This window comes from Achromobacter spanius (assembly GCF_029637605.1).
Lineage (GTDB): Bacteria > Pseudomonadota > Gammaproteobacteria > Burkholderiales > Burkholderiaceae_B > Achromobacter > Achromobacter spanius_E.
Genome location: NZ_CP121261.1, coordinates 5364522 through 5422192 on the forward strand (window position 1 = coordinate 5364522; position 57671 = coordinate 5422192).

The 57671-nt window shown below is 64.6% G+C and carries 44 protein-coding genes (2 of these 44 cut by a window edge); 31 read left to right on the forward strand and 13 right to left on the reverse strand.

Features of this window, described 5'->3' with window-relative positions; genetic code table 11:
• The 12 genes from P8T11_RS23930 to P8T11_RS23985 all read left to right on the forward strand — a co-directional run.
• On the forward strand, nucleotides 1-570 hold the 3' portion of the coding sequence (locus P8T11_RS23930) for a hypothetical protein (protein ID WP_268079717.1). 132 nt of this gene lie to the left of the window's left edge; the window shows 570 of its 702 coding nt (coding positions 133-702); its start codon lies beyond the left edge, outside the window; it ends in the stop codon at nucleotides 568-570.
• Nucleotides 571-609: 39 nt separating this feature from the next.
• Entirely contained in the window at nucleotides 610-1389 is a 780-nt protein-coding gene (locus P8T11_RS23935; protein ID WP_268079716.1) for a hypothetical protein, read from the forward strand.
• Nucleotides 1382-2161 (forward strand): hypothetical protein, encoded by a 780-nt coding sequence (locus P8T11_RS23940; RefSeq protein ID WP_268079715.1) that lies wholly within the window; start codon nucleotides 1382-1384, stop codon nucleotides 2159-2161. The genes P8T11_RS23935 and P8T11_RS23940 overlap by 8 nt, the downstream gene beginning before the upstream one ends.
• Before the next feature lie 4 nt (nucleotides 2162-2165).
• Entirely contained in the window at nucleotides 2166-3005 is an 840-nt protein-coding gene (locus P8T11_RS23945; RefSeq protein WP_278072150.1) for a hypothetical protein, read from the forward strand.
• The gene (locus P8T11_RS23950) at nucleotides 2974-3783 is read left to right on the forward strand and encodes a hypothetical protein (RefSeq protein WP_268079713.1); all 810 of its coding nucleotides are present in this window, start codon (nucleotides 2974-2976) and stop codon (nucleotides 3781-3783) included. Before P8T11_RS23945 ends, P8T11_RS23950 begins: the two co-directional genes overlap by 32 nt.
• Nucleotides 3784-3846: 63 nt before the next feature.
• A complete protein-coding gene (locus P8T11_RS23955) occupies nucleotides 3847-4626 on the forward strand; it encodes a hypothetical protein (protein WP_268079712.1) in 780 nt (259 codons plus the stop codon).
• 63 nt (nucleotides 4627-4689) lie between these two features.
• A complete protein-coding gene (locus P8T11_RS23960) occupies nucleotides 4690-5469 on the forward strand; it encodes a hypothetical protein (protein WP_268079711.1) in 780 nt (259 codons plus the stop codon).
• Between the two features lie 63 nt (nucleotides 5470-5532).
• The gene (locus tag P8T11_RS23965) at nucleotides 5533-6312 is read left to right on the forward strand and encodes a hypothetical protein (protein ID WP_268079710.1); all 780 of its coding nucleotides are present in this window, start codon (nucleotides 5533-5535) and stop codon (nucleotides 6310-6312) included.
• A gap of 65 nt (nucleotides 6313-6377) precedes the next feature.
• A complete protein-coding gene (locus P8T11_RS23970; RefSeq protein ID WP_278072151.1) occupies nucleotides 6378-7229 on the forward strand; it encodes a hypothetical protein in 852 nt (283 codons plus the stop codon).
• A complete protein-coding gene (locus tag P8T11_RS23975) occupies nucleotides 7222-8082 on the forward strand; it encodes a hypothetical protein (RefSeq protein WP_268079708.1) in 861 nt (286 codons plus the stop codon). Before P8T11_RS23970 ends, P8T11_RS23975 begins: the two co-directional genes overlap by 8 nt.
• The gene (locus P8T11_RS23980) at nucleotides 8067-8927 is read left to right on the forward strand and encodes a hypothetical protein (RefSeq protein WP_268079707.1); all 861 of its coding nucleotides are present in this window, start codon (nucleotides 8067-8069) and stop codon (nucleotides 8925-8927) included. The genes P8T11_RS23975 and P8T11_RS23980 overlap by 16 nt, the downstream gene beginning before the upstream one ends.
• Entirely contained in the window at nucleotides 8912-9772 is an 861-nt protein-coding gene (locus P8T11_RS23985; RefSeq protein ID WP_268079706.1) for a hypothetical protein, read from the forward strand. The genes P8T11_RS23980 and P8T11_RS23985 overlap by 16 nt, the downstream gene beginning before the upstream one ends.
• Nucleotides 9773-9844: 72 nt before the next feature.
• Here P8T11_RS23985 and P8T11_RS23990 read toward each other — a convergent pair whose 3' ends face one another.
• The 5 genes from P8T11_RS23990 to tssJ form a co-directional block, all read right to left on the reverse strand.
• The gene (locus tag P8T11_RS23990; RefSeq protein ID WP_268079705.1) at nucleotides 9845-10345 is read right to left on the reverse strand and encodes a hypothetical protein; all 501 of its coding nucleotides are present in this window, start codon (nucleotides 10343-10345) and stop codon (nucleotides 9845-9847) included.
• A gap of 24 nt (nucleotides 10346-10369) precedes the next feature.
• Nucleotides 10370-18958 (reverse strand): type VI secretion system tip protein TssI/VgrG, encoded by an 8589-nt coding sequence (gene tssI / locus P8T11_RS23995; RefSeq protein WP_268079704.1) that lies wholly within the window; start codon nucleotides 18956-18958, stop codon nucleotides 10370-10372.
• Nucleotides 18955-19734: a type IVB secretion system protein IcmH/DotU gene (gene icmH / locus P8T11_RS24000; RefSeq protein WP_418910276.1), complete on the reverse strand. Its 780-nt coding sequence runs from the start codon at nucleotides 19732-19734 to the stop codon at nucleotides 18955-18957. The genes tssI and icmH overlap by 4 nt, the downstream gene beginning before the upstream one ends.
• Before the next feature lie 16 nt (nucleotides 19735-19750).
• Entirely contained in the window at nucleotides 19751-21097 is a 1347-nt protein-coding gene (tssK, locus tag P8T11_RS24005; RefSeq protein WP_268079703.1) for a type VI secretion system baseplate subunit TssK, read from the reverse strand.
• Nucleotides 21098-21161: 64 nt separating this feature from the next.
• Complete coding sequence (gene tssJ / locus P8T11_RS24010; protein WP_268079702.1) at nucleotides 21162-21779, reverse strand: type VI secretion system lipoprotein TssJ; 618 nt, start codon at nucleotides 21777-21779, stop codon at nucleotides 21162-21164.
• Nucleotides 21780-21935: 156 nt separating this feature from the next.
• Here tssJ and P8T11_RS24015 point away from each other — a divergent pair, with 156 nt between their 5' ends.
• From P8T11_RS24015 to P8T11_RS24080, 14 genes are all read left to right on the forward strand, one after another.
• Nucleotides 21936-22679, forward strand: coding sequence for a hypothetical protein (locus P8T11_RS24015; RefSeq protein WP_268079701.1), 744 nt, complete (start codon nucleotides 21936-21938; stop codon nucleotides 22677-22679).
• 72 nt (nucleotides 22680-22751) lie between these two features.
• Nucleotides 22752-23267 carry a type VI secretion system contractile sheath small subunit gene (gene tssB, locus P8T11_RS24020; protein WP_006226593.1) on the forward strand — a complete coding sequence of 172 codons (516 nt, stop codon included), beginning with the start codon at nucleotides 22752-22754 and terminating at the stop codon, nucleotides 23265-23267.
• Nucleotides 23260-24756: a type VI secretion system contractile sheath large subunit gene (gene tssC, locus P8T11_RS24025; RefSeq protein WP_268079700.1), complete on the forward strand. Its 1497-nt coding sequence runs from the start codon at nucleotides 23260-23262 to the stop codon at nucleotides 24754-24756. Before tssB ends, tssC begins: the two co-directional genes overlap by 8 nt.
• Before the next feature lie 45 nt (nucleotides 24757-24801).
• Nucleotides 24802-25305: an Hcp family type VI secretion system effector gene (locus P8T11_RS24030; protein WP_006226591.1), complete on the forward strand. Its 504-nt coding sequence runs from the start codon at nucleotides 24802-24804 to the stop codon at nucleotides 25303-25305.
• A gap of 67 nt (nucleotides 25306-25372) precedes the next feature.
• On the forward strand, nucleotides 25373-25858 hold the full coding sequence (gene tssE / locus P8T11_RS24035; protein ID WP_268079699.1) for a type VI secretion system baseplate subunit TssE: 486 nt from the start codon (nucleotides 25373-25375) through the stop codon (nucleotides 25856-25858).
• A gap of 52 nt (nucleotides 25859-25910) precedes the next feature.
• Nucleotides 25911-27749 (forward strand): type VI secretion system baseplate subunit TssF, encoded by a 1839-nt coding sequence (gene tssF / locus P8T11_RS24040; RefSeq protein ID WP_268079698.1) that lies wholly within the window; start codon nucleotides 25911-25913, stop codon nucleotides 27747-27749.
• Nucleotides 27713-28804: a type VI secretion system baseplate subunit TssG gene (gene tssG / locus P8T11_RS24045; protein ID WP_268079697.1), complete on the forward strand. Its 1092-nt coding sequence runs from the start codon at nucleotides 27713-27715 to the stop codon at nucleotides 28802-28804. Before tssF ends, tssG begins: the two co-directional genes overlap by 37 nt.
• Nucleotides 28805-28826: 22 nt before the next feature.
• A complete protein-coding gene (tssH, locus tag P8T11_RS24050; RefSeq protein ID WP_268079696.1) occupies nucleotides 28827-31544 on the forward strand; it encodes a type VI secretion system ATPase TssH in 2718 nt (905 codons plus the stop codon).
• 16 nt (nucleotides 31545-31560) lie between these two features.
• Nucleotides 31561-34260 (forward strand): type VI secretion system Vgr family protein, encoded by a 2700-nt coding sequence (locus P8T11_RS24055; protein WP_268079695.1) that lies wholly within the window; start codon nucleotides 31561-31563, stop codon nucleotides 34258-34260.
• Complete coding sequence (locus tag P8T11_RS24060) at nucleotides 34257-35294, forward strand: DUF4123 domain-containing protein (protein WP_268079694.1); 1038 nt, start codon at nucleotides 34257-34259, stop codon at nucleotides 35292-35294. Before P8T11_RS24055 ends, P8T11_RS24060 begins: the two co-directional genes overlap by 4 nt.
• Complete coding sequence (locus P8T11_RS24065; protein WP_268079693.1) at nucleotides 35291-38440, forward strand: T6SS effector BTH_I2691 family protein; 3150 nt, start codon at nucleotides 35291-35293, stop codon at nucleotides 38438-38440. The genes P8T11_RS24060 and P8T11_RS24065 overlap by 4 nt, the downstream gene beginning before the upstream one ends.
• 12 nt (nucleotides 38441-38452) lie before the next feature.
• Nucleotides 38453-39061 (forward strand): hypothetical protein, encoded by a 609-nt coding sequence (locus tag P8T11_RS24070; RefSeq protein ID WP_268079692.1) that lies wholly within the window; start codon nucleotides 38453-38455, stop codon nucleotides 39059-39061.
• A 162-nt stretch (nucleotides 39062-39223) separates the two neighbouring features.
• The gene (locus P8T11_RS24075) at nucleotides 39224-39871 is read left to right on the forward strand and encodes an OmpA family protein (protein WP_268079691.1); all 648 of its coding nucleotides are present in this window, start codon (nucleotides 39224-39226) and stop codon (nucleotides 39869-39871) included.
• 9 nt (nucleotides 39872-39880) lie between these two features.
• Nucleotides 39881-40207 carry a 4a-hydroxytetrahydrobiopterin dehydratase gene (locus P8T11_RS24080; protein ID WP_050447524.1) on the forward strand — a complete coding sequence of 109 codons (327 nt, stop codon included), beginning with the start codon at nucleotides 39881-39883 and terminating at the stop codon, nucleotides 40205-40207.
• Here the strand turns inward: P8T11_RS24080 and P8T11_RS24085 are convergent.
• The 6 genes from P8T11_RS24085 to P8T11_RS24110 all read right to left on the reverse strand — a co-directional run bounded on the left by P8T11_RS24085 (nucleotide 40204) and on the right by P8T11_RS24110 (nucleotide 45219).
• Nucleotides 40204-40653, reverse strand: coding sequence for a MarR family winged helix-turn-helix transcriptional regulator (locus tag P8T11_RS24085; RefSeq protein ID WP_268079690.1), 450 nt, complete (start codon nucleotides 40651-40653; stop codon nucleotides 40204-40206). The genes P8T11_RS24080 and P8T11_RS24085 overlap by 4 nt on opposite strands.
• The gene (locus P8T11_RS24090; protein ID WP_050447522.1) at nucleotides 40650-40877 is read right to left on the reverse strand and encodes a hypothetical protein; all 228 of its coding nucleotides are present in this window, start codon (nucleotides 40875-40877) and stop codon (nucleotides 40650-40652) included. Before P8T11_RS24090 ends, P8T11_RS24085 begins: the two co-directional genes overlap by 4 nt.
• Entirely contained in the window at nucleotides 40874-42523 is a 1650-nt protein-coding gene (locus P8T11_RS24095) for an FAD-dependent monooxygenase (protein ID WP_268079689.1), read from the reverse strand. The genes P8T11_RS24090 and P8T11_RS24095 overlap by 4 nt, the downstream gene beginning before the upstream one ends.
• Before the next feature lie 119 nt (nucleotides 42524-42642).
• A complete protein-coding gene (locus tag P8T11_RS24100) occupies nucleotides 42643-43341 on the reverse strand; it encodes a DUF6776 family protein (protein WP_268079688.1) in 699 nt (232 codons plus the stop codon).
• A gap of 151 nt (nucleotides 43342-43492) precedes the next feature.
• Entirely contained in the window at nucleotides 43493-44179 is a 687-nt protein-coding gene (murU, locus tag P8T11_RS24105; RefSeq protein ID WP_268079687.1) for an N-acetylmuramate alpha-1-phosphate uridylyltransferase MurU, read from the reverse strand.
• On the reverse strand, nucleotides 44179-45219 hold the full coding sequence (locus P8T11_RS24110; RefSeq protein WP_268079686.1) for an aminoglycoside phosphotransferase family protein: 1041 nt from the start codon (nucleotides 45217-45219) through the stop codon (nucleotides 44179-44181). The genes murU and P8T11_RS24110 overlap by 1 nt, the downstream gene beginning before the upstream one ends.
• A gap of 168 nt (nucleotides 45220-45387) precedes the next feature.
• Between P8T11_RS24110 and P8T11_RS24115 the strand changes: the two genes are divergently transcribed.
• The 3 genes from P8T11_RS24115 to rsmA are packed head-to-tail and all read left to right on the forward strand — an operon-like array spanning nucleotide 45388 to nucleotide 50159.
• Complete coding sequence (locus P8T11_RS24115) at nucleotides 45388-47787, forward strand: LPS-assembly protein LptD (RefSeq protein WP_268079685.1); 2400 nt, start codon at nucleotides 45388-45390, stop codon at nucleotides 47785-47787.
• A complete protein-coding gene (locus P8T11_RS24120; RefSeq protein WP_268079684.1) occupies nucleotides 47784-49355 on the forward strand; it encodes a peptidylprolyl isomerase in 1572 nt (523 codons plus the stop codon). The genes P8T11_RS24115 and P8T11_RS24120 overlap by 4 nt, the downstream gene beginning before the upstream one ends.
• An 18-nt stretch (nucleotides 49356-49373) precedes the next feature.
• Complete coding sequence (gene rsmA, locus P8T11_RS24125; protein WP_268079683.1) at nucleotides 49374-50159, forward strand: 16S rRNA (adenine(1518)-N(6)/adenine(1519)-N(6))-dimethyltransferase RsmA; 786 nt, start codon at nucleotides 49374-49376, stop codon at nucleotides 50157-50159.
• 1229 nt (nucleotides 50160-51388) lie between these two features.
• On the opposite strand, the gene P8T11_RS24130 is transcribed toward rsmA, so the two are convergent.
• Nucleotides 51389-52531 carry a glycerate kinase gene (locus P8T11_RS24130; protein WP_268079682.1) on the reverse strand — a complete coding sequence of 381 codons (1143 nt, stop codon included), beginning with the start codon at nucleotides 52529-52531 and terminating at the stop codon, nucleotides 51389-51391.
• A 105-nt stretch (nucleotides 52532-52636) separates the two neighbouring features.
• Between P8T11_RS24130 and pyk the strand changes: the two genes are divergently transcribed.
• Nucleotides 52637-54079 (forward strand): pyruvate kinase, encoded by a 1443-nt coding sequence (pyk, locus tag P8T11_RS24135; protein ID WP_268079681.1) that lies wholly within the window; start codon nucleotides 52637-52639, stop codon nucleotides 54077-54079.
• Nucleotides 54080-54130: 51 nt separating this feature from the next.
• Here pyk and P8T11_RS24140 read toward each other — a convergent pair whose 3' ends face one another.
• Nucleotides 54131-55360 (reverse strand): nucleoside recognition domain-containing protein, encoded by a 1230-nt coding sequence (locus tag P8T11_RS24140; protein WP_268079680.1) that lies wholly within the window; start codon nucleotides 55358-55360, stop codon nucleotides 54131-54133.
• 148 nt (nucleotides 55361-55508) lie between these two features.
• On the opposite strand from P8T11_RS24140, the gene P8T11_RS24145 reads away from it, so the two are divergent.
• On the forward strand, nucleotides 55509-57671 hold the 5' portion of the coding sequence (locus tag P8T11_RS24145; protein WP_268079679.1) for an acyl-CoA dehydrogenase. 192 nt of this gene lie beyond the right edge of the window; 2163 of the gene's 2355 nt are visible here — the first part of the coding sequence; the start codon lies at nucleotides 55509-55511; the stop codon falls past the right edge of the window.

Genomic DNA, 57671 nt, shown 5'->3' on the forward strand with positions numbered 1-57671 from the left:
ACGCTTAAAGGAACGGACTTCACGGTCAGGTGGCGCGGCGGAGACGCTGACCTGATGCGCAAGCATATGTTCGATGGGAAATTCGACGACGTGCTCTTCGCCAAAGAAACGAAGGTGCATTTCCCGTATCAGGAAGCCCCTGCGGGCGAAGGCCCGCTCATTGTGGAATTGCACATCTATCCCGATGAGCACATCGAGCTTGCCTTGAGTCGACAGCTATTGGGTCAGGCCAGAATTCCAATTCCTGACACGACCCGTTGGCTTTACGAGCATCATCGAGACGAGCTGGTCGACTACGAAGACATACATGAGTTGCGCTATGTCCTCGCAAAAGTCGCCAAGCAAGCGTGGACGCGGTATCGCATCGAGGAGCCGCAGGATATGCGGGCATATATGCAGCTCTACTTTCTGGTCTCGTCCGATTTTGATAGGGATGCGGATCTCGCGGCAGTTTTGCAAAATCCAAATCGAAAGCCGGGAGACTTCGGTCGAGCCGTCGCCGCGTTGTCCGCTGACAAGCTTGCACGTCTGAAATCAACGGGCGCGCCGGCGGGAGACAAGAATGTCTGACGCGAGATTGCGTGGCATGGGTCAACTTGGAAGCAAGCAATGCGTAAAGGGCTGATTGGCGTCTTGATATGCCTGGGCCTATTGGCCGGCTGCAATGCCGAGCCCACCTATCGGGGTGTCAGCGTCATCACCTATAACTACACGCCCTGGGACCTGGAACTCGTTCAGATCATCGACGCGTCCGGTAGCGTGGCGGGAACGGGCATGGTTCCGTCAGGCGGAGGAGAGGGAAGTGTCTCGTGCTGCTACACGCTATCGGGAACAGACTTCACCGTGAAATGGCGAGGTGGCGACGCCGATCTCATGCGCAAGCATATGTACGACGGAAAGTTCGACGAGGTGATGTTCAGCAAGGAGACAACGCTGCATTTTCCCGCCGCGAACATGCCTCCCGGAGACGGACCCGCCATCCTGGAACTGCATATCTATCCCGACGAGCACATGGAACTCGCCTTGAGCCGAAAGTTGTTCGGCCAGGTTCGGATTCCGATCGTTGATACCACGCGCTGGCTGTACCAGAACCATCGCGATGCGCTGAATGACTACAGAAGCATTCACGAAGTCAGATACGTACTGGCCAAAGTCGCCAAGCAAGCGTGGACGAAATACAAGATCGAGGACGCGCAAGACATGCGTCAGTACATGCGGCTGTACTTCACCGTTGCCTCGAACTTCGACGCAGATCCGCATGTAAAGGAAATACTCAGCAAGCCAGGACGCGCACCCGGCGATTTCGCCAAGGCGATCACCGAGTTGCCGCCAACGACGATCGATCAGATCAAGGCAGCTGGTACTCCACCGGGAGACAAGAATGCGTAAAGGACTGATCGCCGCGTTGTTGTGGCTGGGCATGCCGGCGGGGTGCCATGCCGAGCCGATCTACCAAGGCGTCAGTTTCATCGCCTACAACTACACGCCGTGGAACATCCGCAGCATCAGCGTCAAGGACAAAGACGATGGCGTCGCGTCAACGATGCAGGTCAGCCCCGGCGGTGGTGAAGGCTCGGTCACTTGCTGCTTCACGCTCAAGGGCACCCAGTTCACGGTGGACTGGCGCGGCGTCGACGCCGAACTGCTGCGCAAGCATCTGCATGACGGCAAGGCCGACTCGCTCTATTTCGACCGGCAGGGCGCCATTAACTTTCCGGCGGCCGAGATCCCGTCGGGAGATGGCCCGTTGTACCTAGAGCTGCACATCTATCCCGACGAACACATGGAGCTGGCGCTAAGCCGCAAGCTGCTGGGCCAGACGCGGATTCCCATTGTCGATACCGTGGACTGGCTGTGGCGAGAGCATCGCGCGGCGCTTGGCGACTACCGAAGCGATGCCGAACTGCTGCGCGTCACCGCGAAAGTGCTGCGGTCGGCGTGGACGAAGTACCGAATTGAAGACAAGCAAGACCTGCGCCAGTACATGCGGCTGTACTTCACGGTGGCATCGAATTTTGATTCGGATGCGCAGATGAAGGCGATTCTGGAGCGGCCGGGACGTGCGCCGGGCGACTTTGCCCAGGAAGTCGCGGCGTTGCCGCAGGCCAAGCTTGATCAGATCAAGAAAGCGGGCACCCCACCGGGGGACAAGAATGCGTAGGGCGGTGGTTGGCGCGCTGTTGGGGCTTGGCCTCTTGGCGGGCTGCAACGGGGAGCCGGTATATAGCGGCGTCAGTTTGGTTACCTACAACTACACGCCCTGGAACCTGGAGCCGGTTCGCCTTAGTGATGCATCGGGCAGCGTAGCCAGTTCCAGCACCCTCGTGCCGGGCGGCGGCGGGGGAAGCGTTTCTTGCTGCTACACGTTCAGGGGCACCGACTTCACCGTGAAATGGAGCGGCGGCGATCCGGATTTGCTTCGCAAGCATCTGTTTGACGGCAAGTTCGACGAAGTGAAATTCAAGAAGGAAACGTCGGTGCATTTTCCAGCCACGAAGATACCCGGCGGTGACGGCACGCTCATCCTGGAATTGCACATTTACCCCGATGAACATATGGAGCTTGCATTAAGCCGCCAGTTCTCAGGGCAAGACAGGATTCCGATCACCGACACCATACGCTGGTTGTACCGGAACTATCGCAACGAGCTGATCGGATACGAGCATATTCATCAGTTTGGGGACGACCTTGCAAAGGTCACGCAGCAGGCGTGGCTGAAATATCGGATCGAAGATGCCGAGGATATGCGCGGGTACATGTACCTCTACTTCACAGTCGCTTCGGACTTCGAGAACGATGCAGAGATTTCGGCCCTGCTGAAAGACAAGAGCCGAAAGCCCGGCGATTTTGGCCGGGCTGTGGCTGCGCTGTCGAAAGAGAGAATCGAGCAAATGAAAGCATCTGGCGCACCGCCGGGGATGCGAGCGAATAAGTCGACGCCAAAAAAGCAGCCGCCGGGAACGGACGACGTCAATGTTGACCAAGCGGGGGCCGGGGGTGCGTAAGCGGCTGATCGGCATGTTGATAGGACTGGGGCTCTTGGCCGGCTGCAATGCCGAGCCGACCTACTCAGGCGTCAGCTTCATTACGTACAACTACACGCCGTGGGAGCTGGCCTCCGTTCGCCTGATCGACGCCTCGGGCGCGTCAGCCGGAACTGCCGCCGTTCCACCCGGGGGAGGCGAGGGAAGTGTCTCGTGCTGCTACACCCTCAAGGGCACGGATTTCACCGTGCAATGGCGCGGTGGAGATGTGGACGTAATGCGCCAGCATTTGGTCGACGGAAAGCTTGACGAAGTGATGTTCAAAAAAGCGACCAAGGTGCATTTCCCTGCTGCGCCTGCGCCTGCGCCGGCCGGCGACGGCCCTCTCATCCTTGAGCTGCATATATATCCCGACGAACACATGGAGCTTGCACTGAGCCGAAAGCTGTTCGGCCAGGTAAGAATTCCGATCATCGATACGACGCGGTGGCTCTATGCAACGCACCGCGATGCGCTGAACGATTACGGCAATATTCATGAGGTCGGGCTTGTGTTGGGCAAGGTCGCCAAGCAGGCCTGGATGCAATACCGCATCGAAGACGTCGAGGACATGCGCGGCTACATGTATCTGTACTTCGTTGTCGCATCGGATTTCGACAAGGACGCGGAGATCGCTGCGCTGTTGAATGATGCGGATCGAAAACCGGGTGATTTTGGTCGCGCGGTGTCTGCGCTATCGAAAGAAAAAATCGAGCACATGAAGGAGAACGGCGCGCCTCCGGGAGACAAGAATGCGTGAAGTCGGGTTTAACGAAACACCGCTCTGGTGGACTACGGTGCGTTTGGCAACACGGGGCCGTGAATGCATAAAGGGCTGATCGGCATGCTGATAGGGCTGGGCCTGTTAGCCGGCTGCAATGCCGAGCCGACCTACTCCGGCGTCAGCTTCATTACGTACAACTACACGCCGTGGAATCTGGAGCCGGTTCGGATCAGTGACGCATCCGGCAACGTGGCCAGTTCCAGCACCCTCATTCCTGGGGGCGGAGCGGGGCGGGTCTCTTGCTGCTACACCTTCAAGGGCACCGAATTCACCGTGAAATGGAGCGGCGGCGATCCGGACCTGCTTCGCAAGCATCTGTTCGACGGCAAGTTCGACGAGGTGAAATTCAAGAAGGAAACGGCGGTACATTTTCCCGCCACGAAGATACCCGACGGCGATGGCACGCTCATCCTGGAATTGCACATCTATCCCGATGAACACATGGAGCTTGCGCTAAGCCGGAATCTGGCAGGGGACGCCAGGATCCCGATCGTCGAAACCACGCGCTGGCTGTACCAAAATCACCGCGACGAGTTGGTCGATTACGAGCACTCAGACCAGGTGAACGATGTGCTCTCAAAGGTCGCGAAGCGGGCTTGGATGCAATATCGCATCGAAGACGCCGAGGACATGCGCGGCTACATGTATCTGTACTTCCTCGTGGCATCGGATTTCGACAAGGACGCGGAGATTGCCGAGCTGTTGAATGACTCAAATCGAAAGCCTGGCGACTTCGGACGAGCCGTTGCGGCGTTGCCGGCTGAAAAGCTTGCGCGTATGAAGGCAACGGGCGCGCCACCGGGAGACAAAAATGTCTGACCTGAAGCTCATTGAACCGTTGCGACCGCGTGGAGACGTGGCGCTGGAACGCGGGAGCCGGCGATGCGTAAAGAACTGATCGGCGTCATGATCTGGCTGGGCCTCTTGGCCGGTTGCAACGGCGAGCCAACCTATTCCGGCGTCAGCTTCATTACGTACAACTACACCCCATGGAACCTGGAGCCGGTTCGCCTTAGTGACGCATCAGGCAACGTGGCCGGTTCCAGCACGCTAATCCCAGGCGGGGGCGCGGGAAGCGTCTCTTGTTGCTACACGTTCAAGGGCACCGACTTCACCGTGAAATGGAGCGGCGGCGATCCGGATTTGCTTCGCAAGCATCTGTTTGACGGCAAGTTCGACGAGGTGAAATTCAAGAAGGAAACGGCGGTACATTTTCCCGCCACGAAGATACCCGACGGCGATGGCACGCTCATCCTGGAACTGCACATCTATCCCGATGAACACATGGAGCTTGCGCTAAGCCGAAATCTGGCGGGACAAGTCAGGATCCCGATCGTCGAAACCACGCGCTGGCTGTACAAAAATCACCGCGACGAGTTGGCCGATTACGAACACTCAGACCAGGTGAACGATGTGCTCTCAAGGGTCGCGAAGCGGGCTTGGACGCAATATCGCATCGAAGACGCTGAAGACATGCGCGGCTACATGTATCTGTACTTCCTCGTGGCATCGGATTTCGACAAGGACGCGGAGATTGCCGCGCTGTTGAATGACTCAAATCGAAAGCCTGGCGACTTTGGCCGAGCCGTTGCTGTGCTATCGGCCGAAAAGCTTGCACGTATCAAGGCATCGGGCGCGCCACCGGGAGACAAAAATGTCTGACCTGAAGCTCATTGAACCGTTGCGACCGCGTGGCGACGTGGCGCTGGAACGCGGGAGCCAGCGATGCGTAAAGAACTGATCGGCGTCATGATCTGGCTGGGCCTATTGGCCGGCTGCAATGGCGAGCCCACCTACTCAGGCGTCAGCCTCATTACCTACAACTACACGCCTTGGAACCTGGACCCGGTCCGCCTCAGTGACACATCCGGCAACGTGGCCAGTTCCAGCACACTGGCTCCCGGCGGAGGCGCGGGACGTGTCTCTTGCTGCTACACGTTCAAGGGCACCGACTTCACCGTGAAATGGAGCGGGGGCGATCCGGATTTGCTTCGCAAACATCTTTTTGACGGCAAGTTCGACGAGGGGAAATTCAAGAAGGAAACGTCGATACATTTTCCCGCCACGAAGATACCCGAGGGCGATGGCACGCTCATTCTTGAACTGCACATTTATCCCGATGAACATATGGAGCTTGCGTTGAGACGCCAGTTGGCGGGCCAAGCCAGAATCCCGATCGTCGAGACCACTCGCTGGCTGTACGAGGAATACCGCAACGAGCTTGTTGGATACGAGCATGCGACCCAGTTGAAGCATGTTCTCGCCAAGGTCGCGAAGCGGGCGTGGATGCAATACCGCATTGAAGACGCCGAAGACATGCGCGGCTACATGTATTTGTATTTCCTCGTGGCATCTGATTTCGACAAGGACGCGGAGATCGCTGCGCTGTTGGAAGACCCAAGTCGAAAGCCTGGCGACTTTGGCCGGGCAGTGGCTGCACTAGCTAAAGAAAAGACCGCGCAAATGAAGGCGTCCGGCGCGCCTCCGGGAGACAAGAATGTGTGACGTGAAGCGCAACGAGACGCCGCGACAGCGATCTTGCGGGGAACAGGGTTCCACGGAACTCGACAATGCGTAAAGGGCTGATCGGTGTACTGATATCGCTGGGCCTACTGGCCGGTTGCAATGGCGAGCCTACCTATTCCGGCGTCAGCCTCATTGCGTACAACTACACGCCTTGGAGTTTGGAGCCGCTGCGCCTCAGTGATGCATCGGGAAGAGTCGCCGGTTCCAGCACACTGCCTCCTGGCGGGGGCGAGGGAAGCATCTCTTGCTGCTACACGTTTACGGGAACTGACTTCACCGTGAAATGGAGTGGAGGCGATCCCGTATTGATGCGCAAGCATATGTACGACGGCAAGTACGACGAGGTGATCTTCAAAAAAGAAACGTCGGTGCATTTCCCCGCGACGAAGGTGCCGGATGGCGACGGCTCGCTCATTCTGGAGTTGCACATCTATCCCGATGAGCACATGGAACTAGCGTTGAGCCGCAAGCTGGAGGGACAAACCAGGATTCCGATCGTCGACACCACGCACTGGTTGTATGAAAAGTACCGTAGCGAACTGGTGGGCTACGAGCACGCTTATCAGTTGAGAGACGTTCTGGCAAAAGTCGCGAAGCGGGCTTGGATGCAATACCGCATCGAAGGCGCCGAAGACATGCGCGGCTATATGTATCTGTACTTCGTCGTCGCATCGGATTTTGACAAGGATGCGGAGATCGCTGCGCTGTTGAATGACTCGGCTCGAAAGCCCGGAGACTTCGGACGGGCCGTTGCTGCGCTGTCGGCTGAAAAGCTCGCGCGTACGAAGGCATCGGGGCGCCTGCGGGAGACAAGAATGTCTGACGAGAAATTCAAAGCGATGCGGCGGCTGTATGAAAGCTGGGCGCTAGGTGGCTTCGGAGCGAACCATGCGTAAGGGATTCATCGGCGTGCTGATATGGCTGGGCCTGTTGGCGGGTTGCAATGGCGAGCCCACCTATTCAGGCGTCAGCTTCATTACGTACAACTACACGCCGTGGAATCTGGAGCCGGTTAGCCTTCGTGACGCATCGGGCAACGTGGCCAGTTCCAGCACACTGGTCGCGGGCGGTGGGGCAGGAAGCGTCTCGTGCTGCTACACGTTTACTGGAACTGACTTCACCGTGGAGTGGAGCGGAGGGGATCCAGTTTTGCTTCGCAAGCATCTGTTCGACGACAAATTCGACGAGGTGCTCTTTAAGAAGGAAACGGCGGTGCATTTCCCGGCTACGAAGATACCCGGTGGAGATGGCACGCTCATTCTGGAATTGCACATCTATCCCGATGAGCATATGGAGCTTGCGTTGAGCCGCAAGCTGACGGGCAATGCCAGGATCCCGATTATCGAAACCGCTCGCTGGCTGTACGGCGAATACCGGAATGAGCTGGGCGGATACGAGCACGCGACCCAGTTGAAAAATGTTCTAGCAAAGGTCACGAAGCAGGCATGGATGCGATACCGCATCGAAGACGCCAAGGATATGCGCGGCTACATGTATCTGTACTTCCTTGTGGCATCTGATTTCGATAAGGACGCGGAGATCGCTGCGCTGTTGAATGATGCGAATCGAAAGCCCGGCGACTTTGGCCGCGCGGTGTTTGCACTGTCAAAAGAGAAGATCGCGCAGATGAAGGCGACTGGCGCACCACCTGGAGATAAGAACGTGTGCAATGAGGTTCGAGGAATCGTCGCCGCGACGAAAGTGCATGCAGCGGGAATGCTCGGGAGCGAAGCATGCGCAAAGGATTGATCGGGGCGCTGATCTTGCTGGGCCTGCTGGCCGGCTGCGATGGCAAGCCCACCTATTCAGGCGTCAGCTTCATTACCTACAACTACACGCCGTGGAACTTGGCGCCGGTTCACCTCAGTGACAGCGCGGGGAATGTGGCGGGTTCCAGCTCCCTCGCCGCTGGCGGCGGCGCGGGAAGAGTTTCTTGCTGCTACACGTTTTCAGGCACTGATTTCACGGTCACGTGGAGCGGGGCCGACCCCGATTTGATTCGCAAGCACATGTTCGACGGCAAGCTCGACGAGGTGATGTTCAAGAAGGAAACGTCGGTGCATTTCTCGGCCACGGAAATGCCGGACGGCGATGGAATGCCAATCCTGGAGTTGCATATCTATCCCGATGAACATACGGAGCTTGCGTTGACCCGCAATCTGGCAGGGGACGCCAGGATCCCCATCGTCGATACCGTTCGCTGGTTGTATAGGAAGTACGGCGACGAGCTGGTCGGATACGAGGATGCTTATGAATTGGGAGATGTTCTTGCAAAGGTCACGAAGCAAGCCTGGATGCGTTACCGCATCGAAGATGCCGAAGACATGCGCGCCTACATGTATCTCTATTTCATGGTGGCGTCCGATTTTGAAAAAGATGCAGAGATAGCGGCAATGTTGAAAGCGCCAAACCGAAAGCCTGGCGACTTTGGTCGCGCGGTGGCTGCGCTGTCAAAGGAAAAGATCGCCCAGATGAAGGCGACTGGCGCACCGCCCGGAGACAAGAACGTGTGCGATGAGGTTCAAGGAGTCGTCGCGGCTGCGAAAGTGCAGGCGGTTGGAATGATGGGAGATCAGGCATGCGTAAAGGACTGATCGGCGTGTTGATTTGGCTGGGGCTGTTAGCCGGCTGCAACGCCGAACCCACTTACTCAGACGTCAGCTTCATTACGTACAACTACACCCCTTGGAACCTGGCGCCGGTTCGTCTCAGTGACGCGTCGGGCAGCGTGGCCAGTTCCAGCGTCCTTCCCTCTGGCGGCGGCGCGGGAAGCGTCTCTTGCTGCTACACGTTCAGGGGAACTGACTTCACCGTGAATTGGAGTGGGGGCGATCCCGATTTGATTCGCAAGCACATGTTTGATGACACGTTCGACAAGGTGATGTTCAAGAAGGAAGCGTCGGTGCATTTTCCGGCTACGAAGATTCCCGAAGGCGATGGCACGCTCATCCTGGAACTGCACATCTATCCCGATGAACATATGGAGCTTGCTCTGAGCCGTCAATTATTGGGGCAAGAAAGAATCCCAATCGTCGAGACGACGCGTTGGTTGTATGGCAAGTACCGTAACGAGCTGGTCGGCTATAAGCACGCTGACGAGTTGACCGATGTGCTTGCAAAGGTCACGAAGCAAGCCTGGATGCGGTATCGCATCGAAGACGCTGAAGACATGCGCGCCTACATGTATCTGTACTTTGTCGTGGCGTCTGATTTTGAGAGCGATGCAGAGATAGCATCCATTCTGAAAGCCCCCGACCGACAGCCTGGCGACTTTGGCCGCGCGGTGTTTGCACTGTCAAAAGAGAAAATCGCCCAGATGAAGGCGACTGGCGCTCCGCCCGGAGACAAGAACGTGTGCAGCGAGGTTCAAGGAATTGCCGTAGCCGCGAAAGTGCATGCGGTGGGCATGCCTGGAAGTGAAGCATGCGTAAAGGATTGATCGGCTAAAACTGGAGCGAGTTCGCCTCAGCAACGCTTAAGGCAGCGCCGCAAGATCCCCCCTTTGCCACCCTTACTTCTTCCCTGCCTCCACCTCGATCGTCACCGTATTCGACTTCACGTTCTCTGCCTCGATATACACCTCGTACGTCGCGGGCGTGGCGGGCAGGTGCAGTACGCCGGCCATATCAGTGGTGAAGCGCGTTTCTACCGTCATGCCGGGCGGTAGCGGGATCTTGGGCGGGGGTGCACCCTCGCTGGGGTCGACCGACACGTTGGGCAGCTTGGGTCGGACGTAGTTGAACGCGATGCCGCGGTACACCTTGCCGGTGCGCGTATCCACCGCCACAAAACGCGGCAGTTGCGGGTTTTCCACCACGGGCAGGATGCCGCGTGCGCACACGGGGATGGTCAGCGTGCTGCCGTCGCGGATCGTCACGCGGGTGGGCGCGGCGATGCGCATTTGCGCGTCGTAGCCTTGCAGCGGCGGCATGCAGGCGTGTTCCTTCTGCGAGTGCGCGGGCACCGAAGCGAAGGTGGCGGGTTCAATCCAGTCGGTCGTCATGATGGGCATGTCGGTTTTCAAAAAAGGGCGGCGTCAGAACGCCGTCCAGCCTTCGGAGCAGTCGACCTTGCGCACGGCCTTGCTGCAACTTGGGCAGAAATGAATGTTCGCGCAGGTGATGCCGTACATCACGCACTGCCCGATTTCGTCGTTGTATTCGCCGTTCTGGTCGGGCAGGCCGTAGTAGCAGTGGCCTCCTGCGTTGTAGTAGAAGTGCGGCGGGGGGTCCAGCTTTGAATCGTCCGCCGAGTCGTCCTGAGTGCGCAGGCCGGGCCAGTCGGGGCCGCTGGGCACCATGCCCAGCAAGTGACCCATTTCGTGGGCAAGGGTCTCGGTCAGGTAGGCCTGCGAGTTGGGCTCGTAGGGGTCCAGCGTCGAGACGAACAGCAGGTTGGTGCCCGTGATGGCAAGGCCCGCGTAGCTGGCGGCCACGGTGTTGAACTGGATGTTCAGTATGCCGGTCAGCGGCGTGGGCGACACGCGGGTCAGGTCCACCGACACCGACCAGACCGAGCCGTTGCTTTCTCGGATGGGCGTGATCAGGTGGCGCGGAATCGGAATCGAGCGCTCGGCGCCCGAGGCGTCCGTGTGGATGTAGCGGGCGTGCACCAGCCAGTCGTCGCTGGCGTCGAACTCGTACCAAAGGCCGGATTGGGTTCGGTCGTCGTTGACGATGGGAACGGTCATGACGCGCCCGCCCGGGCCGGCGGGCACTGGCAGGCGCATGTCGCCGCTGACGCCCGGCGCGGCCAGGCGGTCGACGTGGCAGACCACCAGCGTATACGGCTCGCGCTGCTTGCCGGCGGAGCTGGCGTAGACGGCGCGGACAGCGTCCATGATGGCATGCTGGGACTCGGGGGTGTCAGCGGCGTCAACCGCCGAGCGGCCCCGGAATTGCAGGCGCGGAAGCTGGATCATGTCGATGCCATGCAGCGCGAATTCCGCGGTGACCGGCGTGACGTCGGCCAGATGATGCGCCGGACGCGCGCTCATGCACATGACTTCCTGGATGTACAGGCGGCGCACGGTCTCGACGCGCTCGGTCTTGATCAGTTGGCCGCGCTCGTCGCGCACCTCGAACAGGTACAGGTTCAGGCCGGCGGCGGGCAACGCGATGTCGTCCACGATGCGGGTGCCATCGGCGTTGGTGACGTAGCTGCGCGGGTTGCTGTGCGGTTCCTGATAGCTGGCACGGCGGCCGCGTTCACGGGCGGAGTAGGGGGTGTTGGCCGGGTCGGCCTTCACGGTAATGGTGAAGCGGTGCTGGCCGGGGCGGTTGAACTCCACGTGGATGCGCGGGCGGTTCGACTGCCGTTCGGTGGTGGTCAGCGCGTTGCCGTCGTTCCAGCGTTCGGCAACCTGATCCAGGTTCACATATTGCAGGCGCGCACCGTCCTGGCGGGCGCGATAGGTCGATACGCCGGGAACGACGCGGCCGGAGCCATCGGCAGGCGGCGTGCCGCCGGGCAGGTTCGTGCCCTGTGTGCGCGCCACGGGGCCCAGCCCGACCGAGTCCAGCACGTCGCGCGCAATCTGCGGCAGCGGGGAGTCGGCCACGCCGGGAATCTTCATCAGCACCTCGGCCACCTTGGGCAGCGTCTCGGTGGCCAGCGTGGGCGATTGCAGGATGGCGCCGACTACGCTCGGTACCGACGACGAAGACAGGCCGGGCATGCTGAGGATGGCGCCTGCCACCGACGGGATGTTGGCTTGCTTGACGTCGGGCAGCGTGAAGAGCGTGTCCACGGCGGAACTCAGGGCGGCCATGCGGTCGCCGCTGGCGTTCAGCGCCTGCGTCATAACCGGCACGATGGCCGCGCTGACGTTGGCGCTGACACCGCCCGCTGCAAACGTGGACGCGCTGGATAGCGCGGTGGACGCGGCGCTGGCTTGCTGCGCGAACGTCGCCAGCCCTCCACCGGCCGCGACGGCGGCGATGCCGGACGCGCCGGAGCCGCTTGCCGTGGTGGCGGCGGCCGCTGCGCCCGCGCCGCCCACGGCGGAAAGATCCGTGGCGCGGGTGGCGGGTGTGCTGTCGGACATGCCCGCCGCGCGCGCGGTAGCGCTGCCCAGGTTCGCGTCCGGCGTGGCGGGGGCGGGGGTGATTGCCGTGCCTGCCGAGGCGGTAGGGGTTGCGGCAGGGGCTTTGGGGATGGGAGCGTTGGTGGCGGGCGAGGACGGGGCGGCTGAGGGCGACGCGCCGTTGGCGGAGGCGGTGCTGGGCGTTGCCGTCGCGGGAGTGGTGGATGTAGCGGGTGCGTTGGCCACGCCATTGCCGGATGCGTTGGCCGGTGCGTGGGCTGGCGGGTTGGCCGAAGTGTTGGCCGACGTGCTGGCCGATGCGTTGCCGGCTGCATTGCCCGCTGTGTCACTGGTCGCATTGGCCGGTGCGCGAGCAGCGCTGCCGGCGGTCTCCGCCGAGGCTCCCGGCGCCGTGCCGCCAACGGCGTTGGTCGAGCTTGCGCCCGCTGCGGCGGCTGGCGCGTTGGCACCTGTGCCTGCCGAAGCAGCAGAGGCGGATTCGATTCCGGCCCCACCGGCAACCGTAGCGTCTCCGGGCACGGAGGCTGTGGCGGCATTCGCGGGGCCGGAGGCTGCGGCGCTTGCGTCGGCGCTAGTCTGGGCTGCCGAGGGTGAGGCGGCGGTGGCGACGCTGTTGGTGGAGCCGGTAGCGGCGCTGGTCGTGGCGGTAGTTGTGGCGGTGGTCGAGCCAGCCGCGCTGCTGCCGGAGGCTCCCAGGCCCGCGCTGGTGGCACCGGCACCGGCTGCACCAGCACCAGCACCTGCACCAGCACCTGCACCAGCACCAGCGGCACCAGCACCAGCGGCACCGACGCCCGCCACGCCGGATGCCGCGCTTGCGCCAGTAGAGGCCTGTGTGCCGGGAAGGTTCAGGCCGCCTTCGCCTGAACCGCCGGGCAGGCCCACTCCTTGCGGCAAGGGGCTCTGCGAGTTGGAAACGAAGCCAGGTGTTTGCGTCGAGACGCCAGGGGCCAGGGGCGGTGTGTCGCCAGAAAGGCCGCCGGTGGTCGACATGGTGTCGCTTGATGCCAGCAACGTGCCGGTATCAGGTGTGGCAACGCTTGCTGCGTTAGCAGAGACATTGGCGGAGATATCAGCGGACATATCAGTGGACACACCACCGGGCACGTCAGCAGACATACCGGTAGCCGGACCAGCAGACATGCCAGCGGAGCCATCTGCGGAAGTGATCGTCGCCAAGTTCGCGCCGGGGTCCGCGCCTGTCAGTTGCGCAAGCTTCTCATCGTGCGCCATGCTCGCGGCGGACGACGCCGCCGCGCCGCTTGTGGCGTCGGGTAGGTTGACGCCTTGCAACGTGGCTGGGGCCTGTGCATCAACGTTGCCCAGGTCGACGGCGCCAGACATCGCGTCGCCAGCAGCGGTCGCCGACGATGCCGCGTTCGCCGCATTGCTGGTTGCATTAGCCGCGCTGGCAAAGAATGCGCCTGCGCTAGCCGCCAGGGACGCAAGCACCGTGGTACTGGGCAATCCGGACTCGCTCTGCGCTGCGCGAGCATCGGCGTGAGCGTCGACTGAAGCCGCGTCTTGCACAACGGGCGTGCCGGGGGCGGTGAAGGACGATGACGAAGGTGTCGTCGCGGCGGTTGTGGGGCTGGCGGCGTGCGCCGAGCGTGCGGCATGGACGTTTGCCTGGGCGGACGCGGTGTCGGATGTGACGTGGCGCGCGGCAGAGCCGGCCGCGATGCGCTCATCAGCCTGCCTCGGTTCCGATGGCGCGCGTGTCGTCAGTTCGGCGCTTGCCGTCGCGTGGAACGCAGCCGCAGCCGTATCCGCAACCGCAGTCGCAGTCGCTGCGGTTTCGCTGGCAACTGAACCGACGGATCCGGTTGGGCTGACGGAAGCCGGGGATGAGGCCGAAGAAGAAGAGGAGTCCGACGCCGAGGAGGCGGCCGACGCAGAAGGGCGGGTCGAGTCAGGCGCGTTAGCCAAAGCAGGAGAAGCGGCCGACATAGCGGCCGTAGCCGACGTGCCAGATGCTTCAGAAGCGTCGGTGCCGCGCGCTTGGCCTTGGTCATTCGCGCGCGCGCGCAGCGAGGTGGCCGCGCCTGCCGTAGCGGCGGCGGCGAGCAGGCCATTGCCATTGCCGCTAGCGGAAGCGCTTGCGAGCATAGCGGGGGCAGACATCGGCGCGTGGTCCGCTGTCGCCGGCGTCGACGCGTCCGTCATCGTGGATAGCGGGTTGTCTTGTGCAGACGCCAAGGCATCGGGCATGCCCGCGGTGTCTTGCGTGGACCACTGCGAAAAGCCGGTGCCTGCCGTATTGGATGTCGTCGATGCGCTTGCCAAGTCCAGCGTCGTGTCGGACGCGCTGGCAAGCGTCGTCGCAACCGCGCTGGCATCAGCACCGGAAAGCGAGCCGGCAGGCAAGGCATTGATGGATGCGTCGGCGGGCATAGACGTCGCGATCTGGTTGGTGCCGATCGTCGGCATGCCGAGGTCTGTCGCCGCAACCGAAGGCGCGGCGGAAGACGCTCCAGCCGCCGCAACCGAAGGCGCAGCGGAAGCCACTCCAGCCGCCGCAACCGAAGGTGCAGCGGAAGGCGCTCCCGCGCCAGCAACCGATGGTGCGACGGACGCCGAACCTGCTGCGGCAACCGAAGGCTGAGCCACGGACGCAAGGGGCGATAGGGGGGCATCGGATGATGGCGTCGATGCGGAATCCGCCGTTGCCAGCGGTGATGCGCCAAGCGAACCGGTGGGAAGTGTATCCACAGCGGCCGCCCCTGCGGAGGGCGTACCCGTAGCGGCATTCGCCGTTGCCTCGCCGGCAGCACTAGCAGTCGCCGTCGGGGACGCTTGCGCCGCATCGCTTGCGGGCGTCGTGATATCCGAGGGGGCGCTGGCTACGTCCGGTGCCGCGTTGGCGACAGGCGGCGACGCGGATGGGGACGTGCTTGCAACCGAAGGTTCTGACGCGACGGCGGACGAGCTGACAGCCGGGTCAGCAGCGGCGGATGTGGCAGATGCAGTAGATGCAGAAGGTGCAGTAGATGCAGCAGATGCAGCAGGTGCGGCAGGTGCGGCAGGTGCAGCAGGTGCAGCAGGTGCAGCAGGTGCGGCAGGTGCGGCAGATGTGGAAGACGCGGCAGGTGCGGCAGATGCGGTAGTTGGATTAGATGCAGCGGGCGCCTGCGGTGCTTGCTCCGTACCGCCTGTCGCCGCACTCGGTGCATCGGCCGTTGCCGGTGCCGCGCTAGCCACGGACGTGGCTTCGGCAGCCGATGCTTGCGAGGCGGCTCCGCCCGCAACAGCGCTTGCGCCAGCGTCTGTGCCAACACCCGAGGCCACACCAGATCCAACACCCGATGCAACACCCGACCCAGCACCCGACCCAGCACCCGACCCCATCCCCGCGAACGTCGCCGCTCCGGAAATCATCTTCGATGCCCCTTCCGGCGCAACCGAGGCCAGCATGTCAGTAGCCGCCGGCAGTGCCGCCGACGGGTCCTTGATCAGCGCGGCGGCTTGTGACACCTTGCCGGCCGCTGATGCGGCGGAATCGATCATGCCGCTTGCACCCGGGGCCGCCGAGCCAAGCAGCTTGGACGCAGTCGGCAGGGCCGACATGGGATTCGCGGCCAAGGCCTGCGCCTGCGAGACCATGCCCATGGTGTTCTTGGCAGTATTGAGCAAACCGCCCATGGCCGGGCTGGTGTTGCCCAGCAAGCCCGGCGCGGCAGACAGCGCGCCCATCGGGTTCTTGGCCATCCCGGCCAGCGTATTCGCCTGGCCGGCAAGCTGCGACAGCTTGGACGCGGCGCCCGCTGCCGTCTGGCCCAGTTCCGCCAAACCGCTGGGCATGATGTCGCCCAGCCCAGCCGTCCCAACGCCAGCAGCAGCACCACCCGCAGCCCCAGCACCGGCAGCACCACCAAAACCCGCCATCAATCCAGCCGCCGCCTTCTTGGCGGCAGACGCCATCGCGCCGTCCTTGTGGACCAGTTCCGCGCTGACGATCAGCGGGTCGTCGACGGTGGTGCTGGGCAAGGCGGGCAGGTTGGCGGCGTCGCTGCCCGGGCCCACGAAGTTGTGCGTGGCGCCCTTGACCGAGAACAGGCCCGGCCCCTTGAATACGATGTCGGCGCCGTCCAGCGTGACGCTGCCGCCCGCAGCCTGCAAGGTCACGCGCTGGTTACCCAGGATCTCGATGCCTTCGGCCGACGAGGTCACGGTGATGTCCTGGCCTGCCAGCGCTTCCAGGATGTCGGTGTGCGCGTGCAGCGACACCGGTGCCTGCGCCGAGATGGCGCGAATCGGGCCTTGCTGCGCGAACACGCTGGCCGAGCGCGCCGAGACCGCCGAATACGTTTGCTGCGCGGCCACGTGCGCGTCCGACTGCGCGGTGGCGTGCAGGTGTTCGCCCGCATGCAGCACGGCGCTGGCGGGGGTGGCCAGGTTCAGGGAATTTGGCGCGTCGATCAGCAGATGCGGGCCGTTGATGCGTTCAACGGCGGTCGAGTCGGTGCGTTGGCCGTTCGCGGCCTTGCCGGCGGCCTGGCCGTTGACCTGGGCGGTATAGCGCCCGTCTTGTTCGGGGTCCAGCGCGGCAAGCAGTTCGTCGTAGCCCTCGGCCGCCGCCATCGGGCGTGCCTGATGCTGACCGGCGCTGTCATTCAAGCGGCGCGATGCGTCTTGCGCGCCGCGCAGCAGCAGCAAGGCTTCTTGCGCGTCTGCCTGGGTGGATTTGGCTTGTTCGCGCGCGGTGGCCGACACCAGCATGCCTTGGCCCGAGCGCAACACCGTCCACGCATCTGAGCGCAGTTCAAAGCCCGTGCCGCGCCATGCGCCACGGTTGGCGTCGTCCAGGTCCTGTTCGACCAGATGGCCCAGCCCAAGTTGGGTGGCGGCGGTGGAGCTGGCCAGCCGCGTGCGCAGCTTGCCGCGCGTGTCGTCAAAGACCCATTGGTTGCGGCCCGCGCCGTCCAGGCCTTGGCTATGCCATCCGCTCAGCACGCCCGCGTGATTGGTCTCGGCGTTCTCGCCGGCGGACCAGGGCGGAAGATCGGCGTCGTTATAAAGCTGGCCGGCAACAACTGGCCTGTCGATGTCGCCATCGATAAATTCCACGATGACTTCCGTGCCGCCCCGGGGCAGGTGATGCGCGCCCCAGTTGGGGCCGGCTTGGGCGCTGGCCACGCGCAGCCAGGTGCCCGAGCGTTCGTCGCCGGGGGCGTTGCCGCTCGCGTCGCCATGCGTGCGATGCGGCAGGCCGCCCGTCAGGGGCTTGTCGCCGCGCTGCCAGGGGAATTGCACCTTGACGCGCAGGTCGCGGTCCGACGTGATGGGGGCGTCGTTGGCGCTGACCACTACGGCGGCCAGGCTCTCGGGGGCAGTGGGGCGGGGGCGCCAGGCGGGGATCAGCGCGGCGGCTTCGGGCTGCGCGGTAAAGCGGTTGCGGTAGGTGCCGCGTTCCATGTCGGCGGTGTTCAGCACCTGGGTCGCTTGAGCCCCCAGGTTGTTGCTGGCTTCGTGTACGACCTCCAGCACCACATAGCGGTTGCCGGCCAGTTCATCGACGGCCTGCTTGCTGTCTCCTTCACCGCCACCACTGCCTCCGTCGGCATAGCGTTCATGCTGGGTCATGGTGAACAAGCGGCCGGGGGCTAAGGAGCGAGCCGTGCCCGCGCCTGCAAACCGGACGATGCGCGATTCATGGGCGCGCAAGGAACGCGCCGCGCTTTGTTCGGCGGCGTCGTCATCAGCGTAGCGGCCGTGTCCGGCGTAGTCGTAGTCTTCCAGCACCGGCAAGGCTTCCACCTGCACGGGCGAGCGGCTTTGCGCGGCATGCGCGGTCAGCGTGCGTTCGTTCCAGGCGGCGCGCGCCACGGCGTTGGGGCGCACGGCCTGCGCCGCCGAGAAATGCGTGATGCTGTCGCGGGTTTCGGTGGCGTCGCTGCGATGAAAGCGCAGGGGCGACGCCGGGTCTTCGGGGCGCGCCGCGCCCGCGTCGAAGATCACGACGCGATGGCGTGCGCCGCCGCCCGCCGCCTGGCCGTCGTCTTGTTGATGTTCAAAGCGATACGACAGGCCCGCTTCGGCCAGGATGCGCTGGACGAATTGCAGGTCTGACTCGCGGTACTGCGTGCAGGTCGCAAGCGGGGGCAGGGTGTCGCTTAGCTCGAACGCAAAGGCCGCCTGCGGATAGTCCGCGAAAATCTCGCTGACGATGTCCTGCACCGACCGGTCCTGATAGATGAAGCTGTCGCGTCGCAAGGCCAGCGCGGCCAGCCATGGCGCCGCGTGCAGGCGGTAGCGGGCCAGGCCGCCATCAGCGCCCAACGCATCCACGCCTTCGACCACGGCATGCCAGCGGCGCATTGAACCGTCCGCCAGCAGCAGGTTGACGCTGATCTCCTTGCCCAGCAAGGACGCCACATCAAGCTCGGCGCTGGCCGCCAGGCAGTCCAGCGTCAGCGTGAACAGACGCGATACGCCTTCGCGCAACGTCATCTGTTCGGCCACCAATTCAGCATCCAGCGGCGTGCTGACGCGCAACATGCGCGCTTGTTGCGACAGGGTGGCGATGTTCATCGACGAATAGGTCGAGGCGGTTGACGGGTTCGAAGGCAACGCGTTCATGGCAGCGAGATGGTCAGGTGCGCGGCGCGGGGACCCAGCTTGACGATGTCGTGGTACGGCGCCATCGCCGTCTGCATTTCAGTGTTCAGGAAGTGGCCCATGCCCAGGAAGGCCAGCAGGCCCAGCAGGGCGAACACGGTCATGATCGACCACAGCGGCACGTCGCGTTTGAGCGTGTGGGCAACCTTGTCGGGCAGGGGCCAATGCGGCGCGAAGCCGGTGCGCTTGCCGCGCAGCAGTGCGATCTCGTCGCCCAGCCGCGCCGTCAGGTAGCCCAGCTTTTCCTGGCCTTCGATCAGGTACTTGCCCTGAAAACCCAGCAGCAGGCACATGTAATAGATCTCTAGCGATTGCAGGCGCGGCGCGCCTTGTGCTCGCAGGTCTTCCAGGCGCGCAAAGAAGTTCTCGCCCGCCAGTTGCTCGCCGAACAAGGTCAGTTGCAGCGGTTGCAGCATCCAGGCGTCGCGTATCGCGAAGCCGGAATTCAGGACGGTTTCGTCGACGGCGGCGCAGAAGGCGTACTTGGTGGCGTAGATGTCTTCCGCCGGAATATCCAGTTTCTTGGCGGCGCGTTCGTAGTCGGCCAGAAACTGCTGCACGCGTGCCGAGAAGGCGGCGGCGTCGGTGGGTTCCTGCCCGCTCTTGACCAGGAACAGCATCAGGAAGCCGTCGTAGAGCAGGTCCAGCAAAGACTTGGCGGGCCGGCTGGCATGGAATTCGGCGGCACGTTGAGGCAGCGTTGCGCCGGGCATCAGAGAGGGGGCGTCAGCGGTCATGGCGATGTCGTTCCTGTCAGCGGGTAACTGCGATCAAATCCAGCTTGAGTTCGGGAATGCCGGTGGGGGCATAGATGGCGATGCTGCGCGCTTGCAGCATGCGGTCGTAAAGCGAGCCGCGCGTTTGCAGCGCGAAGTACACCGCGCCGGGCTTCACGGGCACGGCGGGCGGCACTTGCGGCGTATAGGTCAGCGGCACGCCGGGCATGGCGGACAGCACCAGCTTGTCGACGTCTTCCGGCGCGCCCACCTTGAAGCGCATGGGCACGCTTTCTGAAAGCTCGCGTGCGGGCATCGCGGCTTGTACCGACAGGTAGAGCGAAGTCGTTTCGTCGAGCTTGTCGGAATCCAGCCGACCCATGTGGAACGACGGCCGCAGCTCTTCCAGCACGATAGAGAAGTAGCGCGTCGAGATCACCGTTTCCAGCAGGTCGCGCAGAATCTCGTCCATGCGCGCGAACGCCGGGCCGGGGGCGTCGTGGCGATACACCGGCAGGTCGGCCAGCGTATGTACCTTCGAGAACGTCATCAAGGCGCCCGCCAGCCGCGCCAGTTCCTGGAACAGGCGTTCGGGATGCAGTTGCGGGTGATGGAACAGGTGCGACAGCGTGGCGTAGGCTTCGTTGGCGGTGTGCAGCAGCCAGAAGGAAGCCACGTCGCCCGAGCGGAATTCAATGATGTTCTTGCTGGGTTCGCGATGAAAGCCGTATAGCGCGTTGACCTTGGCCTGTAGCGCGTCCAGCAGGCGGCGCAGCTGTTCGTGCAGCGCGCCCGAGGCCGTCAGCGACAAGCTGGGCGCGATGAACGAGGTGTCCAGTTCGTAGCCGGCGCTGGCCGTGCGGCGCACGCGCGCCACCGGAATCGCCAGCAGTTCGTCGCGCGGCTCGAATTCGGAAATCAGCCGCACGTCTTTGCGCAGGTAGGTCAGTTCGGCGGTGGTGGCGCCGGTGTACAGGTCGGGCGCGGGGGCGTTGTCGTGCGTGTAGCGGGTGTCGAAGCTGGCTGCCGCCTGGCCGTCGCGGTAGTTGCCGCCGATGGCCTTGAGCGGATGGATGGCCAGATAGAACACCGCCTCGCTCACGCCATCCAGCGCGGTCAGCGCAACGGGTGGGGGCAGCTCGTCGCCGTGCGGCGCGTTGTAGAGCTCGCCGTCGGGAAACACGGCCGTCATTTCCACGGCGCGCAACATGCCGTTGGCCAGCGCCGAGGCATCGAAACGCGCCGAGCGCAGGCCCCAGGCATAGGGATGCAGCGCGCGGGCCATCTCGGCCAAGCGGTCTTCGTGATACGCATCCTGCCGCTGGAAATGCTGCGGGCGGAGGAACAAGCCCTCACCCCAGAGGACTTTGGCTGAATAACTCAAGTGACGCTCCTTCTTGTATTGCTATCTCTATATATATAGAAGGCGGGCAGTCGCGCGGTGCGCGTCAACCGGGACACTGCACGCCGGAAAGGCGAGACGGGTCGTAGGTTGGTATGCCCGCCGGCAACGTGGGTGTGCCAGTGGCGACTGTCAGCGCGCAGGCGTGCGCGCCCAGGACAATGCCACTGTCTTCAACGTCGTCGACTTTGAATACGTACTTCCAACGCATCGGCGCCGGCGCATAGAACAGCCCCGCGACCGCGATGTATTCCGCCTGCTTGGGGACTTTTTCCACGGTCTCGACACGCTGTCCCGGCGTGAGCGTGAGCTCGCGCGAACCCAGCACCGTTTCCCCCAGCGCGGTTTTCTCTTGCGCAGTGTCTATCAATTGCGTGAGCGGCGCACGTTGGAATTGCTCAGGATTCTTCAGGTAGTATATTTTTGTAACTACCGCCGTCGCTTGTCCGCTGCCGGCGTTCAAATTTTCTCCGGCGTGCACCGTCAATTTCACTTCCACGGGCGCGTTTTCCTGCTTTTTCAAGCCCGCCATCTCCATCGCATTCCCGGTCAAACCCGCCACCGCGCCGATGGCCGAAACGGCCGCACATCCAGTAATGGCGGTGCTTGCGAGCGTGCAGGCGGCCACTGCGAACAAACGTGATAAATGGATATGTTTGGACATGGCCCTTTATACCGGAAGTGTGTGAAGCAATACAGATGACTGCACGATGCGTGCAATTTCGACGCGCGTAACATGAAGACACGCGCTGTAGCGCTGTACTAACAAAAGGTTGATGAAATACGGCCCCTAGTTACAACCTTGCTAGGTGCTTAAAAAATGCCCTTTCCCCGCCTCGTCGTTGTCGCCGGCCTTATCGCTTTGATGGCCGGTTGTGCGTCGGTAAAACCGCAGTCGGAAGCGGAATACAAGCAGTCCATGGCCGCAGCGGAAAAGACGCTGGAGCAGAAGGGCGCGGACCAGGCCGTCGCGCAGTTTGAAGAGATTGCCCAGCGCAATCCGGCCAAGGGCGAGCCCTGGTCCTACATTGCGAAGATCCGTTTTGACGAACAGAAATATGGCCAGGCCATTGTTGCGGCCGATGAAACCCTAAGCCGCGACCCGCAGGATTTCGTGGCCAAGACCGTGCGTGCGGTAGGCGGCTTGCGCGTGGCGATGCAGTCGCTGGCTGATCTGCGCGCCGATGCGCTGCTGGCCGGCAATGCGCGTGCGGATGCCGTGGCGCTGGCCGCCGCCATGCGCGAAACGCTGGGGCAGGACGTGCTGTTTCCCGAAGGCCGTCGCCCGCCGCCGCGTCGCCAACAACAGCGCAAGGTAGAACCCGCCGCGCCCGCTGCCACCGCGCCTGCGGCTAGTGGCGCAGCGCCGGCTGCCGCAGCGCCGGCTGCCGCAGCGTCGGCTGCCGCAGCGTCGGCTGCCGCAGCGTCGGCTGCTTCGGCACCTGCTTCGGCCGCGCCTGCCGCAGCACCCACCGCAACCCCCGCCGCGCCCAAACCCGCTAATCCACCCGCCCCGCAGCCCAATCGCGCGCCGAATCCGTTCGGCGATCTGCTCACCAAGTAATTCGCCTCAGCGTGCGCCGCGGTCCGCGGCGCGCGCTGACCGACAGACAAGATCCTTTGCACGGAGCCTTCCATGGCCAAGAAAGAAAGCGTTCAGAAACGACTGCAGAAAGTCCGCCCGCCGCGTGTTCAGTTGACCTACGACGTGGAGAAGGGCGACGCCATCGAACAGAAGGAGCTTCCGTTCGTGGTCGGCGTGGTGGGTGACTTCAGCGCGCAATCCGAAGCCGAACTGCCGCGTTTGAAAGACCGCAAGTTCGTCAACATCGACGTCGATAATTTTGACGACGTGATGCGCGGGCTGGAGCCGCGCGCGGCGTACCGCGTCAAGAACAGCCTGACCGAAGAAGGCGGCACGTTTGGTGTCGACCTGAAGTTCCGTTCCATCGAGGATTTTCGTCCGGAAGCCGTGGTGCAGCAGGTGGACCCGCTGCGCGAACTGCTGGACATCCGCACCAAGCTGGCCGACCTGCGCAACAAGCTTGCCGGCAACGACAAGCTTGAAGACCTGCTGGGCGAAGTGCTGACCAGCACGGAAAAACTGCAACAGTTGACCAGCGAGACCGACAAGGGAGGCCGCAATGAGTAATTCCGCCGCCGCACAGAACGCCACCGCCGCCGCATCGGCCGACGCCCAGAGCGGCCTGCTGGACCAGATTGTCGAGCAGAGCCGCGTGGCCAAGTCTACCGCCGAGCACGACCGCGCCAAGGACATCATTGGCGAACTGGTGCGCGAAGTCATGAAGGGCACCGTGGTCGTCTCCGACAACCTGTCGGCCATGCTGGACGCCCGCGTGGCCGAGCTTGACCGCCTGATCTCGTCGCAACTCAGCGAAGTGATGCACGCGCCCGAATTCCAGAAGCTGGAAAGCACCTGGCGCGGCCTGCACTATCTGTGCCAAGAGACCGACACCAGCCCGATGCTGAAGATCAAGGTGCTGAACACCACCAAGCGCGATCTGGTTCGCGACTTCCAGACTGCGATCGACTTTGATCAAAGTCTGATGTTCAAGAAGGTCTACGAAGAAGAGTTCGGCACCTTCGGCGGCGCGCCGTTCGGCGCCTTGCTGGGCAACTTTGAAATCACGCGCCAGCCCGAAGACATGTACTTCATCGAGCAGATGTCGCACGTCGCAGCGGCGTCGCACGCGCCGTTCATCGCGTCGGCATCGCCGGAATTGCTGGGGCTGGACAGCTTTGCCGACCTGGGCCGCCCGCGCGACCTGGCCAAGGTGTTCGACACGGTGGAATACACCAAGTGGCGCAGCTTCCGCGATTCGGAAGACTCGCGCTACGTCGGTCTGACCATGCCGCGCTTCCTGGGCCGCCTGCCCTATGACCCGGTGGAAGGCACCACGGTTGAAGGCTTCAACTTCGTGGAAGACGTGGACGGCACCGACCATTCCAAGTACCTGTGGTGCAACGCCGCGTGGGCCTTCGGCGCCCGCCTGACGGCTGCGTTCGCGGACTTCGGCTGGTGCGCGGCGATCCGTGGCGTGGAAGGCGGCGGCCTGGTTGAAAACCTGCCCACCCACACGTTCAAGACGGACGACGGCGAAATCGCGCTGAAGTGCCCGACCGAAATCGCCATCACCGACCGTCGTGAAAAGGAACTGAGCGACCAGGGTCTGATCCCGCTGGTGCATTGCAAGAACTCGGACTACGCGGCCTTCTTCGGCGCCCAATCGGTGCAGAAGGCCAAGAAATACAACACGGACAGCGCGAACGCCAACGCGGTGTTGTCGGCGCAGCTGCAATACATCTTCTCGGTGTCACGCGTGGCGCACTACCTGAAGGCGATGATGCGCGACAAGATCGGCAGCTTCGCGTCGGCGCAGTCCGTAGAGAGTTTCCTGAATCGCTGGGTCTCGCAGTACGTGCTGCTGGACGACAACGCGACGCAGGAACAAAAGGCGCAGTTCCCGCTGCGCGAAGCTTCGGTGCAGGTGGCCGAGGTGCCTGGACGTCCAGGCGTCTTCCGGGCCGTGGCGTTTTTGCGGCCGCATTTCCAGCTTGACGAACTCTCGATCTCGTTGCGCCTGGTTGCCGAATTGCCGGCCCAGGCTCAGAAATCCTGATCGTCGTTGCACTGACAACTCATCCATTCAAAGAGGTTTACAACAATGAAGGACATCTACGTCAAGTTCGGCAATCCGGCGCTGAAGGGCGAATCGCAAGACAAGGATCACCCGGATTGGATCGAAGTCAGCTCGTGGCGTCACGAAATCATCCAGCCGCGTTCCGCGACGGCGTCGACCTCGGGTGGCCATACCGCCGAACGCACCGAACATGGCGAAATGGTCTTCACCAAGGACCTGGATGTCGTCAGCCCGCTGCTGTATCAGCACGCCTCGGGCGGTACCACGTTCGATGAGGTCACCATCGATTTCCTGCGCGCCGACGGCGAAGGCAACCGCGTCAAGTACCTGGAAATCAAGCTCAAGTACGTGATCATCGCGCGCGTGGCGCCCGAAGTGGTGGCCGAAGGTCTGCCGCACGAGTCGTTCTCGTTGAAGTACGCCGCCGTGCAGTGGAAGTACACGCAGCAGAAGGTGGGCGGCAACCAGGGTGGTAACGCCCAGGGCGCCTGGAGCCTGACCAAGAACGACAAGACCTACTCGGTCTGATCGCGGCCCCGCAGGCAGAAGACCGCGGCCCGAGCCGGGTCGCCGTCTTTTTTTGTTTGAGGCCCCGATGAAAGGATTCGAACCGAGTCTGTTCGACAAGCTGTTCGAAGGCGAGGGCCAATCGCCCTACGCGCTTCGGCGCCTGTCGATCGAGGAAATGAAGGAAACGGTGGCGCGCGACATCGAGGCGCTGCTGAACACCCGCATGGTGTTCTCCGAGGAAGACCTGCGGCGCTACCCGAACTGCCAGCGCTCGTTGCTGACGTATGGGCTGTCGGACTTCTCGGGGCTCAGCCTGGCCAGCCACTACGACCGCGAATTCATCTGCCGCTCGCTGGAGCAGGCCATCGCGCGGCACGAACCGCGACTGACCCATGTGCGCGTGATGCTGCAGGTGGACAGCCGGGCGACTTCGGTGCTGGTTTTCGCGATCACGGCCATGCTGGACGTGGGCCCCGCCCACGAACCCGTGACCTTCGACGCGACCTTGCAGCCGTCGACCTTGCAGTACTCCGTGAGCCGCGGCTGGGCCAAGAGCCCCGCCACGGTCTGAAGAATAAATTTGTCGTGCGGATACACCTTGCGCGCTGGAAGGAAAGACAACAATGGAAGAATTGCTGCCTTATTACGAGCGCGAATTGGGATTCTTGCGGACCTCGTCGCGCGACTTCGCCGAGCGCTATCCGAAGATTGCCGCGCGCCTGGGCCTGTCGGGCGAAACCTGCGAAGACCCGCACGTTGAACGCATGATCGAATCGTTCGCCTTGTTGAGCGCTCGCATCAACAAGAAGCTGGACGATGACTACCCCGAATTCACCGAAGCGCTGTTCGAGGTGATGTACCCGCATTACTTGCGGCCGTTTCCGTCATGCAGCGTGGCGCAGTTTGACCTGGGCGGCGCGGGCGCGCAGTTGTCCGCGGCGGTGCGCATCGCGCGCGGCACCGAGCTGAAATCGCATCCGGTGCGCGGCGTGTCGTGCCGCTTTCGTACCGCCTACGACGTGACGCTGGCGCCCATCGAGGTCTTGCGCGCGGGGTTTTTCTCTAGCGCCAATGCACCGGCCACGGCCAAGCTGCCGGCCGGCGTCACGGGCCGCTTCACCGTCACGCTGGGCTGCCAGGGTGAGAACCAGCATTTCGGCATGCGGGGGCTGGACAAACTGCGCGTGTACTTGCACGGCGAGCCCTCGTTCGTGGCGGCGCTGCGCGATGCCTTGTTCCTGCGCACGGCGGCGGCCTATGTTGAGCTGCAACCCGGCCGCTGGGATCGGTTGCCCGCGATTCCGCTGGCCCAGGTGGGCTTGGCGGAAGAAGACGCGCTGATTGATTTTCCGGCCAGCTCGCACCCTGCGTATCGCCTGCTGGCCGAGTACTTTGTTTTTTCCGAGAAGTTCAACTTCGTTGATATCGACCTGGCCGCGCTGCGCCCCTACCTGGGTACCGTGCGCCAGTTCACGCTGCATCTGGCGGTGGCGGGCCTGCGCGCTGATTCCAATACGGCGCGCCTCTTGGAATCCATCACGGCCGACAACCTGCGGCTGGGCTGCACGCCAGTGGTGAACCTGTTCGCGCAGCGCGCCGACCCCATCCGGGTAACGCACGCATCGGCTTCGTACCCGGTGGTGGCGGATGCGCGGCGCGCCTATGGCTACGAGGTTTATTCCATCGACCGCGTGCGCCAGGTGCGGCAGAACGCCCAGGGCGACGCGGTGGTGGACTTCCGCCCCTTCTATTCGCTGCACCACGGCGAATCGCCGGAAGCCGCCGGGCACTATTGGACGATGCGCCGCGATGCCGCGATGGCGCAGCGCAGCCCTGGTTATGAAACCGAGATCTCGATCGTGGATATCGATTTTGATCCGTCGATTCCGCAAACCGAAACACTGAGCCTGGACCTGACCTGCACCAACCGCGACCTGCCGTCGCAGATTGCGGTGGGGCAGTCGGGCGGCGACCTGTTCCTGGAAGGCGGCACCGTGGCCCGCGCCATCCGCATGTTGCGCCGTCCCACCCACACCCATCGCTTTCAACAGGGGCGCGCGGCGCACTGGCGCCTGATCTCGCATCTGGCGCTGAATCATTTGTCGCTGGTGCAAAGCGGCTTGCCCGCCTTGAAAGAAACGCTGCGCCTGTACGACCTGTCGGGCTCGGCGGTGGCCGCGCGCCAGATCGAAGGCCTGGTCGGCCTGGACTACAAGCCGGCCACGCACTGGATGCCGGGCGAACCCTTCGCCACTTTCGTGCGCGGCATTGAAATCCGGCTCACGGTCAACGAAGACCACTTCGTGGGCACCAGCCTGCACACCTTCGTGGCCGTCATCAACCGCTTCTTCGGCCTGTATGTGCACGCCAACAGCTTCGTGCAGTTGGTGGTGCTGTCGCGCCGAGGCGCAGAGGAATTACTACGATGCCCCCCATGCAACGGCGACGCCATACTAGCGTGATGGACGCGCTGCTGGCAGAGCCGCAGCGCTTCAAGTTTTTCCAGGCGGTGCGTCTGCTGGAGCAGTGCTTTGCGCGGCAGGAACGCGGCGGCACGCGCCATACGGTGCCGGTGCATTTGCGGTTTCCGAATTCGCCCGGGCTGGGATTTCCGCCCAGCGAAATCGTGGACGCCGTGGCCTATGACAAGAACGGCGAGGTGCTGGCCGATGAAGCGTCGCGCCAGGCGGCGGTGGCCGAAGGGCGGCTGGGCCGCGTGGACCTGACGCCGGCGTTCTTCGGATTGCTGGGCGCACAGGGCGCGTTGCCGCTGCACTATTCCGAAATGCTGGCCAACCGCGAAAGCCTGCGTCGCGACCGTGGCGCCCGCGCCTTCTTCGATATTTTTTCGAACCGGGCCGCCGCGCTGTTCTACGCGGCCTGGAAGAAGTACCGCATGCCCTTGCGGCATGAAGCCGAGCAAGACCACCACTACCTGCCGCTGCTGCTGGCGCTGGGCGGCATCGGCCATCCGGCGCTGCGCGACCGGCTGCACAACGGCGCCGGCCGCATCTTTGACGAGTCAGTGGCGCACTACGCGGCCGCCGCACGGCAACGGCCGGTATCTGCCCCTTTCTTGCAGCGCGTGTTGCAGGACTACTTTGGGGTGCCCTTGCGCGTCGAGCAGTTCGTGGGCCGTTGGTATGACGTGCCCCCGCAGAATCGTACGCAGTTGGGGCAGCCGGGCGCGGTGCTGGGGGTGTCGGCGCTGGCGGGTGACCGCATCTGGCAGCGGGACCTGCGCATCCGCTTGTGGATCGGCCCCTTGTCGCGCCAGGCCTTTGCCGATTTCCTGCCGGGCGGCGAACGCGCCCAGGCGCTGGAAAAGCTGCTGACGATGTTTGGCGGCATGACCTTTGAATACGAAGTGCGGTTGGTCCTGGCGCGCGACGCCATCGGCCCCAGCCGCCTGGGCGAAGGCGGCGATGTGCGGCTGGGCTGGAATTCATTTCTGACCACGGAACCCGCCACGGCCGACCGCGACGACGCCAGCTACGAACTCCACACGATCCACTGATCCACAGACCAAGAACAAACTCATGGCCACACCGCTGAAGACCTTGATTGGGAAGTTGAACCAAACCTGCCGCCAGGCCGCCGAGCGCGCCGCCAGCCTGTGCATGGCGCAAGGCCATTACGAGGTGGACCTGGAACACCTGTTCCTGGCGTTGCTGGAAAAGCCCGCCAGCGACGTGAGCATCATCGCGCGGCGTTGCCACATCCACACCGATGCGCTGGAAGCGGACCTGAAGGCGGAAATCGGCCGCTTCAAGAATGGCAACACGCGCACCCCGGTGTTCTCCGCGCATCTGCCCAAGCTGTTCGAGCATGCCTGGCTGATTGCTTCGCTGGACACGCAGACGACGCGCATCCGCTCGGGGCACCTGCTGCTGGCCTTGCTGACCGAGCCGGACCTGGCGCAGTTGGCGCGCCGGGGCTCGCCGTTGTTCGAATCGTTCCGCCTGGATGCCTTGAAGCATGACTTCGCCGCGCTGACGGAAGGCTCGGAAGAGGCGGGGCAGGCGGTGGGCTTTGCCGATGGCGCGCCGCCGCAGGGGGATGACGGCCAGCCCGCGCCCGCCTTGTCGCCGTCGCCCGCGCTGGACCAGTACACGGCAAACCTGACCGAGCGCGCGCGCGACGGCAAGATCGACCCGGTGATCGGACGCGATGCCGAGATTCGCCAGATAATCGACATCCTGACGCGGCGGCGGCAGAACAACCCCATCCTGACCGGCGAGGCCGGCGTGGGCAAAACCGCCGTGGTGGAAGGCCTGGCGCTGCGCATCGTGGCGGGCGACGTGCCGCCCGCGCTGGCTGACGTCACGCTGCGCGTGCTGGACATGGGTCTGTTGCAGGCGGGCGCCAGCGTCAAGGGTGAATTCGAAAACCGGCTGAAGAACGTGATCGACGAGGTGAAGAAAAGCCCGTCGCCCATCATCCTGTTCATCGATGAAGCCCACACCATGATCGGGGCGGGCGGGCAAGCGGGCCAGAACGATGCCGCCAACCTGCTCAAGCCGGCGTTGGCGCGCGGCGAACTGCGCACCATCGCCGCCACCACCTGGAGCGAATACAAGAAGTACTTTGAAAAAGACGCGGCATTGGCCCGGCGCTTTCAGGTCGTCAAGGTGGAAGAGCCCGACGAAGCGCTGGCCGCCTCCATGCTGCGCGGCATGGCGCCGCTGATGGAGCGGCATTTTGGCGTGCGTATTCTGGACGAGGCCATCAGCGCGGCCGCCCGCTTGTCGCACCGCTATATCACCGGGCGGCAGTTGCCGGACAAGGCGGTCAGCGTGTTGGATACGGCCTGCGCCAGAGTGGCGTTGGGGCGTAGCGCCACGCCCGCGCTGATTGACGACGCGCGCCATCGCCTGACGCGCTTGCGAACCGAACAGGCGGCGCTGCGCCGCGAAGCCGCCACCGGTGCGCCGCAAGCGCGTTTGACGGAACTGGATGCCGAGATCGCCTCGGTGGAAAAGACCTTGGCGGACGCGGAAGCGCGTCACGTGGCGGAGACGAGCCTGGTGGAACGGATCCATGCGTTGCGCGCCGAGCTGGAAGCGCAGGGGCAGGATGCGTCGGCCGCGGATACCGATGCCGCCGCCGCGTCAACCCCAAAAGCCACGACGTCGCGCCGCAAGGCCGCAAAGCCCGCCTTGACGCCGGAACAGCAGCGCCTGTCCGGTCTGATGGATGAACTGCGCACACTGCAAGGCGAACAGCCGCTGGTGCCCGCCTGCGTGGATGGGCAGATCGTGGCGGAGATCATATCGGCCTGGACCGGTATTCCCTTGGGCCGCATGGTCAACGACGAGATCCGCACCGTGCTGCAATTGCAGCCCATGCTGGCCGAGCGCGTGATCGGCCAGGACCACGCGCTGCACGCCATTGCGCAACGGGTGCGTACGGCGCGTGCCGGCCTGGAAGACCCGGACAAGCCCAAGGGGGTGTTCCTGTTCGTGGGGCCGTCGGGCGTGGGCAAGACCGAGACGGCGCTGGCCCTGGCCGACATTCTGTACGGCGGCGAACGCAAGCTGATCACCATCAACATGAGCGAGTACCAGGAAGCGCACAGCATCTCGGGCTTGAAGGGCTCGCCGCCGGGCTACGTGGGGTATGGCGAAGGCGGCGTGCTGACCGAAGCCGTGCGGCGCCAGCCCTACAGCGTGGTGCTGCTGGATGAAATTGAAAAAGCCCACCCGGACGTGCTGGAAATGTTCTTCCAGGTGTTCGACAAGGGCGTGATGGACGATGCCGAAGGCCGCGAGATCGACTTCCGCAACACGCTCATCATCCTGACGTCCAACGTGGGGTCCAGCACGATCATGCAGGCCTGCCTGAACAAGCCTGCCGAAGAGCGCCCATCGCCGGAACAGTTGTCGGAACTGCTGGCGCCGCAGTTGTACAAGGCGTTCAAGCCCGCGTTCCTGGGGCGCATGAAGACCATTCCCTACTTCCCGGTGGATGACGACGCGCTGGCACACATCATCGGCTTGAAGCTGAGCCGCATCGCGCGCCGCGTTCAGGCCACGCACCGCGCGGTGTTCGAGTGGGATGACGCGCTGGTGGAAGCCGTGCTGGCGCGCTGCACCGAGGTTGACACCGGGGCGCGCAACGTGGACCACATTCTTAACGGATCGCTGCTGCCCGAGATTGCCGAGCAGGTGCTTGGCCGCATGGCGCAGGGCGAAGCCATCGCCAAGATCCGCGTGGGCGCGGGCAAGAATGGCGATTTTCGTTTTCGCATGAGCTGAGCCGGGAGACGTCGACATGGCCCTCGAACTTGCCGCCGCCAGCCTGTTGGGAGCCGGCTTCACGCAGGCCGATCGCCTGCTCGACCTGAGCACGCCGTTGGGCCCGGACAAGCTGCTGGCCGAACGGCTGCACGCCACCGAGCAGTTGAGCGATGGCGGCTACACCTTGCACGTGGATGCGCTGTCCGATGACGCGCACATCCCGCTGAAGGCGCTGATCGGCCAACCGCTGCAGGTTGCCATGCAGACGGCCTTGGGCCGCGATGAACCCCGAGTGTGGTGCGGGCTGGTGTCCGAGGCGCGCTTCGAAGGCGCCAACGGTGGCTTTGCGCGCTATCGGCTGCGCATCGAGCCGTGGCTGGCGCTGCTGCGCCAGCGGCGCGACAGCTTCGCCTTTCAGGACCTGTCCGTGATCGACATCGTTGACCGCGTCTTTGGCGACTACAACGGGCAGGGCGCGGTGGCGCCGCAATGGCGTTGGGAACTGAAGGACCGCGACAGCTACGCCACGCGCAGCCTGACCATCCAGTACCGCGAAACCGACTACGCCTTCGTTGAACGGCTGCTTGCCGAAGAGGGCCTCTTTTATTGGGTGGAACACGAAGCAGGCGACGGCGAACCCGGCACCCATACGGTGGTCATCGCCGACCACAACGGCGCCTTCAAGAGCGGCGCGCAACCCAGCGTGAAGTTCCAACGCGCGGATGCCACCGAAACCGAGGACACCATCCAGGGCTGGCGCAAGCGGCGCGCCTGGCGCACGAACGCGGTACGTATCGCCAGTTGGGACTATCGCGCCATGCAGGCCCGCCAGGCCAGCGCGCAGGTCGATGACAAGATGCCGAACACGCTGGAATTGGCTGACTCGGACTATCCCGGCCAATACCTGTTTGAAGACGGTGGGCAGGGCGAGCGCCTGGCCCACAATGCGCTGGCTGCCCAGCGCGTGCGGCAGTCTTTGTATGAAGGCGAGGGCACGGTGCGCACCTTGGCGCCGGGCCAACGCTTTACCCTGACCGGCCATTGGGCGCCGTCGCAAGGCGAGGGCGGCGATTTCGTGGTGATGCGCATGCAGCACGAGGCACGCAACAACTTCGATGAAGACCTGGGGCGGGCCGTGGCGCAGGCGCTGGGCGCCGCCGGCACGCAAGAGGACGACGGCGCGGAGTTCTATCGCAACCGGTTCGAGGCGATTGCCGCCACGCTGGAATACCGGCCCAGCACGCGCGACGGCCACGGGGCGCGGCTGCATCCGCGGCCCACGGTGCACGGCGCCCAGACCGCGCTGGTGGTGGGCGCGAACGACCCCGTCCACACCGACCGCGACCACCGCGTGAAGATCCAGTTTCATTGGCAGCGCGGCAGCGCGTCCAGCAATCGGCAGGCGCATCCCGCCGGGGATGACAACGCGCCCGCCTCGGACGCGCTGGGCACCTGGGTGCGCGTGGCAGAGCCGGTGGCCGGATCGGATTGGGGCGGGCACTTCATCCCGCGCCTGGGCCAGGAGGTGCTGGTGCAGTTTTTGCATGGCGATATCGACCGCCCGGTGGTGGTGGGTGCCTTGTACAACGGCGCGGGCACGGAGAATGCCGCCAATAATCAGGTGCAGGGTGGGGCGGCCAAGGCCACCGGCAACGCGCCGGCCTGGTTCGCGGGTACGCAGGACGGGCACGCGCACAATGTGGTGATGTCGGGCTTCAAGACGCAGGCCCTGGGTGAAAGCGGCCGGGGCATGGGCGGCTACAACCAACTGGTGCAGGACGATACGCCGGGCCAGTCGCGCCTGACCGCATCGACCACGCAGGCCGAGGCGCGGTTGAACCTGGGCCACCTGAAGCAGCAGCGCGATAACGAACGCTTGTCCGACCTGGGCCATGGCGCGGAACTGGCGACCAGCGAAGCGCTGGCGTTGCGCGCGGGCGAGGGCTTGCTGATCAGCGCCGACAAGCGCGAGGGCGCGACAGGCGGCCTGCTGGACAGCGAAGAAGCCATCCAGCAAATGGAAAAGGCCAGCGAGCAAGCGGTCGAGCTATCCGCGTCGGCGGGCCGCCAGGAGGCGGGTTTGCCCGGCGACAAGGACAAGACGCAAGCGGTCAACGAGCTGGAGACCGTGCGCAAAGTAATGGAAGGCATGAAGCTTGAGGAAGACACCCAAGTGCCCGCCTACACGCTGCCGCACATTCAGGTCAGCGCGCCCAAGGGCATCGGCCAGTACACGCCGCACAACGCCTACACCGTGGCGGGCGCGACCTTGTGCCAGGTGGCCCCGGACGTGAACTGGGCGGCCGGCGCGAACCTGGCCGTCTGCGTCGCGCAAGGCGTGGTGCTGTTCACCAAGGGCCTGGGCGGCAACGGACGCGCGGTGGCCGAGCAAGGCATCCGCTTGCACGCGGCGGGCGGCAAGCTGCGCTTGCAGAGCCAGAAGGCGCGCATGCGCCTGGCCGCCGAAAAGGCGGTGACGCTGGTGTCGGCGCAGGGCGCGGTGGACGTGAACGCATCCAAGAAGGTCTTGGCCACGGCGGCGGGCGCTTACCTGCGCGTCGAAGGCGGCGGCATCCAGTTGCACGCGCCGGGCAAGGTGGAGTTGAAGGCGGGCGTGCATAGCTGGGTCGGGCCGCAAAGCGGCTCGGGGCCGGCGCAGCCGCCGCAGGGCGATTTGGAAGGCTGCGCCGCGGCGCTGGAAGATGCAGCCGGCAGCGGGGCGTTAGCGGCATGAGGATAGACCCGGCATACCCGACCCATCCGACGCATCCGGTGCATCCGGCGCTCCCGAAGGATCCGGTACTCCCGAAGGATGCGGCCCACGCGCAGGCCCAGGCGGTTGCGGGCCCCACGCCAGGGCCGGCGCGCGCGGAGGCTGCCGTCGAAGCGGCCATTGCCGGCATGCGCGCGGTGCTGGACGCGCGCGCCAGCCGCCGCGTGCTGCTGCTGTGCGACTCCACGCTGGCCGACCCCTTGGCTGACGAGATCGCCACGGCGGGCCTGGCGCGGCGCGCGGTGGACCTGATATCGCAGGGCGCATCCGCGCCGCCCTTGTATCTGGCCGAAGTGCCCGACGAGATCCGGTATGAAAGGCTGGTCAATGCCAGCATCCGGCTGGCGGTGGACGAAGCCATGCGCCCCGCGCCGGCGGTCAAGCGTGCACGGTCGATGTCGGCGTGGCTGGCCACCGACCTGCCGCTGGCGGAAGTGGCCCAGCGCCTTGTTCTGCGCGCGCGGCTGCGCGACGCACAGGGGCGCATGCGCATCCTGCGCTTCTGGGATCCGCGCACGACCCAGTTTCAAAGCGAGCTGTACGCGGGCTGTGTGCCGGCTACGTGGATCGCGGGCGCGGCGTGGATGTGCATTGACGGCTTTGCACGCTGGCAGGCGCTGCCGGACACGCCCGGCCCGATGCAGACGGCCACGCCGGACTGGCCACGTCTGGCGCGCCTGGGCCAGGTGAACGCGGTGCTGCAACGGCTGAACGCGGGCGGGCTGGACTACGGCCTGTCGGCGCTGGAGCCGATACGCCGCGCGCTGGATGTGGCCAGCGCCAGCGGCATCAACGACGAGGAAGACGCGGCGCTGTTCGCGGCCTGGCGCGTGCGCCTGGATGCACCGCTGGAACGCGCGCCGTCGTTTGCCGCGCTGCTGCGCGAGATTCAGGAAGAGGGTGGCCGCTTGCGCAACGCGGCCGAAGACATGGATGACGAGGATTGGCGGTTGTTTGCGCGGCAGGCGCAGGCACGGGAGGATCGACAAGCATGACGACTGACTACGACGCGCTTCCCTGCAAGGGCAAGTTTTGCGGCCGGCCGGGTTTGCCGATCCTGCCGATGCGGGTGGCGTATGTGCCGGGCGGCCGGAACGATCTGCCCGACGGCGTGTACGCGGACGCCGAACTGCATTACGAAACCATGCGCCAGGGCGCCTACATGCTGCGCGCCATCACGGCGGGCTATGTGTACGTGTGGGACCCGCGCCGCAGCTACGGGTGGCGCGCCTTCGCGGCCACCGCCACGGGCCAGATGAAGGAAGTGCCGGTGGACGACGATAACCGTCCGTCGGAGCAACCCACGTTTACCTGCACGCGGGAAGGCCATGGTCTGGAATCGGCCTTGATCAACGTCGAGGCGCCAGCCAATGCGTCGCGCTCGGTGTGGGTCGGCTATTCGCGCGTGTGGTGGACCCGTGACATCCGTCGCGAACTGACGCGCAACGACCGTTGGCGCGGCAAGATCATGGTTGAACTGGACGCGCGCGCCGTCTGGGGCGGCGGGCATCCCAAGCCGGATACGGGCTACCGCGTGGCGGAAGACGGCACCAACCTGGCCACGCATTCCATCGAATTCCGCGATGCCGCCGGCGCCGCCACCCTGTTCAACAACACCTTGAGCCCGGGCGTGACCACCTTCGGCGGCAAGGCCGCCGAGATGGCGACCAAGATGCGGCAGATGACGCCCAAGGGCGGCGTGGTGCTGGCGCTGCGCGATCCGGTGGGCATGCTGGCGGACATTTCGACGTGGCGCAACAAGCGCATGGGCGAATTGGCCGAGCACCACATGGACCCGACCCGGCTGCGCGAAGTGGGCGTGGCGCAGATCATCGTGGGCCTGGAAAAGCAGATGGACTCATCGGGCGATGAGATCCGGCGGATGCACGAACGCATCAACATGAGCAAGGTCACCAAGACCATCAGCGACAACCGCGCCAGCGTCGACCGCATGAAGGACCTGATCGAAGGGGCGGGCAGGGACTGGGCCTGGTGGTATGGCCGCGACGCGTTCTGGATGACGCTGAAGGCGTATTCGCCCAATGACGCCGTGGCGGGCCAGCGGCTGGAGGAAGACCTTGCTCTTTGCGTGGACGGCGCGGGCGCGGTGCAGGGCGAACACCAGGCCATTGATGAGTCCTTGAAGGAAGACGACAAGGACGGGCTGTACGAAGCGATCTGGCGCGGGCTGGCCTCGAACGATGGCGAACTGCTGGCCTTCCTGCAAAAGGAGGCGCGCGGCAAGCTGTCCAAGCAGATCTCCAACGTGCGCAAGATGGTCAGGAGCTACAACGACTGGCTGAAGGAGCGTCAGGCGCGTGGCTTGCCGACGCCAACCCGGGCGGCCACGACCGTGATCGGCCGCTTCATGGCAACCCAACTGCTGCGGCTGACGCTGGCACGCGACCCGATCGCGGAACGGGTTGCCGCGCGCGTGTCGATGACGATGGCGGCGCGCATGAACAGCGTGCTGGTGGTGCGCAGCCACACGACCACGGTGCCGCGCATGATCGCGGACATGCACGAGATCATCTGGGAGCCGAACAATCGATCCATGGCGATTACCGCGGGCGGCGGCGTCAGCGCGACGCAGCACATGAACGCCGGGTGGATCGGCACGCAATCCGAGGCGTCGCGATCGGTCACGATCAACTACGTGATTCCAGAGGAAGTGGATGCGCAGATGAATGCCGCGTCGACGAATGCCGGATCCACGGCGCGCCCACGGCCGGGGGCAAGCGCATCGCCGCCCTTGGGCTTGCCCGCGCCGCCGCCGGTGCTGGCCTTGCCGGCGCCGACCATGTCGCCCTTGGCCGGGCTGATCAAGTACGCCAAGTCGCGCGATGCCTCCTACGCGGGCGCGACGGGTGTGATGGCGCTGGTGGCGATCTACACATCGGTGTCGGAGCTGAACGCGGCGCAAGCCGTCGCGGATGCAAAGCGGGAGCGCAAGGCCTGGTTCGGCATCACCACCGGCGTGCTGGGGGTGGGCAGTGTGGCGATCGAAGTCACCACGGGCGCGATCGGCGCGCGCGTGGGCGCGAACACCGCGTTCACGATGAACCTGCGGCTGAATCTGCGACTGGCCACCTTCCGCACGGCGGGCGCGGTGTTCGCCACGGCCGCGACCTTCGTGGACAGCGCCAACAACGCGCTCAACGCCAAGGACCAGTACGACGTGCACAACTACGAAGCGGGCGGCGCCTATGCAACGTCGTCCGCCTTCCTGTTGATGTCCAGCCTGACCGGGGTGGCCACGGCCGTCATCGCGGTGGGCGGCGCGTTCAGCACGGCGGGCGTGGCGGCGGGCGCGGGCGGCTTCGGCGGCGCGATGGTGGGCCTGACCAGCGGCGGCACGGTGTTGCTGGGCATTCCCGTATGGGGCTGGATCGCGCTGGGGCTGTGCCTGCTGGTGGCTGGCCTGTACTTCAAGTTCTGGGGCGACAGCGCCACCGAAAGCGAGCTCGAGGTCTGGTATACGCGCTGCTGCATGCGGGCTGAGGAGTTCGAAGGCGTGGAAGGCCGCGAAATGTACGCGACGCGCGAGGACGAGCTGGACGACTTCAATCGCGCGGTGTTCGGCGTGCGTGTGTCGCTGCAATGGTATGGCTTCTGGAGCGGCGAGGTACTGGGCCGCGACCGGCTGGTGCTGGAAGTGGTCATGCCCGGCTATACCCAAAGCAGCGACTATGCCTACAGCCTCAAGCTGGGCGGCGCGGGCGTTACCGCCGTGGTGTCCAGCAAGGGCTCGGTGCGCGCGCAGGACCCGGAGCTGCAGCCGCGCGCCCCGTCGCAGGCGCAGATGGTGGCTGGCCGGCCCGACCCCAGGACGTGGATGGACAAAGCGGACGACTATGTGAACAGCCTGAGTTCGCGCCCAGGATGGGCCGACATCTGGCGCTGGGTACGCAAGGACCGCAGCCAGCCCATCGAATTCACCAGCAAGCCGTGGGAAGATTCGGTCCAGTTCCAAGTTCATAATGGCTACGCGGTGTTGCGCACCGAGGTCCTGGTCGATGACGATATCTTCACCGAAGCGTTTCTCAAGGTGGAATTCTGGCCGGACCCGGAACGCATGCCGGAAGTGCGCTCGCTGCCGGTGGGTGGCAACGGCACCAATCTTGTAAGAGTGGAAAATTGACAGGGTCCAAGCATGAATAGCAACGAAGGCATCCAGGCGGCCGTGTATACGCGCTGGCATCAACTGTCGGTGCCCCTGGCCTTTGCCTTGGCGGCCGGCAGCTTCATGCTGGTGGTGTTCAACCGGGGGCCGATCGTGCTGGCCATCGTGCTGGCGGTGCTGGGCCTGCTGGTGCCGCCGCTGGTGGCGTTCAAGGGCTTTCCCACGCGCAATGCGGTCAAGGTCACGCCAGATGGCCTGGAGTTTTCACGGCGCGCGCCGATTGCCTTTGCCGACCTGAAAAGCTGGGGCACGGACGACTACCTGAAACTGATCCGCCCGGGCCTGCCCACGCTGCTGGTCAGCGCGGTGGACCTGCCCAGCCGCGAACGCTTGCTGCGCGACTTCGAACAGGCGCTGAACGCCTGGCAACAGCGCCAGCCCGCCGGCACCGAGCCCGCGCGCCGCACCCATTTCTATGGTTCCACCGGCGGCCGGCTGGTGGGGGCGCTCATCACCGGGCTGGGCGTCGCGGCGGCGGCAATGGCGCTGAACATGCGCGAGCCGTCGATCTCGCTGGCCGTCGTGGGCGGCCTGGGCGCGTTGTTCGGCTTGGCGATGCTGGTCGGCAGACGGGGCTGATACGCCGCGGGGCGTGGCGCTGCGTGGCGTGCCTCCGCGGGCTGAACCCAGGGGGCGTGCCGGCCGCTGCCAGTACAAAATGTTGCGGGTCGCGCCGCATGCCCTTGCTAGCATGGACTACGCCGGAATGACCCGGCGCATGCAGGAATCGTGGAGGTTGCCATGAACTCAAGAACAATGCTCAACCGGATGGCGGTGGTGGCGGCGGCGGGGGCCTTGCTGGCCGGTTGCGCCACGCAACAGCAAACCAATACTGCCGTGGGAACGGGCGCGGGGGCGGCGGTGGGCGCCGGCATCGGCGCGCTGATCGGACACGGCAAGGGCGCGGCCATCGGCGCCGGCATCGGCGCCGTGGCGGGTGGCCTGGTGGGTTACAACTGGAAGGTCGTCAAGGAAGACGTACAGCAATCGGGCGCATCGTCCTTGGGCATCGACGTCGTCGAAATGCCCGATGGCAGCCTGAAGGTCAACATCCCCAGCGGCGTGTCGTTCGACACGGACAAGACGCAGTTGAAGCCGGCCTTGCTGCCCGTGCTGGACAGCGTGGGGCGCTCACTGAATCAGCATCCCGAATTGCGCGCCAAGGTGGTTGGCCACACCGACAGCACCGGTTCGCTGGCGCATAACCAGACACTGTCGGTCAACCGCGCCAAGAGCGTGACGGACTACCTGGCCAAGCAGGGCGTGGCCGCGGGCCGCATGAGCACGGAAGGGCGCGGTCCGAACGATCCCATCGGCGACAATGCCACCGCCGAAGGGCGCGCGCTGAACCGGCGCGTGGAAATCTATCTGTACGCTGTCAAGCAATAAGGCCTTGCCATGAGCATGCTTCCCCCCGCCCGTATCGGCACCGATACCGCCGTGGCCGCCCTGACCGGTTGGCAGGCCGTGGCCATGCGCGACGCGATTGAAAAACGCTTCCGTTTTCCGAATTTCAATGCCGCATTCGGGTTCATGGCGCGCGTGGCCATGTTCGCGGAAAAGCTGAACCATCATCCAGAATGGACCAACGTCTACAACCGGGTGGACGTGACGCTGACCACGCATGACGCGGGCGGGGTGACCGAGCTGGATGTGCGCATGGCGCAGTTCATGGACGAAGCGGCTGCGCAGATGGGCGCCACGGCGCCGAAGTCCGACGCCTAGCGGTCGTTTTCCTGGGTTTGCAGATGCTCGATCAGGCGGTCGAGCATCTCTCCCAGCACTTGCTGTTCGCTGGCGTCCAGGCAGCCGAAGATCTCTTCATTGCGCTGCGCAATCAGGTCGATGATGCGCTGGTATTGCGCCGTGCCCGCCTGGGTAGGCGTCAGCACCACGCCGCGCCCGTCGGACGTGGACAGCGCCTTTTCAACCAGCCCGCGATCCACCAGCGCCTGCGCCGACCGGCTGGCCTGCCCCTTGTTCAGATTCGCCGCGCGCGCCAGGTCGTTGACGGACAGCGGCGCGTAGCGCCCGATTGCGGCCAGGCAGCGCGCTTCACCCAGGGGGATGCCGCAGTCTTCCAGATAGGCACGATTCGTGTCCCGGTCCGTGATCTTGTTGAGCACGTGCAGGCGATACGTCAGGAATCGTTCCAGGGCAGGCGGTTTCACGTTGGGCGGGCAGGAGTGGTGGCGGGATAGTTTGCCACAGCGGCTTCGCCCTGGCAGGCGCTTTCGGCTTCAGCCAGCAGCGCCAGCGCCGTGGCAGCGTCTGGCTGCCGGCTTAGTAGCGACAAGCCCAGTATCGATAGAAACAACGGCGCCTGGGATTCCCCCACGCGCGTCAGCGTCTGCGCCATGCGGGTGTAGACCTGGTCAAGTTCGTCGTTGTTCATGCTTGGCCTTCCTGTGTGGTGGACTGGGCGATCAAGGGATAATAGGGCGCCAGGGCGGCGCGCAGTTGGGCGGCTTGTGGCGCGGCTTGTGGCGCGGCTTGTGGTGCGACCCAGCGGCCCAGCACATAGCCGTCGGGGCGTATCAGGATGACGGTGCCTTCGGCGGCGGCGTAGCGCTCGCGCAACTGGCCGTGGGCATCTTCCAGACCGCCATCGCCAGTGCGCAGGACGCGTAATGGGTGGGGGGCGTCTTGCGTATCGGCCACCAGGGCGTCCAGTTCGCGCGCCAGCGATGCCGAGGGCGACACCGCCAGCATGACGAAACCACGGCCGAAGCTCTCGCTGACATAGCAGGGCTTGCCGCCGTCATGCAGGCGCGCGTCGGGCGCGGGCTGGCCGGGGGCGGCGGCGGGGCCGGCCTGCGGCGCGCCGTCGGTCAGGTTCAGTGGCGAACCGTCGTAGGAAATGGGAGCGGATTGGCGCGGGTTGATCAGCGAGCGTACGGTGTCATCCACCAGCGCCAGGCGCAGCGCGGCTTCGCGCATCAGGCGAAAGCCGAAGTCGGGCGGCGCCATGAATTCGGTGCTCTTGGCGCCATAGGCCAGGTTCTGGCGGGTAGCGTGGACGCGCTCGGTGCTGTAGCTGTCCAGCAGGCTGTCGGGCGCTTGGCCTTTCAACACCCAGGCGAGTTTCCACGCCAGGTTGCCGGCGTCGTCCAGGCCGGAATTCAAGCCACGCACGCCGAAGATCGGCACCAGGTGGCCGGCGTCTCCGGCGAACAGCACGCGCCCGTGGCGGTACTGGTTCAGCGTCAGGCATTTGGCGTTGTAGACCGAGATCCATAACGGCTTCCATGGCGCGGTTTCGCCGATCATGTCCAGATGGCTTTGCACGCGCGGCAGCACGTTTTCAGGTTTGACGGCTTCTTCGGGGTCTTCGTCGTCGCGGATCTGGTAGTCAACCCGCCAGACGTTGCCGGGCTGCCGGTGCATCAGCAGGGTCGAGCCGGGGTTGGACGGCGGGTCGAACCAGGCCAGGCGTTCCACGGGGCGGCTGGATGCCTGTTCGATGTCGACGATGACGTAGCGGCCTTCGTACTGCATGCCTTCGAGCTTCAGCCCCATGGCTTCGCGCACGGTGCTGCGTCCACCGTCGCAGGCAATCAGCCAGTCGGCGCGCACGGTCTGGCGTTGACCGTCGGCGTCGATGTCGACAGTGACACCGTCCGCGTCGGCGCGCAGACCGGCCACGCGGGCCGACCATTGCAAGGCCGCCAGGTCCGGGTGGCGCTGCATGGCCTGATGGGCGTATTCCTCGATTGAGTACTGCTGGATGTTGACCATCGGCGCGTAGCGTTGCAGCGGGTCGTGCGGCATTTCGAAGTGCAGCACTTCGCGGTCGCGGTAATAGCTGCGGCCGCCGGTCCAGGGCAGCCCGGTGGCCACCAGTGGCTTGTCCGCGCCGGCCCACGCCATGATCTCCTGCGAGCGGCGCGAAATACAGATGGCGCGGCTGCCGCTGCAATAGTCGTCATCAGCCTCCACGGTGAGGGACGCAATGCCGTATTCGGCCAGCAGGGCGGCCAAGGTCAGCCCGACGGGGCCTCCGCCGGCAATCAGAACGGGTACGTGCGAGGGGAGCGGCATCTTGTCTCCGGTATTTGGTTGTTTGCGCAACTATATGCGCAAAAGGTTGCGTGCGCAACGATTTTGTGCGGGCGCAAAAAAACCCGCCGAGGCGGGTTTCCGGGGCCAGCGCGACGCGCTTACTTGCGCACGTTATAGATGCGCATTGCCTGCTGCTTCTGGTTGCCGTCCATCACGCGCAGTACCACCACGCGGGGGTTGAAGCCGTCGGGCAGCGTAAGCTCGCCCAGCGCGTAATCGTAACGGTCGACGTTCAGTGCCGGGCCTTCCGGGGTGATCGTGGCGGCGCGGCCATTGGGGTAGTTGCCCTCGATGGCGAACGTGAGCGTGCCCTGGAAGGGCGCGCCCGACGGTTCTTCGCGCATGACGAGCACCTGGTAGCCGAGTTGGCCGGTGCCGCGCTTGAAACTTGCCGAGCGGATGCCCAGATTGCCGCCGCGCGGGTCGGGCGGCATGGCGTCCTGGAACAGGACCAGTTCCTTGTTCAGCGTGTCGATCCTGGCGCGGGCGTCGGCCAGTTCGGTGGTCAGTTTTTCATGGCCGGCCTTGTTGGCGTCGCGCTGCTGGGTGGCTTCTTCCAGTTGCGTTTGCAGGCGCTGGCGTTCCAGGTTGGACGCGCTCAGATCCGTGTGCAGGGACTCGGATTGCTCAACCGTCAGGCGTTGCGGACCGTAATTGGTTTGCAGAAAGAGCACGCCGCCCGCACCCAGGGCAATTCCCACCAGAAGCAGGACAAGCCAGCGCGGCAGGCGCCGCGTACGTTGACCGGGTTGGTATACGGAGGGCTTGAACACGGCCCGTTGCGATCTTCCAAACATCCCCATTCCTAGAAAACTTCCTGTGTGTGTGCTTGTCCGCCGCGAGTGTGTCCGCGCGCGCCAAAGCGTCAGAGAATACCCCGTTAGCCAGGGTGCTTGGGTGCGCGGAAAATCCTGGTTGCGCACCTTGATATTGTGAAATATGTGAGCGTCAGCGTGCCGCTGCGAGAAGCTCCGCGTCCAGGTCGGCAAGCCGTTGCGGCGTGCCGACATCGGTCCATCGGCCATCATGGTGCGCGCCGCGCGCCAAGTTACGGCCCATTGCTTGCCGAAGCAAGGGCGCCAGGGGCGCCGCCGTGCCGCGTTGGACATCCGCGAACAACGAGGGATGGTAGACGCCGATGCCTGCATAGGTCAAACGCGGGGCACCGTCGGCATGCAGGCCGCCGTCCGGCGACAGCCGGAAATCGCCGGCGGGGTGCTGGACGGGGTTGTCCACCATCAGCAGCCAGGCGCCGCCCTCGGGCACGTTGGTCGCCCGGGCCGGGGCAAGCGCGGGATTCCAGTCGCACCAGACGTCGCCGTTCATGACCAGGAACGGTGCGTCGCCCAGCAGGGGCAACGCCTGCGCGATGCCGCCGGCGGTTTCCAGCGCGGTGCCTTCGGCGGAATAGCGGATCCGCACGCCGAACCCGCTGCCGTCGCCCAGCGCGCGTTCGATCTCGTGGCCCAGCCAGGCGTGGTTGATGACGACGTCCTGGAACCCGGCCGCGGCCAGCCGTTCCAGGTGCCAGACGATCAGGGGCTTGCCGCCCACCGCCAGCAAGGGCTTGGGCAGGTGGTCGGTCAAGGGGCGCATGCGTTCGCCGCGACCCGCGGCAAGAATCATGGCCCGCATCAGAACGTGTACCCGACGCGAACCTGGCGGTCGTCCAGCTTGTCCAGCAGGCGCAGCAAGGGCGTGAAGACGCCGTAGCGCTGGGCCACCTGGCGCACGTAAGCGTTCACGCGCGGCATGTGCGCCAGGTAATGCGTTTTGCCGTCGCGGTGGTTGAGGCGGGCGAACACGCCCAGGATGCGCAGGTTGCGCTGCAAGCCCATCCATTCGTAGGCGCGGTGGAAGTCCGCGAAGTCGGCATCGACGGGCAAGCCCGCGGCGCGCGCCATTTCCCAATAGCGGATGGCCCAGTCCAATTGCTGTGGCTCTTCCCAGGTGGTGCGGGCATCGGTCACCAATGAGGCCAGGTCATAGGTAATGGGGCCGGCCAGCGCGTCCTGGAAATCGATGACGCCCGGATTGGGGCCATATTGCGGCTGGTCGCAGACCATCAGGTTGGGGGAATGGAAGTCGCGGTGCACCAGCACTTGCGCCTGCCCGCCATTGCTGGCCGACAGCAGGGCGAAGATCTTTTCCAGGGCGTTCGCGGTCTTGTCGTCCAGCGCCACGCCGTGGTGCTTGTTCACGTACCACTCGGGAAAGAGGGTGAGCTCGTCGGCCAGGCGGGGCGTGTCGTAGGTGGCCAGGCCGGTGGTGGCTGCTTGTTGCAGGCGGACCAGCGCGGCCAGCGCTTCGCGGTACATCGTTTGAAGCTGGCTGTCGGACAGGCCGGCCTGGATACGCTGGTAGTAGGTCTGCTTGCCCAGGTCGGACAGCAGCAGCAGGCCCTGGTCAAGATCCTGTGCCAGCACCTGGGGCACGTTCAGGCCGGCGTCGGCCAGCAACTGGCCCACGTGCAGGAAGGGACGGCAATCTTCGTGGGCCGGGGGCGCGTCCATGACAATCAGGGTGCGCTCGCCGGCGTCCAGCCTGAAGTAGCGACGGAAACTGGCGTCGGCGGAGGCCGGGCGCAGCGAGTCCACGGCCAGGTTCAAGGCGGCGGGCAGGCTCTCCAGCCAGTTGCGGATCTGCGCCAGGCGGGGGTCGTGATCGTTTTTCAAGGATGATCCGTGTCAGAAGGGCAATATTGCTGAAATTTGCGTTCGGCGCACATAAGGCTGGGCGTATGGCGCGGCTTCTCTATAATACCGGCTCGATTCCACCAGCATCGGCGGTTCTTTGTCGTCGGTGCCAGGCATTTCCATCGTCAAAAAGGGCTGTTTTCACTCGTGCGCAAGGTTCGGTGGTTGATCCTCTCTGCTGTCAGCGTCGCCGCCGGAGCCGTCCAGGCTCAAGGTAGCCAAGGTTCGACTCCCGCTGCACCCTCGGCAAGCTCGGCAACCGCCACCCCCGCGGCTCCCGTGTTGCGCACGTCGCCCGGTTTGCGGATGCATCGCCTGCCGGACGACAACATTCCCGCGTATCTGGAAGCGGACAGCATCGAAGGCGACCCGGAGTCCGACCTGACCCTGAGCGGCAGCGCGCAAGTGCGCCGCATCGACGGGATCATCAAGGGCGACCGCATCAACTATCGCAAGGACACGGGCGAAGTCGACGTCCAGGGCAGCGCGCGCATGATGCGCGACGGCACCCTGGTGACCGGCCCTAACGCGAAGTTCAACGTCGACAAGTATTCAGGCGAAGTCGAACAGCCCAATTTCTGGATGGGCGCCACCGGCGGCTTTGCCGTGGCCGAACACGCCGACATCTTCAGCAAGTCGCAGATGCGGCTGCATACGGTCACGTACAGCGGCTGCTCTTGCGAAACGCCGTCCTGGTACATCAAGGCCAAAACCGTCGACATCGATTTCGACGAAAACGAAGGCGTGGCGCGCAACGGCGTGCTGTATTTCAAGGACGTGCCGATCCTGGCGTCGCCCTACATGACCTTCCCGGTCAAGAAAGAGCGCAAGTCGGGCTTCTTGATGCCGACCTACGGCACCACCAGCCAGGGCGGCTTTGACTTTTCGCTGCCGTATTACCTGAACCTGGCCCCCAATTACGACCTGACGCTCCAGCCGCGCTATTTCTCCAAGCGCGGCATGCAGTTGGGTGGCGAATTCCGCTATCTGGGTTCGTCCTATGTCGGCACCATCGACGGCACTTACCTGCCCAACGACAACGTCACCAGCGAAGACCGCTGGATGTACTGGTGGCGCCATCAGCAGACGTTTTCGCATGGCTTCTACGCCGACTGGGATCTTGCCAAGGTATCGGACGACAACTACTTCCGCGACATCTCGCAGTTGGGCCTGAACCAGGCGTCAACCACCTATCTGCCGCAGCGCGGCCGCGTGGGCTGGGCGTCCAACTACTGGAGCGCGTACGCCCAGGTCTACAAGTACCAGACGCTGCAGGATCCGGACGCACCGCTGGTGCCGCCGTATGACAAGGAACCCGAGCTCTACCTGCGTGGCGCGCGCTACGACTGGGGTGGCTTCGATGTGGATTGGACGTCGACCGCCGTGCGTTTCCGCCGGCCTGATTTCGGCTCCTCGGTGCGTTACCCCGATGGCGACCGCCTGCAGTCCTACCCGACGGTGTCCTATCCGATCGTGCGGCCGGGCTGGTTCATCATCCCGAAGGCGGGCGTGAATTACACCCAGTACCAGACCAAATGGTATGGCGAGGACGCGCTTGGCTTGAACGGCGGCTCGGCCGACGGCCTGCCGCGCTCGCAGTCGCGCACCGTGCCCATCATGTCGCTGGACGCCGGCTTGATTTTCGAGCGCGACACGACCTTGTTCGGCAAGGCCTCCACGCAAACGCTCGAACCGCGCCTGTACTACCTGCGCGTGCCGTATCGCGACCAGTCCAAGATGCCGGTCTTCGATACGTCGTTGGCGGATTTCAGCTTTTCGCAGGCGTTTGAAGAGAACATCTACACCGGCGGCTGGGACCGTATTTCCAACGCCAACCAGCTGACCGCCGCGCTGACCTCGCGCTGGCTGGATGCCAACACGGGCTTCGAGCGCATGTCGCTGGCCGTGGCGCAGCGCCTGTACTTTGAAGACCAAAAGGTCACGCTGCCCGGCGAGACGCCGCGTGAAAACGTCCGTTCCGACTTCCTCGTGGGCGCCAGCGCGGCACTGACCGACACGCTCAGCACCGACGTGGCGGCGCAGTACAACCCTTACGACAACCAGTGGTCGCGTGGCTTGGTCAGCGCCCGCTGGTCGCCGCAGCGCCTGACCACGGTGGCGGTGTCGTATCGTTATCAGCGTGACCCGCAAACGGGTGTCCAATACCAGCCCCAGGGCCAGAACCAGGTCAGCCTGGCGGTCCAATGGCCGTTCAGCAAGCGCTGGTACGGTGTGGGCCGGGTGGACTATTCCTTGCGCTCCGGGCCGTCCAGCACGGTCGCCAATACGACGGAATCTCCCCGCGTGACGCAGGCCATCGCCGGCCTGGAGTACAAGGGTGATTGCTGCTGGGTGGGCCGCGTGGTCTACCAGCGCTATGCCGTATCGGCAACGGACGCCAACTCCGCGGTGTTCTTCCAGCTTGAGCTGAGCGGGCTGGGTTCCCTGGGAACTGACCCGATGAACCTGCTGAACAGAAGTATCCCCGGCTACACCAGCATTACACCGCCCGTGCCGGCTGGGACCACATTTGAAAGGTATGAATGATGCGTAGGTTGCACTCTTTGCGCCGCCTGTCCGGCAGTGCGCTGTTGTTGGCCCTTTGCGCCGGTCTGTCCGCCGCACCCGTGGCCGCGCAGACAGGCCGGGCCGCGAACAACGGCGCCAAGGCCGCGCCCGCCGCTCAGCAGAACGCGCCGCAGGGCGAGCAGTTCGTGGATGGCATTGCCGCGGTGGTCGACAAGGACGTGATCACGCTGCGCGAATTGCGCGAGGCGTCGACCCGCATTTCGTCCGAACTTAAGGGGCGTGGCATCCAGGTGCCCGACGACCAGACCCTGCAGCATCAAGTGCTGCAGCGCCTGATCATGGAGCGCGTGCAGCGCCACGAAGCCGACCGCCTGGGCATACGCGTGGACGACGCGCAAGTCGATCAGGCCATCCAGACCATCGCCGGCCGCAACAAGATCAGCGTGGCGCAATTGCGTGCCGAAATCGAAAAATCGGGCACGACGTGGGATAGCTACCGCAAGTCGCTGCGCGACGAGATCCGTACGGACCGCCTGCGCCAACGCGCGGTGGATTCCACGATCGTCATCTCGGACAACGAAGTCGACGCTTTCCTGAAAGACCAGCGCCGCAACCCGGCTTTTGGCGCCGCGCCCCAGCAGCCCCAACCGCAGGCGCGGCCCGAACCCACGCCCGAGCAAGCCGCGGTGCCTTCGGGTCCGATGCTCTACGCGTTGGCGCAGATTCTGGTGCGCGTGCCGGAAGGCTCGTCGCCCGAACAGTTGGCGGTGCTGCGCAAGAAGGCCGAAGGCCTGCTGGCCCGCGCCAAGCGTGGCGACGACTTCGCCAGCCTGGCGGCTGCCGCGTCTGACGGCCCGGAGGCGTTGCAAGGCGGCGTCATGGGCGTGCGCCCGCTGGATGGCTGGCCCGACCTGTTCGTCAAGGCCATCAGCGATCTGCAAAAGGGCCAGGTCAGCAACCTGATCCAGAGCGGCAACGGTTTCCACATCATCAAGGTGATGGACCGTGGCACGGCCCAGCCGGCCCCGGGCCGCACCGCGCGCGCGCCGGCTCCCACGCCCGCGCCGCAGCCGGCCGCGCGTCCGCAAGCTGCCGCGCAGCAAGGCCCCACCGAAGTGATGCAGACCCGCGCGCGTCACATCCTGATCAAGACCTCCACCGTCATGAGCGACGAAGCCGCGCGCCAGCGCCTGGAACAGGTGCGTCAGCGCCTGGTGTCGGGCACCGCCAAGTTCGAAGACATGGCGCGTCAGTACTCGCAGGATTCGACCGCGCCGCAGGGCGGCGAGCTGGGATGGCTGAACCCGGGTGAAACCGTGCCGCCGTTCGAAGCCGCCATGAACGCCCTGAAGCCGGGCGAGATCAGCCAGCCGGTCCAGTCGCCTTTCGGTTGGCACTTGATCCAGGTTGAAGAACGCCGCCAGCATGACGCTACCGACGACATGGCCCGCATGAAGGCGCGCCAGACCTTGTTCGAGCGCCGCGCACAACCGGCTTTTGAAGATTGGCTCGAGCAGTTGCGCGCTCAGGCCTATATCGACAACCGGCTTGAAAAGCAGCAAAAGATCCAGCAGAACAACCGCTAAACGCATTACAGGCTTTTCATGTCTCAACACCAGGCGCGCAAGCGCTTCGGCCAGAACTTCCTGACCGACGAAAGCGTCGTCGAGTCCATCGTCCGGGCGGTTGCACCCGCCCGTGACGATGCCGTGGTCGAGATCGGCCCAGGTTTGTCTGCGCTTACCCGGCCGCTGCTTGAGCGTCTGGACCACCTCACCGCCGTTGAAATCGACCGCGACCTGGCCGCGCGCCTGCGCAAGCAGTTCGAGGCGTCTCGCCTGACCGTGGTCGAGGCTGATGCGCTGACGGTGGATTTTTCGCAGTTCGGCAGCGCGCTGCGTGTCGTGGGCAACCTGCCCTACAACATTTCCAGCCCGCTGCTGTTTCATCTGATGACCTGGGCCGACCACATCCGCGACCAGCATTTCATGCTGCAACGCGAAGTGATCGACCGCATGGTGGCGACACCGGGTTCGGGGGATTTCAGCCGTCTGTCGGTGATGCTGCAATCGCGCTACCGCATGCACAAACTGTTTGATGTGCCGCCCGAAGCCTTCGACCCGCCGCCCAAGGTGGTGTCCGCGATCGTGCGCATGGTGCCCTTGCCGGCAGACCGCCTGCAACCGGTCAGCGTCCGCGCCTTTGAAACGGTGGTGGCCCGCGCGTTCTCGCAGCGCCGCAAAATGCTGCGCCGGGTGCTGGCCGACTGGGCACCGCAAGTCCCCTGGGAAGCCCTGGACATCGCCCCCACCTCCCGCGCCGAAGATATTTCGGTCGACCGCTACATCCGCCTGTCAGACGCATTGGTCAAGGCCGGCCTGCTCTCGTAGGATGGGTGCAGCGCGCAGATCACGTCAATATTGAACAGACGCCAAACGCGCGAAACCCATCAAACGAAGGCGGAATTAAAGCGGAATCAGCCACATAGTCAGCGCTGGATTTCGAACCAGGTTCAGCCACACCGCCAACGCCGCCCGATGGGTTACGCGCGTTCGGCATTGTTTCCCTTCTTCCCGCCTTCCCGCGCTTCACCCATCCTACGATCCAACCACCAAACGTGGCCCATGTAGGATGGGTGCAGCGCGAAGATCACGTCAATATTAAGCAGACGCCAAACGCGCGAAACCCATCAAACGAAGGCGAAATTAAATCCAGAATCCGCCACATAGTTCAACTCCGAGCCACCAAACGTGGCCCATGTAGGATGGGTGCAGCGCGAAGATCACGTCAATATTAAACAGGCGCCAAACGCGCGAAACCCATCAAACGACGGCGGAATTAAATCCAGAATCCGCCACATAGTTCAACTCCGAGTCACGAAACGTCGCCCATGTAGGATGGGTGCAGCGCGAAGATCACGTCAATATTTAAGCAGACGCCAAACGCGCGAAACCCATCAAACGAAGGCGGAATTAAATCCAGAATCCGCCACATAGTTCAGCGCCAAGCCACCAAACGTTGCCCATGTAGGATGGGTGCAGCGCGAAGATCACGTCAATATTAAGCAGACGCCAAACGCGCGAAACCCATCAAACGAAGGCGAAATTAAATCCAGAATCCGCCACATAGTTCAGCGCCAAGCCACCAAACGTTGCCCATGTAGGATGGGTGCAGCGCGAAGATCACGTCAATATTAAGCAGACGCCAAACGCGCGAAACCCATCAGACGAAGGCGGAATTAAATCCAGAATCCGCGACATAATTCAGCGCCGAGCCACGAAACGTGGCCCATGTAGGATGGGTGCAGCGCGAAGATCACGTCAATATTAAGCAGACGCCAAACGCGCGAAACCCATCAAACGAAGGCGGAATTAAATCCAGAATCCGCCACATAGTTCAACTCCGAGCCACGAAACGTGGCCCATGTAGGATGGGTGCAGCGCGAAGATCACGTCAATATTGAACAGACGCCAAACGCGCGAAACCCATCAAACGAAGGCGGAATTAAATCCAGAATCAGCCACATAGTCAGCGCCGAGCCACAAAACGTGACCTATGTCGGATGGCTACGCGCCATACACATCATCTTGATGATGCCGGCCTTCCCGCGCTTCATCGCTCACAGCATCCGCTTCTGCGCCGCCATCCATAGCTGCATGACATCTCTTGCCCGTTCCGTAAGCAGCTTCTCCGCATCCCCCAGCGCTTGCTGCAAGGTGATGGGGCCGGGCGCCAGGCTGAAGGCGGCGGTGATGCCGCCGGCGTGCAGCGCTTCGTAGCCGTCGCCTAGCGATCCCGCCAACGCCACGACCGGCACGCCAGCCTGCTGCGCGATTTTCGCAACGCCGGCTGGTGTTTTGCCGCGCAGGGTTTGGGCGTCCATGCGGCCTTCGCCGGTGAACACCAGCGTGGCGCCTTCAATCGCTTCGGCCAGGCGGCCCAACTCCGCCACGATCTCCACGCCCGGCCGAAAGTGCGCCTGCAGGAACGCCTTGGCGGCGAACCCCAAGCCGCCCGCCGCGCCCGCGCCGGCGTCGTTGCGATGATCCACGCCCAGATGCCGCGCGCAGACATCGGCGAAATTCGACAGCATCTGGTCCAACGCCAACACCTGTTCCGGCGTGGCGCCTTTCTGCGGCCCGAACACATGCGAGGCGCCCTGTGGCCCACACAGCGGGTTGTCCACATCCGAGGCGATATCAATACGGATCTTGGCCAGGCGCGGGTCCATCCCGCGCGTGTCGATGCTGGCCACCTTGCCCAGCGCGCCGCCGCCGGGCGGCAGGCTGTTGCCGGCGGCATCCATCAAGCGCACGCCCAGCGCCGTCAGCATGCCGGCGCCCGCGTCGTTCGTAGCCGAACCGCCCAGCCCCAGAATGATGCGCGTGGCGCCCGCGTTGACGGCGGCCAGCATCAGCTCGCCCACGCCGTGACTGCTGGCGCGCATCGGGTCGCGCTTGGATGGCGAGATCAGTTCAAGCCCCGCGGCGGCCGCCATTTCAATCACGGCGGTGCCGTCTTCCAACAAACCCCAGACGGCATCGACCTTGTAGCCCAGCGCATCGTTCACCGTAAGCTGCCGGGCCTTCCCGCCGGTTGCGGCCAGCACGGCTTCAACCGTGCCTTCGCCGCCATCGGCCATGGGAATGCAGACGGTGTGGGCGCCTGGGCAGGCGGCTTTCACGCCGCGCGCAATGGCCGCCGCCGCGTCAGGCGCGGAAACGCTTTCTTTGAAAGAGTCGGGAGCAATGACGATTTTCACGGTGTCGGAGGGGCTGGTTATGGGTCGGAGTGCTGACCATGATACCCGTGCCGACGCAGGCGGCGTACCATAGCGCTTTCGTTGTTTTTGCGAGAGTGGACCGTCATGCCTGTATTGCGCCGCACCAAAATTGTTGCCACCCTGGGGCCTTCGACGTCGACGCCCGAACGCATTGAAGCGCTGATCCGCGCGGGCCTGGATGTGGCCCGTTTGAACTTCTCGCATGGCAGCGCGGACGACCACCGCGCCCGCGCACAATTGGTGCGCGACATCGCCGCCCAGCAAGGACGCTTTGTCGCCATCATGGGCGATCTTCAAGGCCCGAAGATCCGCATCGCGCGGTTCACCGACAAGCTGGTGCAGTTGCAAGTCGGCCAGCCGTTCACGCTGTCGCGCGTGCATCCGAAGGATGCCGGAACCGCCAGCATCGTCGGCATCGACTACCCCGAACTGGTCACCGATTGCCGCGTGGGCGACGAACTCTTGCTGGACGATGGCCGCGTCGTGCTGCTGGTGGACCGCGTTGAAGGCGACGAAGTCCACACCACGGTGACGGTAGGCGGCCCCTTGTCGAACAACAAGGGCATCAACCGCCGTGGCGGCGGTTTGTCCGCCCCCAGCCTGACCGACAAGGACCGCGTCGACATCAAGCTGGCCGCCGAGATGGAACTTGATTACGTGGCGGTGTCGTTCCCGCGCTATGGCAGCGACATCGACGAAGCCCGCGCCTTGCTGGCCGAAGCCGGCAGTCAGGCCTGGATCATTGCCAAGATCGAACGCGCCGAGGCCGTGGCCGACGACGAAGCGCTGGACTCGCTGATCCGCGCCAGCGATGGCGTGATGGTGGCGCGCGGCGACCTGGGCGTGGAAGTGGGCGACGCGGAATTGGTGGGCATTCAGAAGCGCATCATCCAGCACGCGCGCACGCTGAACAAAGTGGTCATCACCGCGACGCAGATGATGGAATCCATGATTTCCAGCCCCATGCCCACGCGCGCCGAAGTGTCGGACGTGGCCAACGCGGTGCTGGATTACACCGACGCCGTGATGCTGTCGGCCGAAAGCGCATCGGGCCAATATCCCGTTGAAACCGTGCAAGCCATGGCGCGCGTTTGCCTGGGCGCGGAAAAACATCCCACGTCCACCGTGTCGCACCACCGCATGGGCGAAACTTTCACGCGCTGCGATGAAACCATCGCGCTGGCGGCCATGTACGCGGCCAATCATTTCCCCGGCGTGAAGGCCATCATTGCGTTGACCGAAAGCGGGCACACCCCGCTGATCATGTCGCGCATCCGCTCGGGCGTGCCGATCTACTGCTACAGCCCGCACAGCCTGACGCAGAACCGCGTGGCGATGTTCCGTGGTGTCTACACGATTCCGTTCGCGCCGTCGGACTACGAACCGGCCGAACTCAGCGAGGCCGCCATTGAAGAACTGCGCAAGCGCAACCTGGTCAAGACGGGCGACTGGGTCATTCTGACCAAGGGCGACTTCTACCGCGACAGCGGTGGCACCAACGGCATGAAGATCCTGATGGTGGATTGACGCGAAGGCCCGGCGGGGCGCTTGCCATGCAGCAAGCCCCGCCCACAGCCCTTAGCCGAAGAACCAGTAGCACACGCCGATGGCGGCCAACACACCGGCCGCATCGGCCACCAGCGCGCACCCCACCGCGTGGCGCGCGCGCACGATTCCCACCGACCCGAAGTACACCGCCAGCACGTAGAAGGTGGTTTCGGTGCTGCCCTGCATCACGGCGGACAGCAGGGCGGGAAAGCTGTCCACGCCGTAGTGCGTCATGGTCTCAAGCATCATCGCGCGGGCCGCGCTGCCCGAGAACGGCTTGACCAGCGCGGTGGGCAGGGCGTCGACAAAGCGCGTGTCCCAACCCACCTGCAGTGCCAACCAACGGATGCCGTCCAGCGCCAGATCCAGCGCGCCCGATGCGCGCAGCACGCCCACGGCGCACAGCATGGCCACCAGGTACGGCAGCAGGCTCTTGGCAATGTCGAACCCTTCCTTGGCGCCGTCGATGAAGGCTTCGTACACCGGCACCTTTTTCCACGCGCCCACGACCAGGAACGCCAGCAGGATGCCGAACAGCGCCAGGTTGCCCATGAGCGACGACAGCGACGCAATCGCCGCCGCTGACATGCTGGCCAACAGCGCCATGAAGCCGCCCAACACCAGCGCCGCGCCACCCAGCCAAAGCATCACGATGGGGTCGGTTAAGCGCAGGCGCTGACACGCGGCCACGGCCAGGAAGCCGGCCAGCGTCGATGCGCTGGTCGCCAGCAGAATGGGCAGGAACACCAGGGTGGGGTCGGCCGCGCCCTGTTGCGCGCGGAACATGAACAGGGTGACGGGCAGCAGCGTCAGCGACGATGCATTCAACACCAGGAACAGAATCTGCGCGTTGCTGGCGGTTTCCGGCGTGGGGTTCAGCGATTGCAGCTCGCGCATGGCGCGCAGGCCGATCGGCGTGGCGGCGTTGTCCAGCCCCAGGCCGTTGGCGGCGAAGTTCAGGGTGATCAGGCCGATAGCCGGATGGTTGCGCGGTACCTCGGGCATCAAGCGGGCAAACAGCGGACCCAGCAGGTGCGCCAATTTTTCCACCAGGCCGGCGCGTTCGGCAATACGCAAGAAACCCAGCCACAGCGTCAGCGTGCCAAACAGCAGCACCATGACTTCCACCGACACACGCGCCATGTCGAACAGGCTGGCCACCATCAGGCGGAAGACGTCGGGGTCTCCAATGGCCAGCCAGCGGTAGAGCGCGGCGGCGGCGGCGGTCAGGAAGAAGCCCAGCCAGAGTTTGTTCAGCATGCGTGGCGATGCCCGGATAGCGGTTGGTTGCGCACCAGCGCGGGGACGCTCATTGTCGCAGAGTCAGCCCTTGCGAGCTTGGCCGCGCGCCGTCAATTCTGGTACTTTGCATCGACACGCCCTAGGGCCATAACAGTGAGGGACACTCATGGACTTCAATGCCTGGCGCCGTCGCCGCATCTCGGAACCCGCGTACCGCTGGGCGCGCAACGCCTTGCCCGCCATGTCGGCAACCGAACGCGAGGCCATCGAGGCCGGAGACTCCTGGTGGGACGCCGACCTGTTCACCGGCAACCCCGACTGGCACAAGCTGCTGGACGTGCCCGTCGCCGCGCTCACCCCGCAGGAGCAGGCGTTCATCGACGGCCCCGTGGCGCAGCTATGCGCCATGCTGGACGAATGGGACATCACCTGGAACCGCCGCGACCTGCCTCCGCGCGTGTGGGACTTCCTGAAAGCGCAGCGCTTTTTCGGCATGATCATTCCGCGCCGCTACGGTGGGTTGGGTTTTTCTCCCTATGCGCATTCCGAAGTGGTGCGGCGCATTTCCGCCTATTCGATCACGGCGGGTGTCACGGTCATGGTGCCAAATTCGCTGGGGCCGGGTGAGTTGCTGATGCAATTCGGCACGCCCGCGCAGCGCGATTACTGGCTGCCGCGCCTGGCCGACGGCCGCGAAGTGCCGTGCTTTGGCCTGACCAGCCCCGAAGCGGGCTCGGACGCCGCGTCCATGGTGGATACCGGCGTGGTGTGCCGCCAGGTGGTGGATGGCCAAGAACTCATCGGCATCCGTCTTAATTGGCACAAGCGCTACATCACCTTGGGGCCGGTGGCCACGGTGCTGGGGCTGGCGTTCAAGATGACGGACCCCGACGGCATTCTGGGCGGCCCTGAGGACATCGGTATCTCGGTGGCGCTGGTGCCCACCGAGGCGCCGGGCGTGGAGATCGGGCGGCGCCATCTGCCGGCGATGCAAGTGTTTCAGAACGGCCCCAACCAGGGCCACGACGTGTTCGTGCCCCTGGACGCGCTGATTGGCGGCGAGGCGCGTGCCGGTCAGGGCTGGCAGATGCTGATGAGCGCGTTGGCGGCTGGGCGTGGCATTTCGCTGCCGTCGCTGTCGGCCGCGGCGGCCGTCATGTGCGCCCACACCACGGGCATGTACGCGCGGGTGCGCGAGCAGTTCGGCATTCCTATCGGCAAGTTCGAAGGCGTGCAGGAACAACTGGCCCGCCTGGCGGGCAACGCCTATCTGGCTGAGGCCGCGCGGCGCCTGACCTGCGCCGCGCTGAACCAGGACGTGAAGCCCGCGGTCGTGTCGGGCATCATGAAATATCACGCCACCGAATGCATGCGCGAATCAGTCAATGCCGCGATGGACGTGCACGCCGGGCGCGCCGTCATGGACGGGCCCAGCAACTACCTGGGCGCGCTGTATCGCGCAGTGCCCATTGCGATTACGGTCGAAGGCGCCAACATCCTGACGCGCAACCTGATCATTTTCGGGCAGGGCGCCATCCGCGCGCATCCGTATCTGATGCCGGAAATGATGGCGCTGGCCAACCCCGACGAAGAACGCGGCATCGACGTATTTCATGATGTGTTCTGGCGCCACTTGCGGCACGCCGGCAAGAACGCGCTGCGCGCGATCGGCCGCGCTTGGACGGGCGGCTTGCTGGCGCCGTCGCCAGTGTCCGGCCCCACGGCGAGCCACTATCGGCGGCTGGGGCGCTATGCGTCGGGCTTCGCGTTGCTGGCCGACGCCACCTTGGCGCAGCTGGGCGGCGGGCTGAAGCGGCGCGAAATGATCTCGGCGCGCCTGGGCGACGTGCTGTCGCAGCTATATCTGCTGTCGGCGGTGCTCAAGCGCTGGGAAGACGAAGGCCGCAAGCACGACGACCTGCCGCTGGTGCATTGGTGCATGGCGCAGGGCTACGCCAGCATCGAAAAAAGTTTGGACGAGGTGCTGCGCAACCTGCCGGGAAGGGTGCTGGCCTGGGGCTTGCGTGCCGCCATCCTGCCGCTGCGCCTGGCGCGTGGCCCGGACGACGCCTTGACGCGCGCCTGCGCCGAGCTCTTGTTGAAGCCGTCGCCCACGCATGCGCGGCTGGCGGCGGACTTGCAACGAGAGCCCGGTAGCGGCACCGGGCCGGAGGCCGGCGTGCTGTTGGGTGGTGGGCGCGCGGGCAGCGACCCCCTGGCGGACCTGACCCGCGCGTTTGCGCTGGTCGAGTCCCTGCAACCCCTGCGCGACCGCCTGCGTCAGTCGAACGTGCGCAATTGGCGCGAGGCGCATCAGCGTGGCGCGGTC

Excerpts from the sequence above, each read along its gene's own strand:
- P8T11_RS24060 (WP_268079694.1), top strand. The coding sequence starts at position 34,257 with ATGAGGATAGACCCGGCATACCCGACCCATCCGACGCATCCGGTGCAT.
- P8T11_RS24100 (WP_268079688.1), bottom strand. The coding sequence starts at position 43,341 with ATGTTTGGAAGATCGCAACGGGCCGTGTTCAAGCCCTCCGTATACCAA.
- P8T11_RS24030 (WP_006226591.1), top strand. The coding sequence starts at position 24,802 with ATGAAGGACATCTACGTCAAGTTCGGCAATCCGGCGCTGAAGGGCGAA.
- P8T11_RS23970 (WP_278072151.1), top strand. The coding sequence starts at position 6,378 with ATGCGTAAAGGGCTGATCGGTGTACTGATATCGCTGGGCCTACTGGCC.
- tssB (WP_006226593.1), top strand. The coding sequence starts at position 22,752 with ATGGCCAAGAAAGAAAGCGTTCAGAAACGACTGCAGAAAGTCCGCCCG.
- P8T11_RS23955 (WP_268079712.1), top strand. The coding sequence starts at position 3,847 with ATGCATAAAGGGCTGATCGGCATGCTGATAGGGCTGGGCCTGTTAGCC.
- tssJ (WP_268079702.1), bottom strand. The coding sequence starts at position 21,779 with ATGTCCAAACATATCCATTTATCACGTTTGTTCGCAGTGGCCGCCTGC.
- P8T11_RS24070 (WP_268079692.1), top strand. The coding sequence starts at position 38,453 with ATGAATAGCAACGAAGGCATCCAGGCGGCCGTGTATACGCGCTGGCAT.
- pyk (WP_268079681.1), top strand. The coding sequence starts at position 52,637 with ATGCCTGTATTGCGCCGCACCAAAATTGTTGCCACCCTGGGGCCTTCG.
- tssG (WP_268079697.1), top strand. The coding sequence starts at position 27,713 with ATGCCCCCCATGCAACGGCGACGCCATACTAGCGTGATGGACGCGCTG.
- P8T11_RS23950 (WP_268079713.1), top strand. The coding sequence starts at position 2,974 with ATGTTGACCAAGCGGGGGCCGGGGGTGCGTAAGCGGCTGATCGGCATG.
- P8T11_RS24055 (WP_268079695.1), top strand. The coding sequence starts at position 31,561 with ATGGCCCTCGAACTTGCCGCCGCCAGCCTGTTGGGAGCCGGCTTCACG.
- P8T11_RS23985 (WP_268079706.1), top strand. The coding sequence starts at position 8,912 with ATGCGTAAAGGACTGATCGGCGTGTTGATTTGGCTGGGGCTGTTAGCC.
- P8T11_RS23935 (WP_268079716.1), top strand. The coding sequence starts at position 610 with ATGCGTAAAGGGCTGATTGGCGTCTTGATATGCCTGGGCCTATTGGCC.
- tssI (WP_268079704.1), bottom strand. The coding sequence starts at position 18,958 with ATGAACGCGTTGCCTTCGAACCCGTCAACCGCCTCGACCTATTCGTCG.
- P8T11_RS24015 (WP_268079701.1), top strand. The coding sequence starts at position 21,936 with ATGCCCTTTCCCCGCCTCGTCGTTGTCGCCGGCCTTATCGCTTTGATG.
- murU (WP_268079687.1), bottom strand. The coding sequence starts at position 44,179 with ATGCGGGCCATGATTCTTGCCGCGGGTCGCGGCGAACGCATGCGCCCC.
- P8T11_RS24075 (WP_268079691.1), top strand. The coding sequence starts at position 39,224 with ATGAACTCAAGAACAATGCTCAACCGGATGGCGGTGGTGGCGGCGGCG.
- P8T11_RS24090 (WP_050447522.1), bottom strand. The coding sequence starts at position 40,877 with ATGAACAACGACGAACTTGACCAGGTCTACACCCGCATGGCGCAGACG.
- P8T11_RS23940 (WP_268079715.1), top strand. The coding sequence starts at position 1,382 with ATGCGTAAAGGACTGATCGCCGCGTTGTTGTGGCTGGGCATGCCGGCG.
- P8T11_RS23960 (WP_268079711.1), top strand. The coding sequence starts at position 4,690 with ATGCGTAAAGAACTGATCGGCGTCATGATCTGGCTGGGCCTCTTGGCC.
- icmH (WP_418910276.1), bottom strand. The coding sequence starts at position 19,734 with ATGACCGCTGACGCCCCCTCTCTGATGCCCGGCGCAACGCTGCCTCAA.
- P8T11_RS24140 (WP_268079680.1), bottom strand. The coding sequence starts at position 55,360 with ATGCTGAACAAACTCTGGCTGGGCTTCTTCCTGACCGCCGCCGCCGCC.
- rsmA (WP_268079683.1), top strand. The coding sequence starts at position 49,374 with ATGTCTCAACACCAGGCGCGCAAGCGCTTCGGCCAGAACTTCCTGACC.
- tssF (WP_268079698.1), top strand. The coding sequence starts at position 25,911 with ATGGAAGAATTGCTGCCTTATTACGAGCGCGAATTGGGATTCTTGCGG.
- P8T11_RS24080 (WP_050447524.1), top strand. The coding sequence starts at position 39,881 with ATGAGCATGCTTCCCCCCGCCCGTATCGGCACCGATACCGCCGTGGCC.
- P8T11_RS24095 (WP_268079689.1), bottom strand. The coding sequence starts at position 42,523 with ATGCCGCTCCCCTCGCACGTACCCGTTCTGATTGCCGGCGGAGGCCCC.
- P8T11_RS23980 (WP_268079707.1), top strand. The coding sequence starts at position 8,067 with ATGCGCAAAGGATTGATCGGGGCGCTGATCTTGCTGGGCCTGCTGGCC.
- P8T11_RS23965 (WP_268079710.1), top strand. The coding sequence starts at position 5,533 with ATGCGTAAAGAACTGATCGGCGTCATGATCTGGCTGGGCCTATTGGCC.
- P8T11_RS23975 (WP_268079708.1), top strand. The coding sequence starts at position 7,222 with ATGCGTAAGGGATTCATCGGCGTGCTGATATGGCTGGGCCTGTTGGCG.
- P8T11_RS24120 (WP_268079684.1), top strand. The coding sequence starts at position 47,784 with ATGATGCGTAGGTTGCACTCTTTGCGCCGCCTGTCCGGCAGTGCGCTG.
- tssH (WP_268079696.1), top strand. The coding sequence starts at position 28,827 with ATGGCCACACCGCTGAAGACCTTGATTGGGAAGTTGAACCAAACCTGC.
- tssC (WP_268079700.1), top strand. The coding sequence starts at position 23,260 with ATGAGTAATTCCGCCGCCGCACAGAACGCCACCGCCGCCGCATCGGCC.
- P8T11_RS24065 (WP_268079693.1), top strand. The coding sequence starts at position 35,291 with ATGACGACTGACTACGACGCGCTTCCCTGCAAGGGCAAGTTTTGCGGC.
- P8T11_RS23990 (WP_268079705.1), bottom strand. The coding sequence starts at position 10,345 with ATGCCCATCATGACGACCGACTGGATTGAACCCGCCACCTTCGCTTCG.
- tssE (WP_268079699.1), top strand. The coding sequence starts at position 25,373 with ATGAAAGGATTCGAACCGAGTCTGTTCGACAAGCTGTTCGAAGGCGAG.